Raw genomic sequence first — 57,671 nt, 5'->3', positions numbered from 1 at the left:
CATCAATATCATTTCCAGTCCTATCAATGTCTTCTTTCAAATCTTTAGCAATGTTCCCTGCAAAAGCGAAATCACCTTTGGCTGTTGTATTTTGGCAGTTTGCATAGATTAAAATGACTTTAGGCATGATTATCTCCACTTACATCAAATTGTCTAAATGATAAAACATTAACATTAAGAGAATATTAATATTAGCGGCCATTTTGTATGGTTTTTCTACAAACGTTTTTTTATTAATGAGTCGGATAAAAGTGAGGAATCATGCATGTAGTTTACCGCTTAATCTCAGAGCGAATGGATTTTTGATTTTGGATGAATGATTAATATTAATTGAGATAGAGGTCTAGTCTTTTGATAATCAGATGATAAACAAAAGACTTGGCTTCTTAATGGGTTACTAGGGTGTATTGACAATTCATCTATTTATTTCCAACGTCCCGTGACTTGTTACTGAGAGATCCTCACAAAATTGAAGCATCTTATAAGTGCCTACGTACCGCGCTTTATGCGCGGTATCCATAGTGATGGTAGTGCTATGCAAATACTGTTTTCCTTAGGAGCAAAGCTTGGATACCGCGCATAAAGCGCGGTACGTCGATTTTTAATTATAAATCAATTGGTTACGCTCGCATTTTGTGACCATCTCTCAGGACTTGTTCGCGGGATCCAGAGATCAAGTTTCATTAACAAACATAATGTATTCATCAAGATCGAACTGGATCCCGCGAACAAGTCGCAGGAGGTGGAAATCGAAAATGTCAACAGCCCCTAGTTAAAAATTGGAGTATGTGTATTTTTAGCTTGTAATTCTGGGAAATAGTTATTCAAGAACTCACCTACAGTGATAGTGGGATCTAATAATGCGTTCTGTGTTATTGGTTGATGAAAACGTGGTGCGCATGAATAACTGCGTCCTCCTATAAGAGCATCTATCTCATCTTTTTCAAGTAACCTATTCATTCTTAACTCAGTGATTAACCGGCTATCAGGAGTAGAATTTAACAATTTATTGATAATAGATTTAAATTTGGATCTGACTTCAGTTAAATTTGTAAATTTTAAAGCAGAACGTTCGCCTGTAACAGGATTCTCTACTGTTCTTATACCGGTATGATATGTATTGTAGTATTCTTTCTTATTCGATAATGCGTGTTCAAAGTCAAAACCTAATTGCTCTGATATCCGCCCATTAAATCCAACCACATCTTTTATCATATTTAAATGGCTGTCACAGGACATTTGGTCACATTTAAACCACGAGCGAAACAATATATTTTTAACATAACTGTTATGATCATCCAAAGCTACGCATAAATCAGTTAATGTATAGTATCGTGCATCCGTCAAGCGAACGTCTCGATCATGAATAATAGTAGTTATGTTGAGCAAAACGTGTGAAAATTGACTGGGCGTGATCATGTTTCTTCCAGTTAAGGTATAACCCCCACGTTTACGCAATTCCACATGAGCCATTTTTTTAATGTAGGCAAGAATTTGACCTGATTGTTGCTCAGTAATTACATCTCCAGTGATCTCAAGCTTTTTAACTATTTTAGCTAAGGCTTCATAGCATACTTCTTCGATCAGATTATGGACAAAGAATATTCTTTTTGCATTCTCAATTTCCTGAGGTGAGCATTGAGTCCCCAGTTCTTGTGCTTTTAAAAGTAATTTATTGAACGCCTCAGTATACTTTTGTTCTCTGAGTTCTTCCTTGCTCATTATTGGTGGTTTCACATTGGGTACCGGGTGTTCTTGTTCAGTAAAAAAACCTGCTAATTCCCATGTGCCATGGCTTACGAGAACCAGGGCTCCAACTATTGGATTAATAGCTGTTGTTACGGCTGCAAGCAATCCAAAGGTTGCGCGTACATAAATTTGGGTTTCTGAAGAAATACTTTGAGGTAGATAGTTTTTAGGGATTGCAAAAAATTTCATTTGCTGTACTCAATAGGCATCTTAAAGGGCAAATATTATACATAAGGAACATTAAGGAAACATTAAGAATTCTGTAATCGTATTGAATTTAAACGGTTTAAATGACGTTTGAATGAGACAATTTTGAGTAATGAAGATGCTGAGGCGGGGCGATTGCCCCTGCCTGCAGGAAAGGATTAAGAGTGCATCTGTTTTTTAAGCCAGGCTTTTGCTTCTGCGCTGACCTGTTCATCACTTAAAGCCATTTCATAAATGGTTTGTTTACGAGCTGTTTCATTCCCATACAAATCATCAAGTGCTTCATTCCATAGTGATAAAACGGTAGCGTCTGGTTTTTTACCAACGAGTTCGAGAATGCCAAAAATTCGATTTTTCCAGTAGGCGTTGGTGGCTTTTTCTACCCAGGTCATTAATTCAGGTGTTAACCCAATGTCTTGTAAACCTTTGCCTTCCCCAAAGCCTTTTTCCCATTTTTTGGTTCTTAGGTGGGCATATTTTTTTCCATAAATTCCATTGACCCATGCCATGTATTTTTTGCCTAATTCAATACCTGAAGCAGATTGAGGATCCTGGTTCATATTCATTTTCAGCTCAGCCAAAAGTTGCTGCCATTGTTGTTCAAAAGCAGCTTTTTGCTCTGGAGTTTTATTGGCTTTCATTTCTTTTTCGAATTCAGCATACTGTTTTAATTCATCAGGGGTGAATATTTCTTTTACCCAGCTGTGTTCAAGATTATCTGTCATTTTATAGACCTCTATAAGTTGTATAATGGTTTCCCATGGTATGGATTTATGACTATCAACAGTATCAATGATGCTTTGCAGCGCTTTTGCACCATCAACCAAAGCCCTTCCTTTTTCTTCCAGCACCCGGACCTGGTTGTTAAAATGCTTTAGTGCCTCACTTTCTTCTGTGAGCAGAGTTTTGATTTGTGCTAACTCAAACCCGAAAAACTTCAAAGCAATAATCTGTTGCAGTTGCAATAAATCCTGTTCAGAGTAAACACGATAACCATTAGGCATTCGTAACGAAGGCTTCAATAAATTAATGCGATCATAATGATGCAGTGTTTGCACTGTTATGCCGGTTAGTTTAGCTAAGTCTTTTACGAACCATTGAGTCATTGTATTTCCTCCTTGTTAACTAAGATAAGGTCTATAGCAACAATAGGGTCAAGTATTATTTAAGCATAATTGTAATTATTTTTTATGTATAGGAATCTGACTCTGTAACCAATAATAAAATCCTGACGAATCGAAGAGAAGCATATAGAGTTTGTAGCCCGTATTAGCGCAGCGTAATACGGGGGAAAATCATGTTCGAAGCTCAAAGTCCCCCGTATTACGCTGCGCTAATACCGGCTACGATGGTTTGATTTTCGGTGAGTATTATTTATTTTTTCTTGGCATCTACCGCCCCAGGATTAAGGCAATAGCAAAAGTGCAAGAACATCACGGTTTATTTGTTGACGCTGAAATAATAAAATTGTTGCATTAGTCAAAAGAAGAATTTACTCTGATTTTTTGATACATGTTTTATTTTATTTTCCTGGTATCCCTTTAAACTTAGATTTTTTTTCAATTTTAAACATGGAATGTTATGTGGATTGTACGGATTGCGCTGACACGACCTTACACATTTATAGTATTAGCTCTATTGCTGCTCATCATTGGGCCATTGTCTATAATGCGTACTCCCACCGATATTTTTCCGGACATCAACATTCCGGTCATTAGTGTTATCTGGAGCTACTCAGAATTGCCACCTGACGATATGGGCAATCGAATTACCAGCGTTTTCGAAAGGGTATTACCTACTACTGTCAACGATATTGAACATATTGAATCTGAATCTTTAATTGGTGTCAGTGTAGTCAAGCTATTCTTTCAACCCGGTGTGAATATTGAGCTCGCCTTGAGTCAGGTTACTTCTATAGCTCAAACGATTCTGCGTTCCTTGCCTCCTGGTACTCTGCCTCCGTTGATATTAAATTATAAAGCATCAACCGTTCCTATTTTGCAATTGGTTTTATCCAGTGACACCATTCCTGAACAAGAACTAAATGATTTGGGCAATAACTTTATTCGTCCACAATTAGCGCCTGTGGCAGGAGCTTCCTTGCCTTATCCATATGGAGGTAAAGTACGTCAGGTACAAGTTGATCTGGACTTGCAAGCCATGCAAACGTATGGAGTATCTCCTTTAGAAATCAATACCGCTATTGAAGCGCAAAATCTAATCATCCCTTCAGGAACACAAAAAATTGGTGATTATGAGTACATTGTAAAGCTCAATAATAGTCCTCTAAAGGTAAACGACTTAAATGATATGCCCGTTAAAACTACTCCTGGTCGGGTTTTATATATTCGTGATGTTGCTCATGTACGTGATGGTTTTGCACCGCAAACCAATATAGTACGGGTCGATGGTAAGCGAGCCGTAATGATGTCAGTTCAAAAAACAGGCGATGCTTCAACTTTGGGAATTATCAAGCAGATCAAAGCGTTATTACCCAAAATTAAAGAAATTATGCCCGCAGGTTTAAATTTGGGACAATTTGCGGATCAATCCATATTTGTGACTTCAGCGATTCAAGGAGTGATTACAGAAGGGATTATTGCTGCATCATTGACTGCTCTTATGATTTTAATATTTCTTGGTAGTTTACGCAGTACCTTAATCATTAGTATCTCCATTCCTCTATCCATTATCGGTTCACTAACCATACTTTCAGTATTGGGTGAAACGATAAATATTATGACATTGGGTGGTCTGGCATTAGCGGTAGGTATTTTAGTTGATGATGCAACGGTTGCTATTGAAAACATCAATTGGAATTTGGAGCAAGGTAAAGAGGTAGAAGAGGCCATTTTAGATGGCGCACATCAAATTGCCATCCCCGCATTAGTGTCTACTTTGTGTATCAGTATCGTGTTTGTACCGATGTTTTATCTAGGAGGGGTCGCTCAATATTTATTTGTGCCTCTGGCAGAGGCAGTTATTTTTGCCATGTTAATCTCTTATCTTTTATCACGAACTCTTATTCCTACGTTGGCAAAATATCTGCTGCACAAGCATGATGCTAAAAAAAAGGAACAATCTCAAAATTTCTTCGCACGAATTCATCTTCAATTTGAAAAAAAGTTTGAAATTTTTCGAGAAAATTACAGTACTTTATTGAATAAGGCATTGCACAATGCCACTTATTTTGTCGGGATTTTTTTAGTATTTATTGTTTCATCCGTTGTTTTATTATGGCCTTGGCTGGGTAGTAATTTCTTTCCCAATGTTGATGCTGGCCAAATAAAGCTTCATATTCGTGCTCCTACAGGAACTCGCGTTGAGGTTACCGCACGTTACGTTGACACTATAGATAAGCTTATCAGAACAGTTATTCCTCCTCAGGAATTGGATACCATAGTGGATAATATAGGTTTGCCTGTGAGTGGAATCAATTTATCGTACAGTAATTCTGCTCCTGTTGGACCAGAGGATGCAGATATCCTGATTTCTCTGAAACCAAAACATCACTCTGTTTTTGACTATCAGCGTGAATTAAGAACCGTGCTTAATCAGAAATTTCCGGATATATCCTTTGCATTTTTACCAGCAGATATTGTGAACCAGACCATTAATTTTGGTCTTCCTTCACCCATTGATATTCAGATAATTGGCTTGAAGCAAGATGAAAACAGAATTTATGCGAAAAAATTGATGCAACGATTAAAAGAAGTTCCTGGTCTTGTGGATATTCGGGAGCACCAGGCAATGAACTATCCTGAATTATTTGTTGATATTGACAGAAGTAAAGCAAAGGAACTAGGGATAACTCAAAGTAACATTGCCAGGAATTTATTTATTGCTTTGTCGGGCAGTTTTCAAACGACGCCTACTTTTTGGTTAAGTCCTGAAAATAAAGTTTCTTATCCTATCGTAGTCCAGGCACCACAATATGTGATGAACTCTTTACAAGCATTACGCAATATCATGATTGACGGGATTTCTCCCAACATACAATCAGCTGCGCAACATCAGATATTGGGAGCATTGGGTACCATTACACGAAAATGGACTTCTGTTGTTGAATCTCATTATAACGTCATGCCGGTCATTGATATTTTTGCAGCGACACAAGACAGAGATTTAGGTTCGATTACTCATGACATCAATCAGATCCTTGCCGAAATGAAGAGTGAAGTGCCTTTAGGTTCGACTATAGCGGTCAGGGGACAGATTGATACCCAGCAACAGGCATTTCAGGGATTGTATTGGGGAATTGTTTTTTCTGTTCTATTAATTTATTTACTTATTGTGATTAATTTTCAATCCTGGGTTGATCCCTTTATCATCATTACGGCCTTACCCGCTGCAATTGCTGGCATTGCCTGGTTTTTATTTATTACCTGTACTACGTTGAGTGTTCCTGCATTAACAGGGGCGATTATGTGTATGGGAGTTGCCACATCAAACAGTATTCTCATTATCAGTTTTGCCCGTCAACATTTATTAGAAACAAACAATCCGTTACTGGCCGCTATGGAGGCAGGAAGAACTCGTATTCGTCCTGTACTGATGACCGCATCAGCAATGATTATCGGTATGATGCCTATGGCTCTTGGATTGGGTGATGGCGGTGAGCAGAATGCTCCATTAGGCCGAGCTGTAATTGGAGGGTTGTCTTTTGCGACAATTGCAACGCTCTTTTTTGTGCCTACGGTGTTTTACATGATTCATAATCATCAATTGAAAGTGAAGCAAAGGAATAATAATGCTTAAGGGAATTAAATATCAATTTAAAGAGCATAAAAGCAATCCACTGTTTGTGTTTCTGGTTCTTTTTTTAATGCTTTTTTTAACCGTTATTGTTTATCGTGTTTATTCAGCGATTATCTTACGCCAACAAACCCGAGCCGATGAGGTCAACTATGTCAGAGTACTCACCGCAACTCCTCTTAGCGGAACAGAACGAATTATTTTACCGGGTAATGTGCAGGCTTGGCATGATGCTACAATTTACGCGCGAACGAATGGGTACATTAAGAATTGGTATGTTGATATTGGCAGTCATGTAAAAAAGGGAGATTTACTTGCTGTTATTGAAACTCCCGAGCTGGATGCTCAACTTCGTCAGGCAGAGGCGGATCTCAATACTGCTATTGCGAATAATCAAATCGCTCAATCTACCGCTAAACGTTGGGTGAATCTGGTAAAATCCAATTCAGTATCCAAGCAAGAGCGCGATGAAAAAGTAAGCGACGCTGCATCGAAATATGCCCTGGAAGTGGCAGCTCGCGCCAATGTAGATCGACTAAAGGAACTGGTGAGTTTCGAGCGAGTTATAGCACCCTTTGATGGTGTGATTACTTCCAGAACAACCGATATAGGTTCATTAATCAATGCAGGAAGTAGTGATACCGGTTTACCGTTGTTCCAGATAGCTCAAACCAATCCATTGAGAATTTATGTGAAAATTCCTCAGAATTATTCATCACGAATTACTCCTGATATGAAGGTTAGTTTGACTTTCGCAGAGCACCCGGGGCAAACTTTTCCTGCGCAATTAATAAAAACTGCCCAGGCTATTGATCCTGCAACTCGAACCTTGCTGGCTCAGTTTAAAGCGGAAAATTCTAATGAAGAACTGCTTGCGGGCGGATATACAAAGGTGACTTTTACTTTCACCATTCCTAAAAATACATTTCGTTTGCCGGTAAATACTCTTTTGTTCCAGGCACAAGGATTGCAAATTGCTGTAGTTGATAAAAATAATCAGGTTGTTTTAAAACCGATAACCATCAGTCGGGATTTTGGAGATGTAGTAGAGATTGATGAGGGAATAAACGCAGGAGAAAAAATTATTCTTAATCCTTCTGATTCTATAATAAATGGTGAACACGTTAAGGTTGTTTCATGAACAAGATCATTATTTTGGGAATCGTCATTTTTATTGTAACAAGTTGTTCTTTTGCTCCCAAATATGAACGACCATTTATGCCCGTTCCTGCACATTTTAAAGAAACCGGGACATGGGTTCCAGCCAAAACGAAGATGCCTTCTTCTAAAGTTACTCCCTGGTGGGAAGTATATAACGATCCCGTTTTAAATAAATTAGAGCGTTTGATTGAGGTTTCAAACCAGGATCTTAAAAAAATATTTTTTCGTTATCAAGAAGCGCTGGCATTGGTTCAGGTATCCAGGGCAGCCTTTTTTCCCAACATTCAGGGAACGCTTAATGCCAACAGGCAACAGACTTCAACAACTATGGCAGATCCATCGACAATTCCTTTGTATAATAATTACATCATTGGTTCTCGGGTCAATTATGAACTTGATGCTTGGGGAAGTATTAGCAATGCAGTTGCGGCACAACAAGATACAGCACATGCAACGGAAGCTGAACTTGCAGCAATCTCTTTAAGTTTGCATGCAGAACTGGCTAGTGATTATTTTTCGCTAAGAGGTTGTGATGAGTCACAACGTATTTTAGATGCTACAGTCGTTGCTTATCAAAAAGCCTTGTACCTAAATAAAAAGCGTTATCACGGTGGCGCTTCTCCAATAGAAGCTGTAGATCAGGCTGAGACGCAACTGGAAAATGCAAAGACTGCTGCAGCAGATATGCGCCTGAAACGCGCACAGTATGAACATGCTATTGCGATACTTATTGGCCAATTCCCAGCAGATTTTTCTTTGCCTCCTGCTAAATTATCTCGGACGCTTGTCAAAGTTGCTCCAGATCTTCCTTCAACTTTATTAGAGAGAAGACCTGATATTGCAGCAGCAGAGTTTCGTGTACAAGCTGCTAATGCCACTATTGGGGTTGCACGAGCGGCATTTTTTCCTGTGCTGGATCTGACCGGGATTCTTGGTTTTCAAAGTCAGAGTTTATCCAATCTGATTTCAAAGCCCAGTTTAATCTGGTCTTTAGGGCCAATCAGCACGCTCGCTTTGGCGCAGCCACTTGTTGCTCAGCCAATTTTTGAAGGAGGCAAGTTAGTAGGGCAGTTAAAATATGCAAAGGCCAGTTATTTTGAAACAGTAGCAGATTATAGACAAACGGTATTAACTGCATTTCAGGAAGTAGAAGACAGTCTGGTTGCTGTAAATCAACTGGATCAGGAAATTCGTAGTCAAAAAGCGGCTGCTCAGGCAGCAAAACGTGCATTAACACAAGCAAACAATCGTTATTCTGGAGGTATTGTGACGTTCCTGGACGTAGTGGTAGTTGAAAACACAGCCTTACAAACAGAACTTGCAGCGGTTAATGTGCTCACTCGGCGCCAAATTGCCAGTGTTCAATTGATTAAGGCATTAGGCGGAAGTTGGGTGCATGTGAATAAAGTACACTAGATGGTATCTCTTCGTTATAACCGTTTTTAAATAGTGTACTTTAATTGTAATTTTTCTTTTATGTTTAGTGAATTTGTATCTCATATTCGTGCATCGCTATGTAGAGCTGGTTTTGATTTAATCATTTCATAGGGCTTTGTTAATTCACCGAGATCAACATGACGTCATCCTCGCGAAAGCGGTGATCGATTAAGTAAACACTATCATGTGCTCATTTGATGCATGGATTCCCGCCTTCGCGGGAATGACGCGCATTTTAATCAGACGGATATATTTTCGATATTTATTAGCTATTTTTTCTTGGCATCAACAGACCCAGGATTAAGGCAACGGCAAATAGTGCAAGAACGTCACCACACAGGTGCCCCATATGTTGAGGGTAGACAATAGATTGAATACCCATAATCCCTCCATGCACTATGCTCGACCAGATTGTGAACCAGATGAGACTGCGGTGTTCTAAAGGATTTCTGGAAGCAATTAGCAAGAATACGCCAAGTGTTGCGTAAATCCCAAGAATCATTTGCAAATATTCTGATTGTCCGGAGTGCCATGCCCAGCCTGTTGGCCAAACAATCGTCAAGGGGTAAATTCCAAAAATAAAGATCAACCCAACCACAAATAAAGCGGCCTTTAAGTAGGTTAAGCGATTGTTCTCAAAAGGATTACTCATTTTTTATCTCGCGCTAAACGTTATTTCTATGCACAATATCGCTGTTACTCATAATTATGGCTCATTAAGATATACATACTTTTCATGATTTTTAAGTTCTATCTCTGCATGGGAAAGGTTAAGATGTATCCTTGGATCCTGTCACACTTGGAGCATTGTTCTAATGAACAGAGTTTATTGTATGGTGTTATCGATGTTCAAACTTCGTCCCTGGTTCATCAGGCTCTAACTCACTTTTCATTTCATCTCTGAGTTCAGTGACGCTTTGTTTCAGATCCTGAAAAGATTTACTTTTAGAAAACGCAGTGCCTTGTGTTTCAAAAACATTTTTTTCACCGGATATTTTTTCAATAAATGTATTAATATGTGCTTTAATCTGATTCCAAAATCCTGGGGCTGCTTCAAGTTTGGGTTGATATTTGAAAATGATATCAATGCTTTTTTCAGCCAAGTCATATTGGCCACTTGGGTGGTGTCGGGTAAGAGGACCATGACTGGAATCTTCTTCGAGTACGGCTTGTAAATCGTTTAACATACACTGCGCTGCTTCTTTAACTTGTGGATCAAGTTTTTTTCCTTCAAGCTCCATAATAATTTTTACTTTATTATATAAATGTTGTACTTCAGTATGAACAGTACTTGCCCCATTCATCTCATCTTTTACATCTTGATGAAGAGCACTAGCCTTAGTAATTAAATACTTAGCACCCCTTTTTATTTTGGAAGTTAAGCCAGGCATATCTTTTTGTCCAGTGATAACACTATTTTAGTTATAGCACAGTTTCCAATAACTGTTCTTTTTTTGGTCATATAGAAGAAGTGTCTATAAGGATTCTTGAGATCAATCTCACAGTTCATAGACTTGTTCTCCATAAGTGTTGGACTAATTTCTACTAATCCGGTTGGGTGATCGGTTCTTTAGGGTAATGTTGCTTCTTTATTAATTTAGTTTGTCTTAATAATTGCTTAAGTATTTGATGTTATCCTTGCGCCGAAAGTTAAACTCTATAGGAGCATTATGATATGGCCGAACTAATAAAACCTTTATTAAATGGTAGACCTTATGAGTCAACCGCGCACCGTTTCTTAACAATGTTTCAACCGATTCAGGAAACTGAAACCAAACATTCGGATTTTCTTGCTTTTGTTGCCACTCCAGTTCTTGATTTCTTTGTATTAGATACAGTTTTTGCTGTTGATGCCTCTATACGCCTTTTGAATGCTACTGCTTCTTTATTAAAAGCGGCTTATACCTGGACCTTGAATCAACAAAAAACCAGTGACCTATTTGATAAAGCCACTGAAAGAGAGCTGGATGCATTTGTCGATAATATACACCACATTTTTAGCTCGCTTTTGGCTCAAATTGTTAATATATTGTTTAGTGCGGTAAGTTTGATTACCAGACCGATTGCCAGTATTGCTGAAGCGCTTAGTGATGACTCAATGGAAGAACGAACTTTTAGACCTATTTAATAGAGGTATTTTAAATACTCCCTACAAAGTTATACTTTGTAGGGGTGTTTTCTGCGCTCGTCCCAAACCCCTTGTTGTTCACAGGACTTATTGATAAATAATATCGGTTCCAGATATTAACAGGCGTGGTTTAATGATGAAGAATGGCTTTCTTGTTCTTCTTCACAAAAATTATCAATAAATTTTGTTACATAGATACACTTATTTGCAGTGACCTCTATAGTCAATGACTCATTTCCAGAAGTCAGAAAATGTGAATGGCTTATTTCTTTGGGCTTTCTAAAATTAGATCCTTCATAATCAAAGTTTTTGACTGCTTCAGTTAAGTGAAGCACTTCTCTTTCTGTGCCTGAAAGTATGAGTTCGCCATCTTCCCATACTGCTTTTTCTCCACCGATGAAATGTAATGAATCTATTTGAATATCAAGCTCGAAGGGGAAGTCAAAATGCATTCTGAGTTCATCTAAAAAATAGCTTAAAGTGTTGTTCATGGATAGGGCAGGATCTTTTGGTTCTGCTTTAAAACCAGACCAGTGGTATAAACCACGTGCTTGTATCAACTCGTCATCTTCATCATAAAATGAAGCATAAATTATAAAAGCAATACAGGTACTCACTCCATAAGTAACTAAATCTGTAGTTATATCTGAAGTAAAATCGCACTCATCCATCGCAATTTCAATAATCTCGGGCATAAATATATAGTGATTAATAATGCAATATAAAATTATACCACAGTTATGATTTTTTAATCAAAAATGACTTTAAATGGACATGAATTTTTGAATTTTTGAATTTTTGAAATTTTTATTTCGCACAGGTTCTACGCTTGCTGCGTTTGCAGTATTATGGGCGGACCTCATAGTAGGTAGTTGTATATGGGAAACAATTCCAATCTGTCATTTTACCTTTGATAATAATACTGATCTCAGACATTTGCTCCAATAATCCTGGAGGAGCCGTATTCAAAAAACACACTTTATTAATGCCATCCATTGTAATGTATAAGGTTTGGAGCCCAGGACTAATAGCAAGATTGAGAGGCCAGTAATATACATCATTTTGATATTCTAATGGAGTTGGCTGACCTTTAACAACGAGAGTTGCTCCAGATGACTCAATATAGATGCACATTAATAGTAAAAATATAATGTTTTTCATAAACATACATCCTTTTGAATGAATAATGTGTTTGAGAGAATATCTAAACGAACTCTCTTATTTTCTCCATTATTACTTATGATAGACCATTATATAGGTTGTGATCTTGATTAGTACTCCTTGAATTGAGAAAGACCCAGATAAGAGCGATTTATTAACGGATAAAATAGTTTAGTCTGGCACATTACGTTGCAATAATTTCTCTAGTTCATGAGGGGGCAGTGGCTTGCTAAAATAAAAGCCCTGGCATTCATCACACTCATTTTCTTTTAAAAATTCAAACTCTGCTTTGGTTTCTATTCCCTCAGCAATGGTTTTTATATTTAATGTATGTGCCATTTGAAGAATGGCTTTGACGATAGCTGCTTTTCTTTTATCGTTATTAACGTCCTTAATAAATGAGACGTCGAGTTTAAGATTAGAAATATTAAATTTATTTAAGTAAGTAAATGAAGAATAGCCGGTACCAAAATCATCAATGGATACCCTAACCCCCATCTCGGTCAGGATTTTATTAAATCGAAGCATCACGTCAGTTTGTTGCATCAATACCGTTTCAGTAATTTCAAAAATAAGACTGCCTTCAGCGAGTTCCAATTGCTTCAGTATATTTTTTGTTAGTTCTAATAAATGATCGCTTAATTGATGTACCGAAATATTAATAGCCATGGTTTGCAAACCGTAATGTTGCCACTCTTTAAATTGTTTACTGGCTGTTTTTAAAACCCATTCACCCATTGATATAATTAAATCTGATCGCTCCGCTATGGGGACAAACTCTTCTGGGTTTATCATGTCCCCTTTATCATTTATCCAGCGAATCAACGCCTCCACTCCAACAATATTGTGGGTTTTAGTACTGACGATGGGCTGATAGTAGAGAATAAATTGATTATTCTCGATAGCATGGTGCATTTCCACTTCCATTTCGCCTTTTTTCTTCTCTAAATCTCTTAATTCTTGAAGTGCAAATTGAATGTTATTTCTGCCTGCATTTTTGGCCTGATACATAGCAAAATCAGCTTGTTCAAGGAGCGTGTTAACCTCTACACCATCAAACGGATAAAGACTGATGCCAATGCTTGCCGTAAGGTAAAATTCTTTTTTATCTATACTTAATGGTTTTGTAATGGTTTTACGGATTTTTTCCGTAGCAGCAGTAACCTCATCTTTAGTTTTAATCAATGGAACTATAATATAAAATGCATTACCACCAAATCGTGCGACAAGATCAATATTAGTGCGCGTCACTTTTTGCAGCCGTCTCCCTACTTTTTTTATCAAGAGATCGGCTTTTAAATGACCTATGGTGTTATTGATGCGTTTAAAATTATCCAGATCAAGATCAATTACCGCCACCATTGAGTTAGTATTGTTCGCATGCTTAATCGCATTATATAAAAAAATTTTAGCCATAATTTTGTTTGGAAGATTCGTAAGCGAATCGTGCTGAGCAATATACACGTTAGCTCGATTCGATTTCTCCAGCTTGTTGCGTATGTGTTGTTGTTCTATGGTTCGATCTTTCAGGTTATGGGCCATTTCATTAAACGATTTGATGAGTAAGCTCACTTCGTCATTTCGATGAGCTTCGATTTTATAGTCCAAATCACCCTCCCCAATAACCTTAATTCCTTCATTGAGCTTGGAAAGGGGGGTATAGATTTTTCTTCTTAAGAAAATTAAAACTAAAAAACCAAGCACAATTAGAGTCAAGACAGAGCAGATAACAATCAAATCAACCTTTTCCATGGTTTTTTTGATGTTCTTTCGATTGATTTCGCTTAATCGATAGGCTTCTGCCATTATTGATTCACTTATTTTATTTAACGAGGATTTAAATTTATTTAGCAAAGGTTGATTATCGGCATGGCCTTTTATTTCCGATTGATTTTCCTGCTCAAAAATAATTAACTCAGTAAGTAATTTATTTATAGCTACATTATCTTCACGCATGCCCTCAAGAACAGCCTGTTCTTCCGGTGTATCGAATGCGTCGGATTGGAGCAGTTTAGTTGTTATCTCGTACATGAGTTGTAGCAGTATAATCTGTTCAGTTTGATGGTCATTTATATAATTATTAATGATTTTTTCTCGTTGGTTCACCACTCTGACGATTTCGTTTGCTAACATACCTTTTATTATCATCCGCTCCAAGTTGTTTTTTTGCACAACAACAAGACTAACCAGGCTAGCAGAGATCAACACAAACAATAAAAAAAATAGTTGTAACATCGTTTTTATTTTCATTATCTTGCCTGGTATTTTTGATAGGGTATAAACGTGTGATTTTTTATTATTTTGAATATAGTGGGTTTATTAGTGGCTCCACTTGGTTTAATAGTAATAGTTCCACTTACCCCTTGATAATTGCTGATTTGATGCAAATAGTTTGCCATACAATCTCGGTCATTTTTACATGCCAGATAGCTCTCGACGGACAGCACTACATCATCATAAACATTAGTAACCAGTACGTTAGGTTCTGTACCGAACTTTCGAATATAACGTCTTTCAAAATCTTTCATCATCGGTGTTTTCTCATTCAATTCAGAAGAAGAGAATATCACGCCTTCAGCCGCATCTCCGGCATAACTTATTACAGTAGGATCCTCTGTTTCGTAGTTCCCTAAAATGGGCACGTTGATGTTTGCTTTTCTCACTTCTTTAATAAACATCGCCAGAGGCAGACCAAAATGAGCGGTGATAATGATGTCAGGATTCAATGATTTTATTTGGTTAATCATCGACTTAAATTGCTTACCATCAGGAGCATTTGGAAAACTTCCTACTACATCCCCTCCACAGTGATTAAAATCATAAGTAAAATATTTATCATAATCATGACCAAAAGGGGTATCCAGGAACATAGTCACTGCTCGTCTGGCTCCCAACTGGTTACATGCGAACTGGGAAAGCCTTTGGGCTTCATCCTTTATTTCAACATTTGTAGAAAAAGCATAGTGCAGATTTAAAGCCTGGTCAGGATTAGCCGCTGTATTAAACGTAATTATTTTATTCCCCTCAGTTACGGGCAAAATAGGCAGATGTCCAAACAGGCAAAATGACGCTGCAATGATTGGAACGTTGTCATGAGAAAATTTTTGAACTGCTGGAATAGATTCTTTAGCAAAGCATCCATTCTGATAATCAAAATCGAGAATTACTTGTCCTTTGTATTGGGTCTCTATGTATTCTTTCGCAAGCTCCATGCCTTGTATCATCATTTTGCGATTTTCCGCCAAATCTCCGTTTGAAGAAGGCAGCAATGCACCAATTTTAATTGTTATCACAGGGGATTGCATGGAGTAGTAACTCCACATCCATAGAGTTCCCGCACAAACTAAAGTACCTATTAAAATGACAGCCATCGTTCTTGGTGCCGACATAATTTGTCTCCAAAAGAAGCACCCTATCTGACGACAAAGCACCTACACCAGGTCATCACAAATATAATCCAGCGACTAAACAGGAGTTCGTGATAGGTATTGTTTTTTTTAAGTATAGAAGATTGTTTAAAGACTTATTGATGTATCCATTAATAATTAAAAATCAAGATATTTATCTAACTAACAATCGGACGTGGGTGCCGGTTTTTGCTAAAAATCATTGTGTTGAATAACCAGAATAGTATGCCTTGGGCAAAATGTCACAGCCAGCCTGCTTTAAATAATCGATAAAGGGTCGTTGCATGCGTAATCGGAATGGTCAATACACCCTCATAATTTTGCAAAATAACGCCCCTTATTTTTTACTTTACGATGTTCGTACTGATGCAACGCCCTAACAGCCTTTTAAGGAAAATAGAACAAATAAGTACTATAGTGACTTATATAAGGAAATATATATGCGAAGGATCTGAAATGCCATGTGAAAAATGTGACTCAGTGCGTACTTATCAACTCTCTGGTCAATACACGTTGCTTATTGCTCCACCAAGAGGCCATAGTTCAACTAAGCTTCTCAATCACTTAGTCGATAATAAATATGATATCCATACGGATGATAATGTAATTACTTTATCTTTTTCTGCCAAAGAAGCATATCAACTGGGTCAAATCATTGATACTTGTTTTTCGCAGGTTGAGCTAGAAGACTCCAAGGCATTGTTAATACCTTCTGTACACGCGAATGCTGGGGTAGAAGTACTTTTAAACCACACGTATACATTGAGAAAATTGGTCGGGTTACTTTTAGCGCAATGGTTGGTAGATCTAATCGAAAATGGTTCTTTGACCACCTTTTGCCAACCTATTGTTCACAAAGGAACACTGGAACCTTATGGATTCGAATGTTTATTAAGGGGAAGCATAAACAACAGCATCATTTCGCCATCAGATATTTTTAATGCTGCTAAAACCAGTGATATGTTGTTTTTGTTGGATAAAAGGGCAAGAATTACTCATATAGAAAATATGAACAAAGTGAGTACTGAAAAAAAAATATTTATCAACTTTAATCCTACCGCAATTTATGACCCGTCTTATTGTTTGACTACAACGAACCGGGCTTTAAAAAGAACAGATTTAGATCCGTCTCAAATCGTGTTTGAAGTTATCGAAAGTGATGAAGTAAATGATAAAAAGCATTTATTAAGCATCATGGATTTCTATCGAAAACAAGGATATGGTGTTGCATTAGATGATTTAGGTTCGGGTTATAGCTCGTTAAATCTATTATCCGCTCTAAAGCCTGATTATGTTAAGTTGGACCTGGAGCTTGTTAGAAATATCCACATCAATGAGTTTAAGCAAGTGATTATGGAGAATATATGTGTAATGGCCAATAAGCTGGGCATTAAGATTATTTGTGAGGGCATTGAATCTGAAGAAGAGTATGATGTCATTAAAAGATACGACATCGATTTTTATCAAGGGTTCTTATTTGCGCGCCCTATGCCCTATGAACAATTAACTCAATATCTTGAAGACGGCAATTGTTATCATAAGGATAGTGATTAATATTGAGCAAGTAAAAAATAAACTGGGTGCATCTGGAACAAATGATTGAGCGCCTGATGCGTAACAGTTGAAGTAAAATCGATTAAGTTTTGGGTAAGTTCATTTTCTTGCCTTGTTTGCGTGGATTTTTCCAATTTGACCATATTAAATTAACTATGTTACATTTCCCGCTTTGTATTATGTCTTCGATAAGAGAGTTTATTGATGTATTTAAAAGCGTTAAATGGGTTATTTGCTCCAATTGCTCGTGTAAAAAAATATAGAACGAACGTCCACTACATAACGGATACAGAAGGGCATTATCCTTCATTTTCAAGTTCAATAAAAAAAAGCACCGTTGTTCGATTTGATTCCACGGGTAAACTGGATTTTCACCCTGGGGTTAGAGATCCTTATTTTATTTTTGGAGGTGATCTCACGGACAGAGGTGTTGGAGACTTAAAGCTCGCTCGAATGTTACTTGATTTTAAATATCGTTATTCTGATAGAGTAATTTTACTTGTTGGCAATCGAGAGTCGAGTAAAACACGATTTTTTGTTGAACTTAACCCCAAGTATATTCGTGAGCGGTTAATAAAAGGAAGTGCTCCATTTTGGCTATTATCAGCTCCTCACCAATTGCCCATTGATTATGTAAAAAAACACATGGAAGCGAACCATAAATCTACAGATACTTTAGAAGACATTGAGCATTATGTAAATTGCCTTGATATTGAAGAATGTCAACTTATCTATTTAAAGTGGATGCTTGAGCAAAATTTGGGCTGTCCTAATACATTTTATTATCATCAACAACATTTGGCTACAGAGAAAGGCTGTTCTATTACCGATATCTCTGATTATATGGTGCTACGAAGCATTTTAGAGCAGAATTCTCCAAAAGGTTTAATTGGTGAATATATTCAACAGACACAGCTCGCTGCTATTATACCGCAAGCAGGGATTTTTGCAGTCCATGGCGGGTTGACGGAAGAAAATATTGGGCGTCTACCGAGTATGCAGCCTAGTGACCCAATTATCGAAGACATGCACTCCTGGATAGATCAATTTAATATCTGGTATAAAACCGAGGTGACTCGATGGGCTGATTTAAATGTTGAAAATATGCTTTTAGATTTAAGACCAGCTCGTTCTCCTCTCGATACCTTTTCAATTCGAGTTCCATCAGAATACAGATCAATAGTAGCTGCAAGCATGCTCGATTCTCAACGGCGTTTTGTTCCTGTTCCAGGCCTTGTGAGTGATTATTTATATCGAAACGGTATTCAATTGGTTTTATCTGGCCATCAACCTTGTGGCGATCATCCCGCGTTATTACGTTCTGAAGATGACCGCGTGGTTTTTATCAATGGCGACACTAGTTATGCTAATTCCCGAGCGAATAACATTCACGACACGCGAGGGCCTTCATTTCATACTTTGCAAATCCATGCTAATGAGGATCATTTAAATATAAACATTGACGCGAGTTTACTCACGGGCAAAGAAATCAAAAATAGTTTAGACATGAGCAATGGCGTAGTAGTGGATGAAACTCCTATTGGTAAATTACTACCTGGGAATGAGTTGGTACAATGCCTGCTTGATGGGGGCTATTATCGAACAATTATTCAAGAAGGCTTTAAAGTTGAGTATAAATTTAGAACAAAGGAAGAGATAGAATTACTATTATCAAAAAATTTAAACAGCCCTTGTTCTCACGTATAAATCCTTGTATTTTAACAAGGTGTGCGTATAATTATCACTCATCGGAGTTTATAAAAGAACGGTATGAATAAAAAAAACATCAGCTTATCTTCTTTAATTTGGGTGGTATTTGTAGATTCTATGGGATGGGGGATTGCGTTCTCAGTTTTTGCTGCCTTATTTCTAACAGATAACGTTTCTCTATTACCAGCTACTGTATCTGATGCTTCCAGATATATGATCTATGAGTTTTTACTCGCTATTTACAGTGTGTTTATGTTTTTCTTTGCTCCAGTTCTGGGAGGGGTAGCAGATCGTTATGGACGAAAACCTGGTCTGATAATTTCCATGTTGGGTTTGACTTTTGGCTTTATTTTAGGTGCTTTAGGTTGCTACTTCAGCGCTATCTGGCTTTTGGTAGTCGGTCGTATTATTTCAGGTATCACTGCTGGTTCTTTATCCATTGCTCAAGCCGCTACTGTTGATATCAGTACTCCCCAAAATAAAGCATTCAATTTATCTATCGTGATGCTCGCGAACTGCCTTGGTTTTTCTTTAGGACCCGTTTTGGGCGATCTATTACTTAATTCGAGTTATGCGCCTTTGGGTACTACTACTTTCTTAATTGGTGCGTTGATGAGCGCTATTGGTTTTATTGGAATTACGCTTTTCTTTGATGAAACTTATGCACCTAGTAAAAAAGGGGAGAAGTTCAATTTTTTGAAGGATTTTGCAAATATAAAAATTGCCTTTAAGAAACCTGTATTATCCAGTTATCTCGTTTCTTTACTCTTTTCTATGGTGGCTTTTGGTTTATTTTTTTCAGATATTCCGGTGTTTTTAAGCCGACAATTTTCAGATCATGCTTCGGCCACAGGAACTGTACTAAGTACAGAAGCCATTGTTTTTTCATTGACATTGATGTTTGGTGGAAAATATATTTTTAATTACCTTGAAAAGACTACAGTGGTTTTTTTAACTTTAGTATTGCAATTGTGTTCTTATCTTCTTTTATCTCTTTGCATTGATTCTTTTGTAGTGAACATAGTTCTCTTTACTTGTATTTCTGCTTTTGCGGGATTGATGTATATCGCTTTATTGACTTTGATTTCAGATAGTACAGAAAGTGATTGGCAAGGACGAGTTATGGGTGTGGTTGCGGCCTTATCCTCTGTTACCTGGGGTGTTGGCCCGTTGTTGACTGGTGCTTTGAATCAGTATGGATCCAGTTTTGCTTTTGTTGTTAGTGGTGTGTTTATCGTAGTGGGTATTTTAGCTTTACGAAGTGTTAAAACAAAAAATCAACAATTAGGATTGGTTGAATCATAGGATTTTAATCGTGATTTTTTCTATCTATCAACACACCTGAAACTCTAGACATAATCTTCCCAGGGGGTTGCTGGATTTTAACTGTCTTGCGAAGAGTACTTTTGTCCTGAGGACTCTTTTTATAATTGAATAATGTATTGTCGCTTTCTCGTAAGGGGGGTATTCGTAAATTGAGCACCCTGCTGTTTTTAGGCTCTTTATTTACTCGGAGCGAGCGTTTTAATTCATCTAAATTATGAGGGTACATCGGCAGTGTATGTGATTCAGTAAGGATGTTTAACCTAAATCGAACGGAGGCAATGATAATTATAATTAAATTTTAAACGGGTTTTTGAATATGACTTCAACTATAGAGTGTTCTGATATATACCTCCAAGTTCAATGTGGTCCTAAAGAGTTGGAAGCAGGTTCCTTTGATGTAAAAACAACGTGTCAATTGTTTGAGGCTCAGGTTGCACGTGTTCCCAATCAAACGGCATTAATTTATAAAGACCGTCTTTTAAGTTACAACGCATTAAATGAACTTACGAATCAATTAGCGCGCACAATACGCAGCCAATATAAGAAAGTCACACAAACTGAGTTAACACCCGATACATTAATTCCAATTTGCCTAAAAAGAAGTGCTGATTTTGTTATTGGGATATTAGCCATACTCAAGGCAGGGGGCGCTTATGTTCCCATTAATCCCGAGTATCCCGATACTCGAATAAGCTATATTTTATCTGATATCCAGAGCAAATTAATGCTCACAGACACCCATTTATTTGATAAATTCCAAGCTTATGATGAACATCTCTTTTTAATGAATTTGGAGCCTCATTTCAATGAATCCAAAGAAAATCTACATGTACCTTTAAACCCCAATAATTTAGCATATGTTATTTACACCTCAGGAAGCTCTGGAAATCCAAAGGGAGTGTTAGCAAAGCACATCACTCTTATTTCACAAACCGTCTGTGCAAGCTATTTTAGTGCGGATGAGACAGATACGGTGGCATTTTTTTCAGATGTATCATTCGATTCTACAACAACGGAAATTTGGGGGGCCTTATTAAGTGGTGCCAGTTTATTTATTCCTGACAATTTTTTTGATTTATTATCAAATCCCGAGTTGTTTAAAACAACAGTTAAAGAAAAAAAATTAACCGTTATATTATTGACTCGGGCACTGTTTGATCTGTTGTTTACTCTTGATGAAACCGTTTTTTCAGAAGTTCGTATGATGATGGTTGGTGGTGAAGCATTAACAAAACATATTATGCTAAAATTGTCTCAATCACCCTATAAACCTTCACTTTTAATTAATGCTTATGGGCCTACTGAAAACAGTACCTTTTGTACTACTTACACCATCGAAGAGGATTTTAGTTTATTAAATTCAGTACCTATCGGTAGACCGTATTCGAATCGAGTGGGTTTTGTTTTAGACAAACATTTGCAGCTGTTACCAATTGGTGTAACGGGTGAGCTTTATGTGGGCGGTACAAGTTTGTCAAATGGGTATTTGAATCACCCTGAAATGACTCAAGATAAATTCATTCCCAACCTTTATTTTAATGAAAGTGGATGTAATTACCCTTTAATCTATAAGACCAATGATTTAGTAAAATGGTTACAGGGTGGAAATCTTGAATATATAGGTCGCAATGATTTTATGGTGAAGCTCCGTGGATACCGCATTGAGCTGGGAGAAATTGAAACCAGACTGGTTGAGTACCCTGAGATTCAGCACAGTGTTGTGTTGTTACAACAAAATGACAATTTTTCCTATTTGGCAGGATATTATGTTTCGTCACAAAAATTAGATGAACATTTAATTCGTGAGCACCTATCGTTAACGCTTCCTGATTATATGATACCCAGTGTCTTTGTGCATTTACATACGTTACCTGTAACTACCAACGGTAAACTAGACAGAAAAGCCTTGCCCAAGCCTATTTTAACTGAAGCAATAAGCCCAAATAATAAACCAGTTAAATCACAATCGGTTGCGCAGACAATTTATGATATCTGGTCGCGTACACTTAATATTCAAAATTTTAGTGAGGAACAATCCTTTTTTGATCTAGGCGGGAATTCGCTTGCTGCTATGATGGTTCGTAAAGAATTAGAGGATGCTTTTTCGGTTACAATTAATATCGTCGAGATATTTCAGTACACCACATTATCGTTATTATCAGGGCGTATAGTCGAGTTACTCAAGGCTTCAGGTGGCATGAATAAGTTTAAATGCAGCACTGAAAACATGTTCAGTGATCCTGAGCCGAACATTAATGAATCTATTGCAATAGTTGGGATGGCTTGTCGTGTGCCTGGGGCTAAAGATGCAGAGTCATTTTGGAATCTTATTAAAACAGCAGGAACAAATATACGTGATTTTACTCAAGATGAGTTACAAGAGCATGGAATATCCGATACGTTAATTGCAAGTACTTCATATGTGAAACGCGGTGCTATTTTTGACGATAGTTTTCATTTTGATGCGGATTTTTTTGGATATTCAGTAAAAGATGCTGAAATCATGGATCCACAGCACCGTCAATTTCTTGAATGTGCCTGGGAAGCATTAGAGCACAGTGGGAATATTCCAGATCATTTCGATGGGGACATCAGTGTTTTTGCAACCCAGGGAAGAAATACTTATTTTATGGATCACGTGTACAACCAAGCCGTTAGTGATCCGAATTTATTTCAAGCAATATTGGGAAATGAAAAGGATTTTTTGAGTACCCGAGTGTCCTTTAAATTAAACCTTACCGGGCCAAGCATTACACTTCAATCAGCCTGTTCAAGTTCACTAGTCGCAATCCAGATGGCCTGTGAGAATTTGAAAACAAAGGGATGTGATATGGCTCTGGCAGGGGGCGTGTCTCTTTTTTATAATTATGGTTACCCTTATCAAGAACAGTTGATAGAGTCTCCGGATGGATATTGCCGTGCATTTGATGCACGAGCTAAAGGTACAGTCATTACTAGTGGGGTAGGTGTCGTTGTTCTAAAGCGCCTTAGTGACGCGATTGCTCAAAAAGATACTATTTACGCGGTAATTAAAGGCGGAGCTATTAACAACGACGGTTCTTCCAAAATGGCTTTTACAGCTCCCAGTGTTACAGGCCAATCTGCGGTAATAGAAAAAGCATTAAAAAATGCTGAGGTAACGCCTGATACCATCACTTATATTGAATCTCATGGTACGGGTACTATGCTTGGCGATCCTATTGAATGGACTGCTTTGCATCAGGTGTATCAAAAGTATAGTAATAAAAATGACTATTGTACGATTGGCTCTGTGAAAACCAATATAGGGCACACCGATTCGGCTGCTGGCGTTTTTGGCTTGATAAAGACTTCATTAGCACTAAACAATAAAATACTTCCAGCTACTCTTAATTTTGAAACGCTTAATCCTGAAATTGCTTCATTTAATCAACTATTTCGTGTTTCTAATAAAACCATGGAATGGGATTGTGAAGGACTTAGACGTGCTGCAATCAGCTCTTTTGGTCTTGGTGGAACGAATGCTCATATGATTCTTGAAGAGTATTCTGAGTCCTTAGAACAAAATTTCGAACCAGGCTATTTTTTGATTCCTTTTTCAGCAAAAACCAGGGAGTCCTTGTATGCGATGGCAACCAAATTTAAAAAATATCTGGATGGATGCTCCGCAATGAATCTGCCTAATGTGGCCTACACTGCACAATGTGGACGCGCAGAATTTAAATACAGAGGCTATTTTCTTGTATCAGCAATCTCAAAAAGTGAAGATATTCGTTTTATTTCATCTTATTTAAATGATGACGAATATTGGGATGTAGCCTATCTCTTTTTTGGGTTTGGCGAGTTGTTGATTCGATTGCTTTCATCAATAGAGAAATTTTTTGATAAGCATTCTTATGATCAAGCAGAATTGAATCAATTCGTGGAAGTAGTTGAGCTTCTTTATTTGCAGATGGCGGGCATGCTCTGGACTCAAGAGTTGCCAATCATTTGGGAGAAATTTAATAAACAGGCACATTCTTCTCAAAAGACAAGTATTCCCACCTATTGCTTTACCAGAAAATATTATTGCTTGCCTAAAATAAATGCGTCAAAAGTTGCTCCATCGATACAAACCAGCGAAATCAAAGAATCGCAGTCATTAGAAAAGCAATTGAAAGATATGTGGTCGAAAGCATTAGGAGTTGCTGCGGCAGAGTTGCATGAATCGTCTAATTTTCTTGAGCTAGGGGGCGATTCGCTCTCCTACATTGATTTGTTCAATTATATAAAAAGAGCGTTTTCCGCCAAATTCCATTTAGAAGAGCTTACTCAATACAATGAATTTGGTTCAATGATTCAATATATTAATTCCAGGGTGGCTGAACATGGCATATGAGTACTTCGAACAAAAGCACGATCTTGCTCAATCTTTTGAACTCTCTATAGGCCAAAAAGAACTTTGGTTTATTCATTCTATGGGTGGATGTGCACAGTCTGCTTATAATGAACCTTTAATTTATACCCTTGAGGGTTATTTACCGATTAATGTCTTAAAAAAAGCATTTACGCTTTTAATGCAAAAACATGATATTTTGCGTACTTCCTTTAATACTGATGATGAAGGCAATTTATTGCAGTCAGTTCATCAATCGGCATCCCTGGATTTTCATTTAGTGGAATTAAATGATGAAGAAGAAATAACAGCATACATTAACCAGGAGATTGCCAAGCCTTTTAATTTGATGAACGCTTCTGCAATGAGGGTGTCGTTGATTAAAAAAAACGAAAGTGAGCATGTTCTTGTTATCGTTTTGCATCATATTATTACTGATGGCACCTCGTTTTCTATTTTGGTTGATGACTTAAATACTTTTTATAGTCAAATAATGCGCGGAGAAGTGCAGGAAGAACTTACGAGAACATCTTTTTACACTCATGTGTTATTTGAGCAGGAGAATTATGCTACCGCGGACTATCAGGAGCAGGTTGAGCAAGTTGCTGAGCAATTAAAGAGTTATTCTGGTTTAAATTTTTTAACTACACCCTCAAGTCAACAGAAAGATATTTACTCAGGAAATCGTGTTTATTTTACTCTTGAAAACGAACTCTATGAACAAATGATCTGCTTTTCTAAAGCGCATAGAGCAACAGTGTTTCACGTTTTATATTCTGTTTATGCTTTATTAATCAGTCATTATACTCGCAGTAATGATGTGGTTATTGGTGTGCCTTTTGCAAATCGTGAGTCTGATCTTGAGAAAGAAATAATAGGTTATTTTATCAATACTATGCCTGTTCGTTTGGTTTTAGAAGAACAGAATAGTTTCTTGGATTTAGTAATCAAAGTTAAATCACTAATTTTTGCTTATCTGTCCAGGCAAAGTGTTTCTTTTGAGCATATTGCACCAAAGCTTAACCTGGAAAGAAGGGCTGCTGGTCAACATCCTCTCATCCAAACACTTTTTGTTTGGGGCAGTACCGATAAATTGCAGTTGAGTTTTGATGGAATTAACGCTCAGCTTCAACAACACTATGACACAAAAACATCAAAATTTGATGTGTCTCTTTTTATGTTGGAAGAAAAGAAAGAAGTCATTGGTTACTTTGAGTATCGAGATTGTTTATTTGATCGTGAGCTCATTGAGCAATTTGCTACAAGTTTTAAAATTTTACTCAAGAATATACTTAATAGTCCTGAACAGGTGTTAGGTTCTTTTAGTCTTCTGGATGATGGTCGAAAGCAACACATGAAGGAGCGATTTTTTACAGCAAAACTAGGGCGAGAGGTGACACAATCTCTAGGTGAATTATTTTCGCAGACAGCGTCACATTATCCTAAAAATATAGGTTTAGTATTTGGTACTAATCGATATGACTATGAAACAATTGATAAGAAAAGTAATCAATGGGCCTCTTATATTCGCGCGAAATACAAGCAACTTTATAACCAGGAGTTAGTATCTGACACGCTTATTGCTTTGTGTGTTGATAGAAATGAAGACATGATTTTTGGGATGCTGGGAATTTTAAAGGCGGGTGCAGCTTATGTACCTGTAGATCCCCAATACCCCCAGGAACGCATTAATTATATTATTAATCACAGCAAGGCATCCTTATTGTTAACTCATAAAAAACAAGATGCATTGAATTTAGAGTTTTCAACAACGCATACTATTTATATGGATGATACATCCATTGCTGTCTCACCTGACTTTGTGAACAGAGCTTTAAATCATCGCGTTAACCCCAAAGACATTGCCTACGTTTTATATACCTCTGGTTCTACAGGTAAGCCCAAGGGTGTGGCGGTTACTCATGAAAACGTGAATTGCTTGTTTGCCTCTTTAGATAAGCAATTTAATTTAAATAATAACGATGTATGGAGTTTATTTCATACATTTTGTTTTGATATTTCAGTATGGGAAATTTGGGGAGCCTTTTTATATGGAGGTTCTTTGATTGTCATTCCTTATGAAGTAACACGAGATACCAAACAATTTTATGATTTAATTGCTGCGGAACAGGTGACAGTACTGACGCAAACAGCTTCAGCGTTTCAACTTTTTATTAATGAAGATCTTCGTTCTAATAAAAAATTGGAATCTTTAAGATATGTTGGTTTTGTTGGTGAGTCATTAAAAGTTTCGATTCTTCGACCCTGGGTAGAAAAATATGGAACAGAACAACCACGTTTGGCTAATTTATATGGGATTACAGAGACAACAGTATATACCAATTATAAATTCGTGACCCAACAAGACATCGATAAGGGACGAGATAATATTGGTTGGCCATTAGAAGAATTTAGTATGTGTGTTTTAGACCACAATAACGAATGGTGTCCGGTGGGGATTGTGGGCGAAATTTGTATTGGTGGGCGTGGACTCTCACGAGGATACCTTTATCGCGATGATTTAACAAAAGAAAAATTTTTTCCAGATCCCTATGCTTCCTATTTAGGTTTGCCTGAGGGTGCCCTTTTATATAGAACCGGTGACCTGGGACGATGGATGGAGGATGGATCTATCGAATATTTGGGAAGAAAAGATTTTCAAATAAAGCTACGTGGTTTTCGAATTGAGCTTGGTGAGATTGAGGCAGCATTGGGTAGTTTTGACGGAATTACTCATACCGTCGTACTTTTAAAAGGGGTAGGTGATTCAGCTTATCTGGCTGCTTATTATACAACCAAACCTGGTGTTGCTATCGAGAACAATGCTTTAATGGCACATTTAAAATCATTTTTGCCTGACTACATGGTGCCTAAAATAGTGACTGAACTGCCCTCTTTTCCAATGACTGTTAACGGAAAAATTGACAGAAATGTTTTAAATCAACGACACGATATACCTACGAGTACACAAGCTATTATTCCTTTGCGATCACAACTTGAACATGAGATTGCAGCGATATGGGCTGGTATTTTAAAAGTTCCGCTCGATGTGATTGGTTCTTCATCAAACTTTTTCGAGCTGGGGGGGAATTCTCTATTAGTAGTGAAAATGTTGACTCAATTGAATAATAAATTAAAGATGGATTTTTTATTAGGTCGTTTTATTGCCGCTCCAACTATTGCTACCTTGTCTGCGCAAACAGATACACATTATGATACAACAAAAGATGTTCGGGAGTTTTGTGACCGATTAGATAATGATAGAGTTCTCGCAGAGAACATTAGACCGCTAAAAGAAACGAATCCAAACATCCTTAATCCTAAAAACATCTTAATCACTGGGGTGACTGGCTTTTTAGGTGCACACATGTTGTTTGAATTATTGAACACTACTGAAGCGCAGATTTATTGTTTAATTCGAGCAAGTTCAAAAGAGGAAGCTCTTCATCGAATTGTGATGAAGCAAAAACATTATAAACTGGTACCTGCACATTCTAACCGGATTATCCCGGTGTTGGGAGATTTAAATCAACCTCAGCTTGGATTATCAGAACATGATTTTGAATTCCTGGCTAAAGAGATTGATTCTATAATGCATGTGGGGGCTTGGGTTCATCACATCTATGATTATAGTTTGCTGTATCATTCGAATGTACAATCAGTAAAGGAAGCGCTTAAACTTGCCGTATCAGTTAAAAACAAAGCCCTACATTTCGTGTCCACTTTAGCTGCAGGCGTTATTTCTCCTGTAAAGCGATTACCTGGTTTGAGTCCGGATTCTATTGAGGCTCAGTTGAGTTTTAATGGCTATTTAACGACTAAATGGGTGGCCGAACAACTATTAAAAGAAGCAAATGAACGAGGGATTGTTGCCCATGTGTATCGCCCAGGCAATATCATTGCGGGTATTAACGGAATATATGAGCCCGGCGACAATCATACTTTGTTGCGGTTAAAAGGGTTGTTGCAATTAGAAAAAGGGTTTATTGGTTCTCAAGAACAAGTGGAAATGATGCCAGTGGATTTGTTATCACAAGCAATCATTAACCTGTCGCAACGGCCCAATTTATTTTCCTATAATCTAAATAATATTAAAACCATTCTTTGGTCGGATTATTTACAATTAGCCAAAAATTTTGGATTTTGTTTTCAAGCGCTGGATGATGAAGAGCAATGGAATAACATCATTAATAATTTAGACGAGGATAATGCACTGTATAAGTTATCCCACTTTTATAAAATACGTACTAATGCACGGGAAACCGATCTGGAAAGCACGACAATAGCACCCGATTATGAGATTATAACTCCCTCCTATCAGGAGATGATTGAGCAACAGTTCCATTCTCTAATTACATCAGGTTTTTTAGAAAAACCTCAAAGAATGGATTGTACTAAAGCGGTGATAGAGCCAGAGGTAATGAGCTATGATGTTTAAGAAGTGTGTAATGCCATTAAATGTAGTGGTGATTGGTGCAAGCCGCGGTATTGGTTTGGGTTTTGTAAAAGAATATTTGACTCAAGGCCATAATGTACTTGCAACGTATCGAAATAATGGAAAATGGGATGGGTTAAGAGTATTAAAAGAGGAATATGCTGGGCGTTTAGAACTCAGCGAATTGGAAACCACAGACTATGAAGCGGTTGATCTACTTAAAGATAAAATTCATAGACCGATTGATATTCTTATTTTGAATGCTGGAATTATTCTTTGTCCTCCTGGCTCTCAACCATTAACTGAACGAGTTGAGGACATACGCCGAACTATGGAAGTGAATACTTTTGCTCCAGATCAAATCATGAGAACGTTATTTCCCAAGGTACTGCATCCTCATAGTTGTGCCGTTTATATGAGCTCTACTTTAAGTAGCTCTGCTAATAATTTAAAAGGAAGATATCAATCTTATAGAGCAAGTAAAGCTGCGGGCAACATCCTATTTCAAAATTGGAACATTGAGTTAGCAAAAGAATGGTTTGTCAATGGCGGTGCTGTCGATGATAGGCCTTGTGCCTTTCCAATCTCACCGGGTGTGGTACAAACCGATATGGGCGGCCCAACAAGTCCATTAACTGTTTCTGAGAGCGTTGCCGGGATGGTAAAAGTAATCCATGATGTAAGAAAACATAAGCAATGCTCTTTATATCTCTATGATGGCAGTGTCTTGGAAGCGTACCCCGAGCCTGAGATTGTTACGGCAAAGCGCACTGAATTGAGAGTTCAGTGCACATTATAAGTGTCGCGATAAAGGATCTGTTTAACTGTTCGATCAAATAAACAAAACAATATAGCCCTGTGAAATCGGGCTATGATATAACTATAAAACGACTTTGTGAATTAAGGGCTCGCCATTCAATAATCTGATCAGTATGACTCACCGTATTGGTTAATACGATATAACGCAATGACTTTAATTGACTCACTAATTCTGGATAATCCAGAAGAAACTCCCATTCCTCAGCCGATATCCGTAGATGCGTAATGTTCTGTGTTCTTAGATGATCCAGATAATCTTCTCTACAAGCGGTTACCTGATTAAAATCCAGGGTTCCACCTACAATTATCGAGGATAACATACTCATCATGAGCAGGTTAAAAGGTACCGAAGTATGAACATTTAATAGGGAATGCTCATTTAAACCTACAGTATTAGCATACCAATAACTGTAATTAATAATTTGCTTTTGATTTAATGTGTCACATACTGATTGCGGTGTGTAAAAACGCAAACACTCCTGTTTACCAACTGATAAATTAGATGAATAAACAGTTAAATTTTGACTCATAGGTTTGTGATCAAGCAAGGTTTCAGCTTTATAATTTGCTACTGATTCCTCAATAAAAGTACCTGGTGTTATAGGGACGCCAATATGTCCCGCTTTTAAAATACCTAGCATTAAGGCAAGTGTTGTCGCACTGGGGACCATTGAAAACGATACGGCAGATTGATGAGGCAATTGTAATGATTGTAAATATGAAGAGATAGATTCTGCTTCTAACCAAAGCTGGTAATAACTTAAAGGGGTATTGTTTTCAAAGAGTACCGTTTTTTCCGGGGAAAATTTAACTCGTTGTTCAAATAAATCGGTAATGGTATTACTCGGTAAGGGACGATATTCCCCAATACTCCATTCCAATAACTGAGCGTGCTCATCTTGTTCAAGAAATGAAAATTGATGCACTAATAAATTAGGTTCCGAACACATTATTTGCAAAATAGTGTTTATATGAGCTGACATATTTTCCAGCACGGGCATTACCGTTCCACCTTGATAATGACTATTAATATAATGCGCTATATTGATTTCATCTGAGTCAGGCTGGATGCCAAAATGAATTAAAGAGTTTTCTGTACGCTCAGTTCCTACGGTAATTACATACTTTTTAGCTTCCTGAACTATAGATGTTAAAGACGGTTGTCGCATATAAATATCATTAAGATAAGTTCCATGCCTACGTATAGAGTTTAATTTTTGACTAACCAGTTCTATAATTTCCCCAATTTTTAGATCGCTTTGAAAGTCATGTGCAGAGATGGGCAAAAGATTAGAAAAAAGATTAGTTGTATTTAACCCTTGAGGTTGATGCCAAAATACAGTGAAGGATTCGTAATTATTAATTCGGTACAAATAAATCATTATACTTGCGAGCAGATAAACTTCAGAACTATGAGCCAATTGTGTTGAAGCTGTATTGAGTCGAATTGGAGAAAGCTTTTTCTCGGTTCCATTTTCCTCAAACATTCTATCTGAAAAAAAACCATGCTCTGTGCTTGAGATAAGTTGTTTTAACCAATATTGCTCATGAGTTAAGGCTTTTTTATAAACGGGTGTATTTTCTTCAACAATTTGGGGTGATATTTGGGGAAGATGACTATTAACTTTTATGTCATAAGTTTCAATAAGCTCTTTTGGTGTTACTGAAGCACCCATAGGAGTTATGATTTTTTTAATCACAATCGGTTGAGTAAGAGTAGAAACTATTAAACCTTCGTTTTCTATTGCGAGCACTACACCGCCTTGTTGTATTGAACAAGGATACGTGGATAAGGCAACATCCATAACAATAAGAAATGTTTGATTTAAGTAGAGCTTTAACAACCCGACATTATTTGTATAGTTGCCAAAATTAAGTGCACGGTAGCATTGGATTACATCCTCCGCATTAGCCTTGTTCCAATTGATAAAACCCATATCAGGAAGAACGTGGCTTAGCCCATAATAACTCCGACTTTCTTTTTGTTGTTTCAATGTGTTTAACGAAGAGGATTCAATTTTTTGAAGGATGTCTGAAAATCCCTTCACCGCTGCTTCAAAACATCGTAAATTCAATGTCAGAACTGTCTCATTATTAGCAATAGGGAATTTATTCTGATAAACAATATCTCCCTCATCTATCCCCTCATTAATAAGATGCCATGTAATACCGTGAAAGGTCTCGTTGTTTAAAATAGACCAGGTCGTGGCGTGTACACCAGCATATTTTGGTAACAAGGAATCATGATAATTAATGGAGGCATAGCGTGCTATTTGCAGATCTTCTTTGGTTAGAATTTTACCGTTTACGATGCTAAACAAATAATCGACACTCTGTTTTTTTTCACCTGGTAATTCATTTAAGGTCGGTAAACAAGGAATATTATGTTTTTCACACCAGTTTTGTATAGAGGCAACCTGAGAAACTACCCATTTAATTTCATGATTTTTTTCGAGTAGCACGTTCCCACATTGAATTAACAAAGAGTCTTGGCCAATTAAAAGGAAGGTCAAGCGCATTGGAGCTTCTCCTGTATAGAGCCGGCGATACTGTCAAGACTATTTCCCAAACGGGCAATATGCCAATCAGGCCGTAATAAAAGATAAGAATAGGGGTAAGTATTCGCAGCTACTTTCACAATGTGAATATCATCCAAGGAAAATACATCTGCAATTTTTTTCTTTTCAGACTCTTGAACTGGATCTGAATCACAAACAATAAGATTCCATAGAGTAGGGGATAACGTGGCGTAAATAGTGTCGTTTTGATGTATGGCATGAGGCAAAAAATATCCCGGTTCGGTTTTAGGGGTATATTCAAATGGATTATTTTCTTGCACTTGCTGGGGCATTAATTGAGTTAATGGGGAGTCGAAATACGCATACCCTAAAGTAAGGCCTGAGGATCTTAAATAGCGGTTTCCTAAATCAGCATAAGCCATGGTATATGCTTTATAATCTACTTCAGGGGGATATTTTTTCTTTAGTTCTAAAAACTCTAACGCATTATTTCCCGCAAAATTCAGATTACTTAGCCATATTGGATGACGTTCTTTTGCATAAGTCTCAAGTAATTTGGCTGAAGCTTTGTTTTGAATAACTGCAGCTAATTTCCAACCCAAATTATGAGCATCACCAAATCCCGTATTTAAGCCCAATCCTCCGGTGGGAGCAAAAGCGTGAGCGGAATCTCCTAACCAAAAAACTTGATTATTAAAATTGAAAAAATCCGCAATTTTAACTTGCATATCCCATATATTAAAATCAACTATTTCTTTTTCAATGGGAATACCCACAATAGCATCGATTATTGAGGAAATTGAAAGTTCATCTGGATCTTCTGGTTTATTCCAGACAATTTGTGCTAGCCATAGTCCTTCTTGCAGATCGATAGGGCCTACAAAAGCCATAGCACCCTCTGCCAATACGAAATACATAATGCCATCAGGAACAGTTTTTAGTTGCATCAGTTCTTTAGAAATGAACATCGTACCCAGCATTTTTGTGGCATCTGACATCGTGTTGTAACAATTATTAAACAGTTGTTTTGTCGGGCCGGTACTCCCGTCACAACAGGCCAGGTAGTTTGCTTGATGAACCTTTTTCTGTTGGCTGTTTTTATCAAAAGAAGTGATAGAGACAATCTTATTATCAATTTGTATGTCTTGGACTTCGTGTTCTTTAAGAAAATCAACACTTGGAAACGCCTGTAGCCTCGTACGCAGCACCTCTTCTGTAATCCATATAGGGGATCGAACACCTGCTTTAGGGGAGGCATTTTCTTTTAGTTGATTATCGCCCCATGCTGTTTCAAAATAGGTTTCTCCGCATAAGGTAGAACACCAAATTCCAGTTTGAGGTAAATCTTTGGGGAGCAATAGACTCTCTTCAAGAGCCATGTCTGCACCCCAACGTATAAAAAATTCCATAGTGCGGGCCGATAATGATTGTGCGCGTGGCATTTTCAATGGCTTCGCATATTTTTCAAGAACCAGAGTTTTAACCTGGTTCAATCCTAATTCTATAGCAAGGGCAATTCCAACAGGGCCGCCCCCAACTATAATGACTTCATAATTAGAATTGATCATTGTTTAAATAATCGGCATTTGGATAGAAAGACATCCATAGTTCAGTGATTTTATGGTTAACGATTTTATAATGCATAATCGATTCCCATTTTACTAAGCCACCATCTTTAAGTATGTGACGTTGTTTCATCCGAATTGCTATTTTACCCTCTGCTTCATCAATAAATTGGTCTTCAATAATGTAATTGACTTCAGCAAATTTAGTTTTTGAGAACTCCAGACGATTTAGAATATCCTTCAAGGTTATTTCAGTAAAATCCGAATAAGCACGAATATTTTCATCATAAAAAGTAGGAATTTTTTCTTCGTCACGATTTTTCCATGCTTGATAAAAATCAGCAATAAACACTTCAAGTGCTTTTTTATCCATCACCAACTCCTGGAGAATGATTGTTAAAGAACTAAATCGACACTGATTTAGTTCGTGTTGGCGATTATCTGATCATACATGTTGGAGTGTCAAGATTGTTTTTTAAGCATGATGATCAAGCAATGGCTACTGTGTTGTGCCCAATAAAAATCTAGTAGATCGCAATGAATTCACCTTGCTTTATTCTGGAGCATTTGTATGTAATAATATTGCAAGACTTTGGAAAAAAAATAAAAAAATGGAACAATAATATGCTTGAAGAATTAACAAGTCTTCAATCTTTTTATGAAAAAGCCCGAACTCTTGTGTCAGCGGATGTCTTTTCGTTCATTGATGGCGGAAGTTTGGATGAGCTTGCAGTAAAAAGAAACCGACAACACTTGAATGACATAAGACTAGTACCTCGAGTTCTGCGTGGATTGGGTGAAATTTCTGCTCAAACACAGATATTCGGACACAACCTTTCTACACCTGTTCTAATAGCTCCATCAGCTTATCATGGGCTTCTGTCACCAAAAGGTGAGTTGGATATGCTTGAAGCAGCAAATCAATTCAATACGATTATGATATTGAGTATGTTTGCTTCCGTTGATCACATTTTAGTGGCTCAAAATAAAAAAGGGCCATTGTGGTTGCAAATGTATTTTTTACAAGATAGATCTATAAATAAAAATTTCATTCAAATGGCACAAGACAATCATTTTGATGCCTTGGTAGTCACCGTTGACGCACCTGTTTACGCCAAAAAAGAACGTGAATGCGCGCAACCTCTAAAGTTTCCTGACAACACCTCTTTTGCTCATTTAGAGCGACTAGGGATACCCATTAATCAATGTCTGAAAACAAAAAAACATCTTTCCACGCTTTTAGATCATCAAATCAGTTGGGATGATTTAGATTGGCTTGCTCAAGAAACTCAATTGCCAATTATTTTAAAAGGAATACTCGACCCGCGTGATACAGAAATAGCCCTTGGTTATCCTAATGTTAAAGGCATTATTATTTCCAATCATGGCGGCAGGCAATTGGATTCAAGCTGTACCGCAGTAGAAATAATGAAAGAGCATAAACAAGTAGTTGGCGATAAAGTAAAACTCTTTTTAGATGGCGGAATTGCTCGTGGAAGTGATGTATTTAAAGCATTAGCTTTAGGTGCTGATGCTACCTTAATCGGTAGAGCTGCGTTGTGGGCTTTAGCTGCGGGCGGCTCGAAAGGTGTTTTTCACGCGCTTTCTATTTTGCAACGCGAATTAATTGAAACCATGATTTTATGCGGATGCGCCAGTACTAAAGATATCACTTCTGATTTTATCAAGCTGTAAGGAAAAAAACATGAACACACAAAAATTTTCAAATTTAATTGAAAAAATAGCTTATGTTGAGATGTACGTGGGAAACATTTTTCATGCCAAAAGCTTTTTTGTCAATGCGATGAAATTTGAACATATTACGACCAAGAAAAATGAAAATACAGTACAGTATTTATTGAAACAGGGCGATATTCATATCGTGCTGAACTCCAGTTTGAGTCAAGATAATCCAGTAGCTAACCACCTGACTAAATTTGGAGACAGTATCAAAAAGATAAGCTTCTGGGTCCATGATGTGGATGCTTGTTATCATAATACAACCAGCAAGGGGGCAGTTGCGAGTTTAACTCCTCAAATAAAAGATGGTGTGTATACTGCATCTGTGGAGGTTTTTAACTCCGTAGAACATGAATTTTTGCAAATCAGCTCCTTTCAAAAAATTCCTGGTTTTGAGTATGATGAGCAAGCCGTACAACCTAATTCCATGCTTTTTGAAATTGATCATATTGCCTTTTGTCATCCAAGCAATACTATAGAAAAATGGGTGAAATTCTATCAAGAAGCGTTTTCATTCTCAGAAAATAAAAATGAAGATATCTATTCTGAGGAAAGCGGGATGCATATCATTATTATGAAGTCTCCTAATGGACGAGTTAAATTGCCACTTGTAGAACCCAGTGCAGAAAAGTCTCCTTTGAATACTTATCTCAAATACAATCAAGGGGCTGGAGTCCACCATATTGCATTTGCTACAGATGATATTATCGATGCGGTTAATCATTATGAGCAAAATTGTGGCGAACTAAGAAAAGCCTCTCCTCGGTATTATGATGAAGCAAAAGAAACCTACCCCAATCAAGTTGAAAACATTGATCGACTTGCACCTTATGGAGTTATGTTAGAGCAAGACGATAAAGGTATTTTATTCCAAATATTTACAAAACCGGTAGTGTCGCGGCCTACACTGTTTTTAGAGTTTGTTCAACGCGATGTTTGTGAAGGGTTTGGCACGGTTAATATTAAATCTTTATACGAGACACTAGAAGCTTAGGTATGGAATTTAATTGATATGAGAGGGGTGAAGCAATGAGAGAAAAACACTCGGGACTAATTAATAACACCTCTCAATGGATAAGAATTATTGGTGATCCTGTTTTACATCAGCCTGGCTTAAGGTTTCCACTAGATGCCTCTCCGGAGGATCATTTGGAATTAAACCGTCAAATAAATATTGCCAAGAGTATATTGATTAAAACCGGTGGTGGTGGAATTGCTGCGAATCAATGTGTTGAAATACAACGACCTTACCAATTTGCCATTGTGGGGGTATTTCATGAGAGTGAAGAACATGTTGCAGGTGTTACGAGGCGATATCCATCGGCAGTCTTTCCGCAGGCGATGATCATGGTTAATCCTATTATTTTGGAACAAAGTAGTAGGATGCAAAAATTTGACCATGGATGTCTTAGTGTTCCATGCCCTAATCGCTGTGCGATTCAAAGCCCTGAAGAATTAACCGTTCAATATTTGGATCCGGGTCAGGATATGAAGTCAGTGACATTGACCTTGGGTGGTAGTGCGGCCATCGCTTTATGGCATGAAATGAATCATATTCTGGATGGGAAAACCTACATTGATACTGCTTTAGCTGCTTTGAATGACTCTGATTTTAATGAATTTGAATTCATGATTGCTGAAGAGTTGAACCGTCGTGAACTGGGGCAGGTAACTCCTGAAATTATTCTACCGCCCTTTTATTTCTCAATTACGATTGAACATAATAGTTCTCGCTTAAATAAAGAAGCGTTGAGTCATGTTGTACCTAAAATGACTCCAGAAACTCTTAAAGGAATTAATCTTCGTTGTAAAACACTGAGAAACACCTGGAGTTCTGCTTCTGAAGAGTTGGCAGAAAAGTCTCTTACAGAAGAATTAATTAAGCGGGTTGAGCGGCTTGAAGAGCAAGTCAATGAATTAAAAAATTCAATGCCTTCGGAGGAAACATCTGCCCATTACTCAGCAAGCCCTAAGTTTTTCAATAAATAATTAAAATGAGACAGCCCATGAATGAGAGGATACAGCCCTTAGAAATTCAAACCTATATTAAATTAGCGCAAAAAAACGATGTAATCTCTTTTGCAGCAGGTTTACCGGATCTTTCTGTTTTACCATTGTCTCAGTTGAAGGAAGTTTATCTTCAATTGGCTGAGGAATCAGACCGTTCTTTTCAATATCAGTCAACATCAGTGCATTTGAAAACGAAGATACAAAATATAATGGCTAAGAAATCAGTGCCTTGTCAATTGGATGAAATTCTTATCATTAATGGGGCGCAGCAGGGTATTTTTCTAACGGCTCATTTATGGTTCAGAGAAAAGGCTTCATTACTGATCGAAGAGTTTGTTTATCCCGGTTTTTTGCAAGTAGCTAATCTGTTTAATTTGAATTATTTACCCATTCCCTCACTGTTTAATGAAGGGATCGATCTGGATTATCTTGAAACTATTTTAAAAACAAAAAAAACACTACCTTATTTATATATTGTGTGTAATGGACATAATCCTCAGGGCATAACCTGGAATACCCAATTAAGGAAAGAACTAGCGGCATTGGCAGATCGATATAATTTCATTATTATCGAGGATGATCCTTATGGCTTTCTAAGTTTTTCTGATGAAGAATATTTACCAATGCGTTCTTATACAAAAAACGCAATTTATATCAGTTCCTTTTCAAAAATCATATCACCAGCCTTAAGAACAGGGTGGATTGTCGGGGATAAAGAAATTATTCAAAAGTTGGAGCAGTTAAAAGACATGAATGATCTGTCTGTTTCTAATCCTAATCACTTGGTGGTGAATCGTTTTTTGGACTCTTTTTCTCTGCCCCAAGTCATAGAGCCGCAAGTCAAATTATACAATAAAAAATTGGAATGTATGATCACCGCTTTAAATGAACATATGGAAATTGAATTTAATTATGTGAAACCGCAACATGGGATGTTTGTTTGGCTTGAATTTCCTCATATTAATATAGAACGGCATAAAGAGTATCTGTTTGAAAAATCAAAAACACTCTTTATACCGGGCTCTGCGTTTGCGGTGGATAAATCGATTAACAAACAAGCTATGAGATTGAATTTCACCTATCCTTCATGTGAAGAGATTCAATTAGGTATAAAAAAACTTAATGATTCTATAATCAATTTGCCTGCTTTCAGCCGCAGATCGCCACGCATTGCGAGCATACATCGGCAGGAACTTACAGTTGCCTAGATAAAAAATCATCAATCATAAGTCTTGAAAGACTTATAGGTTTTGGGAGTTTTGGTAACTTGTCCAGAGAAAACCATTGAGCATCCTCGAGCTCCTTGGGATCGAATTGAAGTTCCCCGTTGTCGTATTCTGCTATAAATCCTAGCATTAAATTGCTAGGGAACGGCCAGGGCTGCGAGCCAAAATATTGAAGATTTTTTATAGTAATTCCTACTTCTTCTTTTACTTCCCGGACAACCGTTTGTTCCAGAGATTCTCCAGGATCAACAAAGCCTGCGAGAATACTATAAACTCCGGGCATAAAATGGGGTGAACGAGCCAACAAAAGTTGATTTTCGCGCCAAATTAGCACCAACATCGCGGGAGATATATGAGGAAAGGTCATGAAACTACAGGTTGAACATATTTTGGCGCGCTCTTTATTGCTTAATTGATTATTTTGCCCACAACGCCCGCAAAACTGGGTATTTTTATCCCAATTTAAAAGCTGTTTTGCCCGCGATACAATGCTAAATAAGACCTCATTATTTAGGGTTTCATGCGCCTGGCGTATGTGTTGGAAAAAAGTATTGTGTGGAAGTGACTCAGGAGCCTTATCCAGACTGAGAGCAAAGCAATGTGTTGTATTCCATACGCCTAAATAAAGCTGTTGTGAGATATATGGACTAAGAAAATTAGTGTCCATCCATTGAGGAATTGAGGTAAGACCTGGTGCGCTATAGAGCAGAATTTCTTCACCAAAAAAAATAAACCAGAGTACAGGGTCCGTGAGAGTTGAGGGAGGAATAATGTGTGTCGTAAATTGGCTCATATAGAACTCCTGGTTTTAAGCAGTTATAAAAACATCATCTATTTAACATAGAATCTAATGATTGACAAAGATGCTTGATGTTTAGATCCACGAAGAAAGGAGTTATTCGGTGTATTACAAAGATATTATAGAAGAGATACATTGCTATTGTTCCCAATCTCCAAGTACTTTAATTCAGGTAAAGAAATAAGCTCAAAAAATCAAATAATTATTGAACACGAATTTCAACACACCCTAATCATATACAAAATAAACCTTCTCTGATGATGGAAAATGACCAAGAGCCTGAGCTTGCAGAAAACAATACAAGTCCAGTTCTAACCTGTTAATTTTTTCTGCAGCTCACATTAAAATCAAGCAAATGACATAGTATTATTATTGAGTAAGGAGGTCTCTTCAGTGTCAGGTTTGGGTTTTTTACTAAAAAAACCTAAACAACTTGTTCGTCCTGATTTATCTGGCATAGGAAGATCTAATGCTTGTATTTCAGTTGTTAAACGTTCTAAATTTCCATAATCTTCTTCAAACTCAGTACTATCTACTCCCAATAATTCTTGCTGCTCAGGTGACAGGTTCGCAAGATCGTTGATGAGTGCATCACCTTTCATATGGTGCAAATAGAACTTGATTGCATCCATTTTAAGGAGTAAACGGGCTGCGAGCGTGTCATCATTTTCAAGCGAGCCAAATTTTGCCACTGCTTTTTTGATCACTACATTAAAAAGCGACGTCAATGGCAAAAAAGAAAGTACTTGTAATGTAGGTATGGAAATATCCAGTAATGCAGGCCTAATTCCATCCCAGATTGGATCTGAAAAAACTGTATTAATTAACTCATAACCACTTGCATAGGCGAACGTAGAAATATACAAGTTTGCCAGTAAAAATAGAGCAAAAGTTTTTGGATATAATTGGGCTTCCAGAGAAAATTTATCACGAATTCCATTCCAGGTAGTTAAATAATCGTATATTTGTTTTCCGATAAATGTTCCATAAAAAGCACATAAGACCCCAGTAGAATAAGCAGGTAAAGTTCCGGCGAAAATGTTTGCAGTAATATCTAAACCTGCCATAGCCCCTATATAATAAGAGTTAGCAATCCAACCAATACAACCAGTCACTAAAACGGAAGCCCCCAAAAATCCTACCGGGCCGCTTGTTAACACATTATTTGCTTTGGTCAAGAGTGTGCGAAAAAAAGAGGGTGATTGAGTTTTTGGAAGTACCGGATTATTTGTTCTTGCCAGCTCTACAAATTTAATTAAGTTCATATCGTTATTTTGAATCGCTCTTAAACCTTGACTGGAGGAGCCTTTTTTCATGATATGATCTTGTACCAGTTCCTGAGCTCTTGCTGCAAAAGTGGATGCAATAGTAGCCCTATATTTTGAAAAAATGAGTTCCTGCTCTTTTGACAACTTTAAAAACTCATTTTGTGCTGATGTGTTTCTACAATTTGCTAAAGAAGAAAATAATTTTTCAAAAGGAATAATAGGTAATCGAAAGTACCAGTATTCATCGGAGAGTATAAGATTCCATGAAACGGCGTGTAAAATGGTATTTGTGATAATAGAATGAGCCACAGTAATATCGATGCATGGTGCTTGAGTGCAATCCGGTAAAGGGAATAAATAGACCGCGATCCCAAATGGAATTGCGCAAACAACCGAACCCAAAACCATTTTTGTATATTTTGAAGCCAGTTGTTTCGTTGTTGGCAACTCAATAAGATCCTTTATTTCTTTGGGTGGTTGAAGTTCTGCTTGAACGTAATCAAATAAACCATCTGTAGCGTTCATTAAAAATAAAACATTGCTAAGAGGGTTGGATATGGCGAAACTATAAGCAAGCCAAGGGGCCAGATTTTTTGATTGGGCATAAGCCCATGAGGGTGGCCATGCATAAATTCCCCCGGTCCCACCCAAAACTTCTAAAAATAAACCCAGTTTACTTGCCATATTAAAAGGTATTGGATTACCGCTATGTTCCTTTATAAAATAGTCATAAAGTTCACTCAGACTAGATTGGGTCAAATCCGGAGCATTAGAGTGTGAGAGTGGGGTAAAACTAGTGTAATTTGTAGAAGAGTTACCATGTACAATGGTAGTTAACTCGTCATCATTAATAGAAACCGAAACTAAATCCTGCTCATCTAAATCATGATCTTCATAGTCGGCTATTTGTGAGTAGTCTTGTTTTTTAATGATTTCTTCACGAGCATACATAAGAATAAATACCTGGCAGAGTGCTTTAAAAGGCAGCAAGAATAATTCAAAATTTAAGCAAAATCCATATTCTTTTTCATATTGACTCATTTTTAAGTTCAAATACCCTCTTTACCATACTTGTTGGTATGTTGGGGAACACCACGTAAATCCTTGATTTACATGGTGGCCAGAGGCGGAATAGAATCATCGACACGCGGATTTTTAATCCTAATTATCATCAAACCCTTACTAATCAAAATGCAGCCATGTAGCCTGGGAGTAGCCCCAAAGGGGCGTATCCCAGGTTTTCAACACCATCATATTTTCAATGTTCATTTAATACTCCATTTTTTACCAAGGTATATATCCCTGTCGAATAAGTACCGTGATGTGTAAAATCTCTGCAAAAATAAACCCTATTGTTTATTACGTTGAATTTCTGTGAATGGAATTTTATAAGGGTTTATTAGGCCAGGAAGTAAAATGAAAACCTGGGATACGGCCCTTTGGGCCTACTCCCAGGCTACGTTTGCTGATTGATAAAACGTAGCCAGTGTAGCCTGGGAGTAGCCCCAAAGGGGCGTATCCCAGGTTTTCAACTACGTTTGCTGATTGATAAAACGTAGAATATGGTGAAAACAGATTTTATGACTTTGGTGGTAATCCATCTTGTAATACGATTTGGTCTAATACAGGCTGCGCATGTTATAAGTCTAGTAATGCTCAAATTTGCAGATTTATAATGAGGGAAGAGTGTCTGTAGTGTGATTTCATGAAATTTCAGAGGATTTGGGAACCACCACGTAACTGCTGAATTACATGGTGGCCAGAGGCGGAATCGAACCACCGACACGAGGATTTTCAATCCTCTGCTCTACCGACTGAGCTATCTGGCCCCAATGGGTTGCTATTAAACTCCGAGAAGCGTTTGGAGTCAAGTATTGATTACATTTTTTTTGAAAATAATTTTTTTTGATAGGCTACAGAGATCTGTGCGCCTAATAATGCATTGCTCTTAATTAGCTCAATATTGGCCTGTAAACTCTTGCCGGCAGTTAATTCGGCAATACGTTTTAATAAGAATGGGGTGACTGCCTGTCCTTTAATGTGTTTTGCTTCCTGATGCGCTTGCTGAATAAAGGGTATCATCTCTTCGTCAGAGATTTCAGCCTCTACAGGAATGGGATTGGCAATTACTATGCCGTTATTCATATTTAAATGACGTTGAAACATCATCAGTTGAGCTACTTCCTTGGCGCTGTCCAATCGATGCAGTACGGGGATGCCACTGGATCGGCTGTAAAAGGCAGGGAATTCATCGGTACCAAACCCGATAACGGCTACTCCATGCGTTTCAAGTACTTCAAGCGTCTTGGGCAGATCAAGAATGGATTTAGCCCCAGAACAGATTACGGTGACAGGAGTAGTGGACAACTCAATAAGATCAGCTGAGATATCAAAGCTGTTTCCTGCTTCCTGATGAACGCCTCCTATGCCTCCGGTAACAAATAATGGCAGTCGTGCCAAATGGGCGCAGAACATGGTAGCGGCAACAGTTGTACTTGCTGTTATTTTTTTACTGAGAACGTAGGCAATATCTCGGCGAGACGCTTTCATTACTTCTGTAGACTCTGCCAGATGTTCCATTATTTTTTTAGTCAGGCCAATATGAATTTTACCTTGGTAGAGTGCAATAGTTGCTGGAATTGCGCCATGATTACGAATAATATCCTCAACTTCATAAGCCGTATTTAAATTTTCTGGATGAGGCATACCATGAGAGATAATAGTAGATTCAAGAGCAACCACAGGTTTATGATGTTCTATGGCTTCTAAAACTTCCTCATTAATTTCTAATAAATCATGAAACATAATTGGATCCTTTATTCTTTTGCAACATAGCCTGAAGGCTTTTCCGAACCTTCACCAAAAAAATACTTTTGCATTTCTTCTTTTAAAAACTCACGGGATTTGGCTTCACTCAGATTTAAACGATATTCATTGATTAACATGGTTTGATGTGAGAGCCACATATTCCATGCTTGTTTTGACACTTCATTAAAAATGCGCTCGCCCAGAGCTCCGGGGAAGGGGGGCTTTTGCAATCCCTCAGCTTCCTGTTGTAATTTACAACAAAAAATTATTCTACTCATTTTGTGCCTCTTTAATTCATCAGGAAAGCACATTATGCGTGAATCTCTCATCTACTCCAAGTACTATCCTTTAGCTACGTATACTGAAATCAATCGCACTGATTTTTTACTTGCGCCTGCAGAATATGTTGGGAGAGCAATTGTTCCTGTTCAGTAGTTAATTGGGTAAAAGAAACTGCCGTGCGGTAGCTTGCCTCATTTTGAAACTGACTATAAACCACCACCGCGTCGACTATAATCGGAACCATTTTGGGTTTAGTGTAGATCACGATTTTTAAATGGGTTTTTTCCTTAATCAGTTCCGTTGTTTTAAAGGCCATACCACCTAAACTGATGTTCACTTTTCTCATTTGCAATGTTCCGGACATCAGGATGTGACGGGATAAATAATCGATTTTCGCATTTAACAGATTCAGATAATGTGCCATGGCTGGTTCTTTTACCGCTAATGCCTGCGTTAATTCAGCCAGCTCATAATCAATATTTTGAAAATATTGAGTTGCTTCCATATATTTTTGCCCGTTTTCGCCGAGTAGCTGATTGGATATCGATAAATCAGAACAAAATTCACCGGGTGAAATAATACGATAATCAAAATAGATGTGATCATCGATGCGAAAATGTTGGCGTCTTTCATGTACTGGCATAATTGCTCCATCAAGTCCATGTTATGTTACAGTGTTCTCAATGTACCTAATCAGGAAATTCGAACAGTAATCTCATCTCTTACCCCATCATCCATCCCATGAACTGTTTGTGTCACAGACGCAGAGGTGAGAGGTTGTGCAGTTAACACTTCGTGCTCAACCCTTAAGTCATCCTCAAGAGCAGCTAAGGGATCTACATGTAATAATCCATCATCAGCAGGCTCATGCAATCCTAATTGAATCAGTAAGGGTACAGGTGGCAATTGCACATGGTTTATGACTCGTTGCGCATCTAATGATAAGGCCTGGCTCTCTCTTACTGCATCAGCATGATTTGTTGCCAAGGCTTCTTTCTGGATACACGCAGTAAGGAATCCGGTAAACTGGACATCAGTAAGTTTGTTGTGTGCTATAGCTTCTCTGACTACCGCATTAAACTCGGATACTCTGTCCAACTTTAATGCTGCTGCGAACGCTTCATTAATATTAGCGGGAACTAATACCGGGTTCATGATTTTTTGAAGCTGTTGTTGCGCATCAAAATAGAATTTTTTTAACACGTGCATGCCCAATCCTTTGTCTTTAGCTGTCCTGACAAATTCTTTTAAATCGGCTTCGGTCTTTATTAAAGAGGCAATTTTATCTGCAGGGCCTCGTTCTGCATCATTCATTTCAGCTTTATAAGTCGTAATCGTATTGATAATTCGAGTTCGGTGCCCTTTACCATAAGCTTCCTTGATCAGAGCTAAATCTGCATTGGCCAGATAATCTGCATCAGGAGCCAGAATCCCGTTATGTTCCGGATGCAACATTCCTTCTCGAAGTGCATTAAGATGCGCTTTACTTATGGTGAGTACTTTTGGAGAAACAATGGTTAATGAATCACCACCACCATGTCGTTTAATGAATTGAATCATGTCTGGAGCAACTTTAGAGTTAAAATGGATTTGTACGCTGCCATTACCCAAATCATTAATTGTTTCTACATTATTAGCCTGGCGTGTCGTCCATGGATTTTTATAGGGCCGACCATCGTCGCTGAATAAAACAGGATTATGAATCAGTTTTTCTAATATCAGGGCCTGTCGGACTTCATCAGAACTCACAACGCCTGTTGTTTTGGGTAACACCTCATCTATTTGTTTAATACGACTTTCTATTTTGGTTCTAATAGTGATGGCATCATTCTCAAGAATTTCTACATCCTTTAATTCATCAATCAGTTTATCTCGTGTTATTTTATCCAGTACACCTCTTAATTGTCCTTTCAATACCTCAGCTCGATTGTGGTGCTGCCAGGCTACATGATTGGCATATTGGATTATTTTTCCGCCTAATTCTTTAAGTTGCATGATGCTTGCATATTTGGTAACCATTGAAGAATCTTCAATAAGTGTTCTGTTTCGACCTTGTCCGTGGCGGGTATGTTTCATAAAGAATTGATCGGGTTGCAGGCTTAAACGGGAATCAAGAATGAATTTATCGCTGTCCATAATTACCTGATCAAAAATGAACAAGCTTCTGCTGTCTCTAAGCGCTTTATTCTGGCAATATCCTCCTACAGCATCGGTATCGCTGCACAGATAGAACAGCGCCAATGAATTGCCAAAATCGTTAACAAATCGATCCGCCTGCATTCCATCCCCTACGGGTTTAATCGTAGAGTAATGAGTGTATGTTTGACCACTGATACCCAATCCGGCAGTGAACGTTTTTCCAGAGGAGAACTCACTGAGTAAACGTATATTATCAAAAGGCACGAACATGGCTGGATGTCCATTATGTGCAATAGTCGTGGAAGAGGCCGTGTCCAATCCCATGAGTCTGGAAATATTAAGAGCCATTGCTTCACGCTGAACTTCTTTAATCTCGCCATGTTTGGGGAGTTTTATAATGGCTTCGGTACTTAATTTGAATTGTGCTCTATCGGTATTATAGTTATCGACAGTTAAATCATCCCTCGCATTGATATGACCTAACTGTGTTTTTACATTGGCCAGTGATATCAGGGAAATTTTTTCTGTAACTCCGCCAGCTGCTTCTGCAAGGGTGCAGTAGGTTGATGTTGCCCCATTGTCCAGTGGTATGTTGATTCGTTCTAATTGATTGATTTTATTCAAATCCAGCAGTATGTTCAGTCTTTTTTGCAGAATGGCTTTTTGTGGATTTGTGTCGGCCATCGGTTTTATTTGCTCGTTTAGAGCCTTGATTCGTAAATTGACCTCGGCACTATCTGCCGCGTTAAATACCGTCGCAGCCGGAAAGGTTTGAGTCAAAGCATACAGTTTCGCTCTGCTGTTTTGGATTCCGTCATTTAATTCTGCATCGGGCGCTAAAGGTGTACTGCTAGCGCGGGCATAGTAATTATCTTTGGGTAATGCGCTGATGTCTCTGGCATTTCGCCAGTATTGTAAGCCAAATGCCGCGCTTCGTTCCTTTGTATTGGTAAGCGTTGGTGGTGAACCGGGAGTTAAAACAGTAGAATAATTTAAAATATCAGTGAATTTTTTCCATTGATTGGCATCACCTTCCAGAGTAGCAAAATCGAATAAACCATGATTATTGAGAACGATAAAATCAAGTAATCCATTTAGTGCCGCATAAGGCGCAAGCGCATCGTCATTAAGGTTTAAATCATCTGGTCGTACGCTTTTTTCCTTAATGTAGCGCTTGATAATTCGATTTTTTTGTTCGGCGTCCACTGGCTATATCCTTATAGTATCAACTAGACTTATCTATAACTATAGACAGTGATTTACTCGATTGGTAAGAAATTAACGCAAATTTTTATTCTGGAGATGCAATGAAAGAAAAATCAACAACACAAGGAAAGGTCGTTTCTTTCTTGACCAATAATCATTTTGATAAGGCGATAAAAATACTAGAGCAATGGAATGATGGACAATTAGCAGATTTTCTTTTCAGTCATACTCAATTGCATCCCAAGCTTAAAGAACCTCAATATAATCAGTTTTGGGAGAGACGCAGAACCAATTTGCGTTTGCCTGGCAATCCTGAGTTTCGTTTTATGGCACAACCCGGTATTCATGACTCAGATTTTGTAATGGGTTATTTATTGTATTTATTGCAGCTCAAATCAAAAACTACCCAATCTCCAGATGGGGTTAGTTTTATTGGAGTGAATGCAACAGACTATTTATCATTTCATAGCATTCGTACTTATTTACATCAGATATTCATTAATCTCCGAAACGCTTCAGAGGCTGATCTGATAAAAATTGCCGAGTTTTTATTTAATCTTGAATCGTTCGCAAAAAAACATCAATGCCCAGGGTATTTGTTGATGGCAAATGGTTATATGCAACTGGCTTTATGTTATCAAAATTTGAGGATGGAGGAACAATGCCGAGCGGGATACATCTTGTGCTGGAAATTTTTACATTTGGCTTCGTTGACGGAAAGTGACTCGGAAGAATCAATTAATAATGCGTATTTTGGTAAAGGAATTGTATTAAGTACTCCCTTTAAGTTGGCCTCAATTGATGAGATGAAGAAATATTGTATACAGGCTGCGGATAGTTATCTGTCTCATGAGGATAGGATTGGAGCTGAAAAAGCAGGGTTATCCATGTATCATCATACGCCTGTTTTGAGGGAGCCAGATGAAGGAATAAGACCTTCGTTTGGAATCTAATGCTCTATAATCGAATATCATTCAATCAAATACTTAAAAAAATCCCCGCATTGCGGGGATTATTCACTTATACTTGAGGAGAGTTGGTTCTTAAAGAGGGTTCATTTACATCAGAAGTAACGGGATCCCAATTGATATCCTCTACTCGTAAACGCTGTGGGCCTTTCGCTTTATGGCGATTGCTGCCGTCTCCTCTTAGAAGAGCTGTCCTGACACTATCCACTTTTTTAAATCTGGAAACTCGTGATTTAGGCTCAGCATCTGCAGCTTTTTTGCTTCTATGGAAAATACCCAGATCTTTTATGAAAGAAAAGGACATTCCTTTTTTACCGTTTTCAGAAGGTCTAATAACAACCGTATCTGATGGCAGTTCTTTTTTAGTCTTTTTGGTGGATTTAACAGAAGACGATGAGAGCGAATCTTTAGCTAACAGAGGTGCATTGATCTCTTCATCTGATTTTATTTTCATAGTACCTGAGGGTAACGAATCGGATAGAGGAAGCGAATTATCGGTTTCATCCTTTTTAATCACCATGGTTCCTGAGGGCAGGGAATCTGTTGGTACTGTCTCTTGATCTGATTTATCCGTTTTAATTACCATGGTGCCTGAGGGTAATGAATCTGATTCTTCAGACGATTTTTTATTAAGAGATCTTGATAATTTTCTTAAAGAAGAACGGCTCTTCTGCTCTTCTTCAGAATCATTACAAGAGGAGCTTGAATGTTCTGATTCTTCAGCATCTTGAGGCAGGATTTCATTGACATGTGAATAGAGAAACTCTTTAAATCGAGCGGATTGTAGTGTTCCTAAATGATCCAGTTCGTTTGGAGGGAGGAATTCTAAAAGAGGGAAGTGCATTTGAAATTCTTCCCCTTTAAGATCTTGTTTGATTTTTACCGCGGCAATATCCACATTTGAGGACCTTTCCACATTGTATAAACCAAAAGATAACCAATATAATGCTTTACTATACCAAGGCGCTTTATCCCAGTCCTGTTTATATAATGCTGCCTCAAGTGATTGGGAACATTGTTTAAAATAAGTATGGCTGTATTCTCTATAGCATTTAACCGCAAGTTTTTCGGCCAATCGGGTTAAACGAGTTTCTTTGGGATCACTTTCTGATATTTTTTTAAATACTTCATTGGCGCGAAGTAAAAAATCCTTGTGATAAGTACTTGGCGTGAACAGATTCATGAATGAACTGACAATGCCCTGCCAAAAACCGTTATTCTTTTTCTCATTCAGCAGAGTGTTGATTTCATCGATATCATCTTGTATGCCCAGTTGTGCAGAAGGAAACTCACTTTCCACTTTGTTATAGAAATTTTCCGGGTTCATATTGCGATATTTTACCAGGGATTTAAATTGATCGATCGTCATGCGTTTCTGAGGGTCAGTACGCGTTAATTCTTGCACCAGAAAGGATAAATTAATGATCGGGTTTGGTGGTGAGACAAAATAGGATGCAGCACTTTGATCCCTATTTCTGAAATCATCAGGTAATTTATCCAATTGAGTCAACAACAGGAATTCTTTTAATATCATTCCCACTTGAAAAGCCATAAAACGAGGCATATCCAGTACAGTAGTGTCCGCCTTTTCATTGAAATCGATACCAAAAACGTCAAAATCAAGGCAATCATTGTATTCGTCGGGTGCAAAATTCGGACTACTGCGTACGGTATTGACCAAAGGATGCGCATTTTCAATCAATGTCTTTCTGTCGCTGATTAATAAGCGGTTGTTATGAGCAAGAAAATTGGACAGTTTAATGTCTGGGTGATAGGCCTTGGCATCGATTAACAAGGAGCAAAAGTGGGTTACTTGATCAAAATAATAGCCAGCTATCGCTGCGATTTTTGTGGCGGGTTGGTTATGTAATTTTTTGGCTACTTCAGTCAAGTCGCCCTGATTGGCAAATTGACTTAAAACTACAGGCCTGTATTCAATGGGTGATAACTTATTTTTGACCATTTTTCTGAAGAGTACATAATCTTCGATAAAATATATGGATACTGGATGAGAATGAAGCCGTTGTTCCAGGCTCAGATCGGAACGATCTTCGACACGAAATATCATCATCTCATCCCAGCCACTCATTTTAAATCTGAAATTTGCATTATTACCACCTGCACCAAGTGGTTCTGTTTTATAGGTCACTCTGAATGGAACCGGTTCTGAAAAATTAGTATTTCCTTTAACGGCTTGAATTTTGGATTCTACCATTTCTGAGATTATCACTTGTTTTTGTACTTTTGTTTTGATTTTATGGTCGGTAAGAGCGAGTTGGGCGAGTTTAAGAGATAGGGCCATATACTCATCACCTGACTCTTCAAAAGTTTTATTAAGCAAAATGTCATCACGATTTTGCATTAATGCGTATTCACTGTTTGGGGGATACTCTTTTTCTTTGTCGTTCACTACTTCATCAACCGATTCTTTTTTTGAATATAAGGCAACAGCCTGTTCTTTGTCGATCACCACTTCATCAACCGGTTCTTTTTTTGAATATAAGGCAACAGCCTGCGCAAATTGGATGCCTTTTAAAAAGAACGATGCGTGAGGATTTATGTGATATGCCTTAAGATGATCTAGAAAACTGTTTTGTTCAGAATTAGTCATCCATTCGTATAATTCTGCATTCGGTGAGAGAGTGTTTGATAAATAATTAATTTTTTGTAAATAAAAGAGTCGTTGAATGTGTTCTTGTTCAGGAATTTTATTATAGTCATCAACTAACTGAACTAATGAGGGAAAGGATTTTGGGGCGGCTAACATCGGCATATCTGACTCCGGATAAAAAATTAGAGCAAAAATTAAATCAATAAGGTGTGTTGACAATCCCGATTTCGACGTCCCGCGACTTGTTCGCGGGATCCAGTTTTATCTTGATAAATACACTATGTCCGTAAATGGTATTGGATCTCTGGATCCCGCGAACAAGTCGCGGGACGTTGAGAATCTTTTGATGAATTGTCAACGCACCGTAAGATTTAGAATAAAAATTTGAACAAAAATAGCACATTATGATCACTTGAGCAAGCTTATTTTATAGGCAACAAGAAATATTTTGTCACGAATAGTTTTATTTTTTACTTTGCGATTGTTGTCTCTTAAAGAATTTTCAACGAGAACAGTTGCTGTAAAATTTAATAGTTATTACTCTGGAGACTATCTTCAAAGGGGTGATTTATGCTTTAATACCCTACAATTATTAATATCAATTGAAGGGTTTGTTATGACTTTTGTAGTTACAGAAAGTTGTATTAAGTGTAAGTATACTGATTGCGTCGAAGTATGTCCGGTTGATTGTTTTTATGAAGGACCTAATTTTTTGGTGATTCATCCGGAAGAATGTATTGACTGCGCGCTTTGTGAACCTGAATGCCCGGTTAATGCCATCGTCTCTGAGGATGATTTGACTGATGAACAACAGCAGTTTAAAGAGTTGAATGCTGAGCTGTCCAAAACCTGGCCTAATATTACTGCCAAGAAAGATGGGCCCGCAGATGCAAAAGATTGGGAAGATGTTAAGGATAAACTTCAATATTTGCAGAAAGAGTGGAAGAAATAACATCACTCGCTGAATCCTGTCGGCGAATTCTTAGCGAGAAAGGGCGGCTTTCTACAGCAATTCCTGGATTTGTTGCCCGAGCACCTCAATCAGATTTGGCCGTAGCTATTGCTCAGGCAATCGCAAAACAATCGATTCTGGTCGCAGAAGCTGGAACTGGAACAGGTAAAACGTTCGCATACCTTTTACCGTGTTTATTAAGTGGAAAAAAGGCACTTATATCGACCGCGACCAAAACCTTACAAGATCAACTGTATCAAAAAGATTTGCCTACTCTGGTAAGAGCATTGGGATTATCCGCTCGTATTCAAAATTTAAAAGGTCGTGCTAATTACATTTGCCAGCATCGAGTTCAGTTGCATGCGGAAGAAGGACAATTTCAAAGCCCGCAATGCGCGCATGAAGTGCTTCATATTAGAGACAAGCTTTCTCAAATGAGCGATGGGGAGCGATCAGAATTACCCGAGATTAATGAAGATTCACCAGTCTGGAATTATGTCACGTCTACTACAGATAATTGTCTTGGCGCCGAATGTCCTAATCATGAAACCTGTTTTTTAGTAAAAGCTCGTAAACGAGCAATGGATGCCGACATTGTTGTCATTAACCATCACTTATTTTTCGCGGATTCACGTTTGAAACAGGATGGCTTTGGCGAATTATTACCTGGTGTTGATGTTATTGTTTTTGATGAAGCGCACCAACTGGCTGAAATAGCAACTCATTTTAATGGTGAACGAATTGGTACACGTCAATTCTCCGATTTAGTTGATGATATTATAGGCGAATGGCCTGTTTTGGATTTGGCGAATCAACCTTTGAAAGCCATACGCAACAGGTCGGATAAAGTGTTGGATGAGCTGTTGAATTCTATCCCATTTCGCGAAGACAGGGTGAGCTGGGATGAAATACAACGTAACAAGACCTTCAGGCAAGCCTGGGATAGTTGGCTGGCAATAAAAGATGAACTGTTGACCTGTCTGAATGACGAGCATGTCGCAGAGGTTCCTGGTCTTGCACGATGCAAGGAGCGTTTGCTCGAATTGGAGAAAGTCCTGCTTTCTTTTTCTCAGTCCGCACAGGATAAAATACGCTGGCTTGAACGCTTTAAACAAACCCTGGTTTTCCATGCTACTCCATTTGATATTGCGGAAACCTTTAGTAATCTGCTTCGGCATCATCAATGTACGTATGTATTTACTTCAGCGACTTTAACCATGGCATCTTCGTTTGACTGTTTCTGTAAGCCTCTTGGCTTGAGTAATGCTCAAACTTTATTATTACCCAGCCCTTTTAATTTTCAGGAACAGGCATTACTTTACTTGCCCAGAGGCTTACCTGATCCAAAAGATTCCGGATACTATCAATCTTTACTTGAACGTGCTCTGCCTGTAATAAAAGCCTGTGGTGGTCGATGTTTCTTCTTGTTTACAAGCCATAAAGCATTAAAATTAGTTGCCCAAATGCTGAGCAATACCTTAGACTATCCTCTTTTGATTCAAGGTTCAGAGGCAAAGCCCATTTTACTGGAGCGATTCCGACAATTAGGTAATGCGGTATTATTAGGAACGGCAACGTTTTGGGAGGGGGTTGATGTCAAGGGAGAAGCGCTTTCCTGCGTTATTATTGATAAATTACCCTTTGCGAGTCCCGTTGATCCGGTAACTCGTGGACGAATGGCTTATTTAAAAGACAGAGGCTTATCCGGGTTTGATGAACTGTCTCTTCCGAATGCTGTAATCGCTCTAAAACAGGGAGTCGGTCGCTTGATTCGAGACATCACGGATAAAGGGGTTCTGATGATTGCTGATCCGAGACTCACCTCGCGAGAATATGGCCGTAATATATTGGCCAGTTTACCTCAAATACCGCGGACACGTGATGAACGCAGAGTTTTAAATTTTATTGAAGAGTTGGCACTGGATTATGAAACTGTTAGCGATTGATACCTCCACTGAATTAGCCAGCGTGGCGGTTTTATCAGGCGAAGAGATAACGTGTGAAGAGCAGGGTAGTCAGAGAACTCATGCTCAGTTATTATTGCCCATGATAAACCGCCAATTGGTTCAGGCCGGTTTGCAAATGAACCAATTGGATGGAATAATTTTCGGTTGTGGTCCTGGAAGTTTTACTGGTTTGCGCATAGCCTGTAGCATTGCCAAAGGATTAGCTTATGCCCATGATTTGGATTTAATGCCGGTCAGTAGTCTGGCTGCAATTGCCTGGGCTGCCCGAGAACATAGTGATTGCGTCAGTTCACCCATATTAGCTGTGCTGGATGCGCGCATGCGTGAAATGTATTGGGGATTTTATCCCGCAGATCAATGGGTGTCAGAAGAACGGGTAAATCCGGCACAGGAGATTTCATTACCCGTAAATCAACCAGTAGTATTGGCTGGAGTTGGCATCGAGTTGTACTGGAATGATTTTTCAGATTTAATAAAATCTCAAATCAGCAGCCGTTTGAACGTGTTTCCAAATGCTGCTGCCATGATAAAATTAGTGCAACATACTGGTTTTAACCCGGTCCCAGCTGCACAAGCTCAGCCTGTATATGTGCGAAATCAGGTAACTCAAGGAGATTCGCGTGGATAAAAAATTATTGGAATTGTTGGTTTGTCCTTTATGTAAGGGCAAATTAATCGTAAAAAAACAGGAACTTATTTGTAGGTTCGATCGTTTGGCATTTCCGGTGCGTGATGACATACCGGTTATGTTGGAGGATGAAGCACGGATTATTTCATTGGAAGAAAAAGACAAATTATGAGCACTCATTTTCATGTGATTATACCTGCACGATATCAATCAACCCGATTCCCCGGGAAATTACTTCAGGAATTAAATGGTTTAACGGTTCTTGAGCGAGTGTACCGGCAGGTTCTTCTGACACAGGCAGAATCGATTATAATCGCTACGGATGATGAGTCCATTGCCGATCATGCCCGAGGATTTGGGGCGCAAGTGGTCATGACCTTGCCTTCTCATCAAACCGGAACTGACCGAATTGCGGAAGTTGTGGCAAAGGGTAATTATGCGGCTGATGATATTATTGTCAATGTACAGGGGGATGAGCCGTTTATTTCTCCTTTACTCATTCAACAAGTAGCGGGAGGTTTAACTCATACCGATGCCCCTATGTCGACTTTGTGTTGGCCAATAACCAGTATGGACATGCTAAAAAATCCTAATGTTGTAAAAGTAGTACGTAATCGAGATAACCATGCGCTTTATTTTTCCAGAAGCATCATACCAGCAAGCAGAGAGGATAATCTGTCCTTTGAACACACGTTTCGCCATATAGGTTTGTATGCTTATCGAGCCGCATTTTTACTGGATTTTGTTACTTGGCCAGTTTGTGATCTGGAGCGATTGGAGGCTTTGGAGCAATTACGTGTTTTGTGGGCGGGTTATTCCATCAAGGTAGAGCAAGCCTGTGTTGAGCCTTTACAGGATATTAATACAAAAGAAGATTTAATTATTGCTCGGAACATTTTAGCAGTACTTTCTGAAGAGTAATGCATTATCAATACCTATGAAATCTCAGCTTCTGGAATACCAGAAGTTGTCAATTATTCGCATTGCTTTAGATGGTGTTATGCGCTTGCGCTATAAGCAGTGTTGTGTCGTGCAGATAGGGTGGTTTTATCTTGTTAGCGTAATTTATCGAAAACAGTCAAGTCCTCTCTTAATCATTCAGAAATTCATTATATGAAATTTTAATAATCGGTATTAATAATTTACATGTACTTTTAATAATTAGTTAATCAAGCCAACGTATCATTTGAACTATAGGGTATAAAAATACCGTAAGTTTTAACACGATTGATTGAGTTTGAGGTGATTATTATGTTTACAGTAGAAAATAGCGCTCAAGGTAATTGCATGTATGAAGCGTATAGCATTTCATTGATGTATTTTTTACGTTCAAAAAATAATCCCCAAATTACAGAGGCTGTATTCAATAAATTTGGTCTCACAGATGCTGAGAAAAATAAATTAATTCCTCTGATCACTGAAAATCGGGATCAAAAACTCTCCGAGAAAAGCATTAGGAAAATTATTGAGCCGGTTCTTGCTACTAAAGCAAGGGCATTAGGGGCTCGGCAAACACGAGAAGATTTCATTAACCGTCCTCGTACAACTGGTTTGTTTGCATCCGCAAAATATGGCTTGGAATTCTATTTTCGAATAAGTCTTCGCGCTCATCCTGAATCTCAATTTTTGTCTAGTGATTTTACGGATGCGGATTATACAGATGCTGAAATATACAAAGTAGCCAATATAAAAACCAGAATGCTGCAATTTGCAAGAGATAAAAGCGAGGAAGTCCATGCAAAATTTGAATCCGAGTGGGCTAAAATAAAAGCCACTACCAAACCAAAGGATGTTGAGTTCCGAAAAGAAATGATTTTAGATCAAATTATGGCTGAAAAAACTATAGAATTTTTTACATCTAATAATTATCTTAACTTAGACGCTTACATTGATCGCCTTGCTACCAATTATGTCTGGGGTACTGAAGAAACGCTGTTGACCATTAATAGGGCCGTGCAAGGAGAACATTTTGTACGTAACGACCGAGATGAAGTAGACACTTACTACGATACAGTAATTAATTTGCAGATTCGTGTTAATGGGGCAAGTCCTACTTATGAATACACTGAACAACCCGATCTGATTCTGAATAACAGCGTAAATGTTCATTGGAACTCATTAATACCTGAATATATCTTTGATCCCGTGCATCAAGTACAAATCAATGCTGATGAGCAGAAAGCACGTGAACTTCAGGACCTATACAATGCGGAAAAGAAACGAATTCAGGCTGAGATAACTGCGCTGCAACAAAATGCTTTAGATCGTAAAATCGCTGAGGAAATTGAAGCTGATGACTTGGCTGTTGCCGATATGATTAAACTCATGTTTGAAAAAGATCAGCAACTTGCTGAACAACTGCAAGTTGAAGAAATCGTGGCTAAAGAAGAACTCGATTTAGCGACTCAACAGGATGCAGCTTTAGCTCAGCAAATTTTTGATGAAGAGCAGCAGATTAGTGCTCAACAGGATCTAACGACTGAACAGGATGCAGCTTTAGCTCAACAAATTTTTGACAAAGAACAGCAGAGTAGTGTTCAACTGGATCTAGCGACTCAAAAGGATGCAGTTTTAGCTCAGCAAATTTTTGATGAAGAGCAGCAGAATAGTTATCAAATGGATCCAGTGATTCAACAGGATGCGGATTTAGCTCAGCTAATTTCCGATGAAGAGCAGCGGAATAGTGAGCAAATGGATCCAGTGATTCAACAGGATGTGGATTTAGATCAGCGAATTTCTGATGAAGAGCAGCAGAATAGCGATCAATTGGCTCCAGTGAC

The 57,671-nt window shown here is 38.0% G+C and carries 39 protein-coding genes, 1 tRNA gene and 1 pseudogene (1 of these 41 only partly in view); 21 read left to right on the top strand and 20 right to left on the bottom strand.

Features of this window, described 5'->3' with window-relative positions; genetic code table 11:
• The 3 genes from ankY to Lqua_RS15345 form a co-directional block, all read right to left on the bottom strand.
• A protein-coding gene (ankY, locus tag Lqua_RS15355) for a Dot/Icm T4SS effector AnkY/LegA9 (protein ID WP_058475168.1) crosses the window boundary here: on the bottom strand, nucleotides 1-127 show its beginning. It extends 1,556 nt beyond the left edge of the window; 127 of the gene's 1,683 nt are visible here — the first part of the coding sequence; it begins with the start codon at nucleotides 125-127; its stop codon lies beyond the left edge, outside the window.
• Between the two features lie 641 nt (nucleotides 128-768).
• Nucleotides 769-1,938, bottom strand: a complete 1,170-nt coding sequence (locus Lqua_RS15350; RefSeq protein WP_058475167.1) for a hypothetical protein — start codon at nucleotides 1,936-1,938, stop codon at nucleotides 769-771.
• 176 nt (nucleotides 1,939-2,114) lie between these two features.
• Nucleotides 2,115-3,062, bottom strand: coding sequence for a MerR family transcriptional regulator (locus Lqua_RS15345; protein WP_058475166.1), 948 nt, complete (start codon nucleotides 3,060-3,062; stop codon nucleotides 2,115-2,117).
• Between the two features lie 475 nt (nucleotides 3,063-3,537).
• Here Lqua_RS15345 and Lqua_RS15340 point away from each other — a divergent pair, with 475 nt between their 5' ends.
• The 3 genes from Lqua_RS15340 to Lqua_RS15330 are packed head-to-tail and all read left to right on the top strand — an operon-like array spanning nucleotide 3,538 to nucleotide 9,288.
• Nucleotides 3,538-6,714 carry an efflux RND transporter permease subunit gene (locus Lqua_RS15340; RefSeq protein WP_058475165.1) on the top strand — a complete coding sequence of 1,059 codons (3,177 nt, stop codon included), beginning with the start codon at nucleotides 3,538-3,540 and terminating at the stop codon, nucleotides 6,712-6,714.
• Nucleotides 6,707-7,852: an efflux RND transporter periplasmic adaptor subunit gene (locus Lqua_RS15335; protein ID WP_058475164.1), complete on the top strand. Its 1,146-nt coding sequence runs from the start codon at nucleotides 6,707-6,709 to the stop codon at nucleotides 7,850-7,852. The genes Lqua_RS15340 and Lqua_RS15335 overlap by 8 nt, the downstream gene beginning before the upstream one ends.
• Nucleotides 7,849-9,288, top strand: a complete 1,440-nt coding sequence (locus Lqua_RS15330) for an efflux transporter outer membrane subunit (RefSeq protein WP_058475163.1) — start codon at nucleotides 7,849-7,851, stop codon at nucleotides 9,286-9,288. Before Lqua_RS15335 ends, Lqua_RS15330 begins: the two co-directional genes overlap by 4 nt.
• A 286-nt stretch (nucleotides 9,289-9,574) precedes the next feature.
• Here Lqua_RS15330 and Lqua_RS15325 read toward each other — a convergent pair whose 3' ends face one another.
• Both Lqua_RS15325 and Lqua_RS15320 read right to left on the bottom strand, forming a co-directional pair.
• Entirely contained in the window at nucleotides 9,575-9,961 is a 387-nt protein-coding gene (locus tag Lqua_RS15325) for a DUF6632 domain-containing protein (RefSeq protein WP_058475162.1), read from the bottom strand.
• Nucleotides 9,962-10,148: 187 nt separating this feature from the next.
• Entirely contained in the window at nucleotides 10,149-10,700 is a 552-nt protein-coding gene (locus Lqua_RS15320; protein WP_058475161.1) for a hypothetical protein, read from the bottom strand.
• Nucleotides 10,701-10,984: 284 nt separating this feature from the next.
• Here Lqua_RS15320 and Lqua_RS15315 point away from each other — a divergent pair, with 284 nt between their 5' ends.
• Complete coding sequence (locus Lqua_RS15315) at nucleotides 10,985-11,437, top strand: hypothetical protein (RefSeq protein WP_058475160.1); 453 nt, start codon at nucleotides 10,985-10,987, stop codon at nucleotides 11,435-11,437.
• A 116-nt stretch (nucleotides 11,438-11,553) separates the two neighbouring features.
• On the opposite strand, the gene Lqua_RS15310 is transcribed toward Lqua_RS15315, so the two are convergent.
• The 4 genes from Lqua_RS15310 to Lqua_RS15295 form a co-directional block, all read right to left on the bottom strand.
• The gene (locus tag Lqua_RS15310; protein WP_133141048.1) at nucleotides 11,554-12,132 is read right to left on the bottom strand and encodes a hypothetical protein; all 579 of its coding nucleotides are present in this window, start codon (nucleotides 12,130-12,132) and stop codon (nucleotides 11,554-11,556) included.
• 151 nt (nucleotides 12,133-12,283) lie between these two features.
• Complete coding sequence (locus Lqua_RS15305) at nucleotides 12,284-12,598, bottom strand: hypothetical protein (RefSeq protein WP_058475158.1); 315 nt, start codon at nucleotides 12,596-12,598, stop codon at nucleotides 12,284-12,286.
• 171 nt (nucleotides 12,599-12,769) lie between these two features.
• Complete coding sequence (locus Lqua_RS15300; RefSeq protein ID WP_058475157.1) at nucleotides 12,770-14,848, bottom strand: bifunctional diguanylate cyclase/phosphodiesterase; 2,079 nt, start codon at nucleotides 14,846-14,848, stop codon at nucleotides 12,770-12,772.
• Entirely contained in the window at nucleotides 14,848-15,987 is a 1,140-nt protein-coding gene (locus Lqua_RS15295) for an ABC transporter substrate-binding protein (RefSeq protein ID WP_058475156.1), read from the bottom strand. The genes Lqua_RS15300 and Lqua_RS15295 overlap by 1 nt, the downstream gene beginning before the upstream one ends.
• A 474-nt stretch (nucleotides 15,988-16,461) precedes the next feature.
• Here Lqua_RS15295 and Lqua_RS15290 point away from each other — a divergent pair, with 474 nt between their 5' ends.
• The 6 genes from Lqua_RS15290 to Lqua_RS15265 all read left to right on the top strand — a co-directional run bounded on the left by Lqua_RS15290 (nucleotide 16,462) and on the right by Lqua_RS15265 (nucleotide 30,183).
• Nucleotides 16,462-17,559, top strand: coding sequence for an EAL domain-containing protein (locus Lqua_RS15290; RefSeq protein ID WP_058475155.1), 1,098 nt, complete (start codon nucleotides 16,462-16,464; stop codon nucleotides 17,557-17,559).
• 204 nt (nucleotides 17,560-17,763) lie between these two features.
• The gene (locus tag Lqua_RS15285; protein WP_058475154.1) at nucleotides 17,764-19,266 is read left to right on the top strand and encodes a metallophosphoesterase; all 1,503 of its coding nucleotides are present in this window, start codon (nucleotides 17,764-17,766) and stop codon (nucleotides 19,264-19,266) included.
• A gap of 63 nt (nucleotides 19,267-19,329) precedes the next feature.
• Entirely contained in the window at nucleotides 19,330-20,574 is a 1,245-nt protein-coding gene (locus tag Lqua_RS15280; RefSeq protein WP_058475153.1) for an MFS transporter, read from the top strand.
• Nucleotides 20,575-20,911: 337 nt separating this feature from the next.
• Complete coding sequence (locus Lqua_RS15275; protein WP_058475152.1) at nucleotides 20,912-24,952, top strand: amino acid adenylation domain-containing protein; 4,041 nt, start codon at nucleotides 20,912-20,914, stop codon at nucleotides 24,950-24,952.
• Nucleotides 24,942-29,387: a non-ribosomal peptide synthetase family protein gene (locus tag Lqua_RS15270; protein ID WP_058475151.1), complete on the top strand. Its 4,446-nt coding sequence runs from the start codon at nucleotides 24,942-24,944 to the stop codon at nucleotides 29,385-29,387. The genes Lqua_RS15275 and Lqua_RS15270 overlap by 11 nt, the downstream gene beginning before the upstream one ends.
• A gap of 10 nt (nucleotides 29,388-29,397) precedes the next feature.
• Nucleotides 29,398-30,183 (top strand): SDR family NAD(P)-dependent oxidoreductase, encoded by a 786-nt coding sequence (locus tag Lqua_RS15265; protein WP_162264413.1) that lies wholly within the window; start codon nucleotides 29,398-29,400, stop codon nucleotides 30,181-30,183.
• Nucleotides 30,184-30,253: 70 nt separating this feature from the next.
• On the opposite strand, the gene Lqua_RS15260 is transcribed toward Lqua_RS15265, so the two are convergent.
• The 3 genes from Lqua_RS15260 to Lqua_RS15250 are packed head-to-tail and all read right to left on the bottom strand — an operon-like array spanning nucleotide 30,254 to nucleotide 34,660.
• Nucleotides 30,254-32,722 (bottom strand): formyltransferase family protein, encoded by a 2,469-nt coding sequence (locus Lqua_RS15260; protein ID WP_058475149.1) that lies wholly within the window; start codon nucleotides 32,720-32,722, stop codon nucleotides 30,254-30,256.
• Entirely contained in the window at nucleotides 32,713-34,290 is a 1,578-nt protein-coding gene (locus Lqua_RS15255; protein WP_058475148.1) for an FAD-dependent monooxygenase, read from the bottom strand. Before Lqua_RS15255 ends, Lqua_RS15260 begins: the two co-directional genes overlap by 10 nt.
• The gene (locus Lqua_RS15250) at nucleotides 34,277-34,660 is read right to left on the bottom strand and encodes a nuclear transport factor 2 family protein (protein ID WP_058475147.1); all 384 of its coding nucleotides are present in this window, start codon (nucleotides 34,658-34,660) and stop codon (nucleotides 34,277-34,279) included. The genes Lqua_RS15255 and Lqua_RS15250 overlap by 14 nt, the downstream gene beginning before the upstream one ends.
• A 164-nt stretch (nucleotides 34,661-34,824) precedes the next feature.
• On the opposite strand from Lqua_RS15250, the gene Lqua_RS15245 reads away from it, so the two are divergent.
• Genes Lqua_RS15245 through Lqua_RS15230 form a run of 4 tightly spaced genes read left to right on the top strand, consistent with a single transcriptional unit; the run spans nucleotide 34,825 to nucleotide 39,245 of the window.
• Complete coding sequence (locus Lqua_RS15245; RefSeq protein WP_083501367.1) at nucleotides 34,825-35,982, top strand: alpha-hydroxy acid oxidase; 1,158 nt, start codon at nucleotides 34,825-34,827, stop codon at nucleotides 35,980-35,982.
• Nucleotides 35,983-35,992: 10 nt separating this feature from the next.
• The gene (locus Lqua_RS15240; protein ID WP_058475145.1) at nucleotides 35,993-37,021 is read left to right on the top strand and encodes a VOC family protein; all 1,029 of its coding nucleotides are present in this window, start codon (nucleotides 35,993-35,995) and stop codon (nucleotides 37,019-37,021) included.
• Nucleotides 37,022-37,056: 35 nt separating this feature from the next.
• Nucleotides 37,057-38,016, top strand: coding sequence for a peptide deformylase (locus Lqua_RS15235; RefSeq protein ID WP_058475144.1), 960 nt, complete (start codon nucleotides 37,057-37,059; stop codon nucleotides 38,014-38,016).
• A gap of 17 nt (nucleotides 38,017-38,033) precedes the next feature.
• A complete protein-coding gene (locus Lqua_RS15230) occupies nucleotides 38,034-39,245 on the top strand; it encodes an aminotransferase-like domain-containing protein (protein WP_058475143.1) in 1,212 nt (403 codons plus the stop codon).
• Here Lqua_RS15230 and nudC read toward each other — a convergent pair.
• The 7 genes from nudC to Lqua_RS15195 all read right to left on the bottom strand — a co-directional run bounded on the left by nudC (nucleotide 39,232) and on the right by Lqua_RS15195 (nucleotide 47,765).
• A complete protein-coding gene (nudC, locus tag Lqua_RS15225) occupies nucleotides 39,232-40,056 on the bottom strand; it encodes an NAD(+) diphosphatase (RefSeq protein ID WP_058475142.1) in 825 nt (274 codons plus the stop codon). The two genes, Lqua_RS15230 and nudC, sit on opposite strands and share 14 nt — an antisense overlap.
• Nucleotides 40,057-40,409: 353 nt before the next feature.
• On the bottom strand, nucleotides 40,410-42,383 hold the full coding sequence (locus tag Lqua_RS15220; protein ID WP_133141047.1) for a hypothetical protein: 1,974 nt from the start codon (nucleotides 42,381-42,383) through the stop codon (nucleotides 40,410-40,412).
• A 700-nt stretch (nucleotides 42,384-43,083) separates the two neighbouring features.
• A tRNA-Phe gene (locus Lqua_RS15215) sits at nucleotides 43,084-43,159 on the bottom strand.
• 49 nt (nucleotides 43,160-43,208) lie between these two features.
• A complete protein-coding gene (locus Lqua_RS15210; protein WP_058475140.1) occupies nucleotides 43,209-44,135 on the bottom strand; it encodes a pseudouridine-5'-phosphate glycosidase in 927 nt (308 codons plus the stop codon).
• 11 nt (nucleotides 44,136-44,146) lie between these two features.
• Nucleotides 44,147-44,416, bottom strand: coding sequence for an oxidative damage protection protein (locus Lqua_RS15205; RefSeq protein WP_058475139.1), 270 nt, complete (start codon nucleotides 44,414-44,416; stop codon nucleotides 44,147-44,149).
• Between the two features lie 89 nt (nucleotides 44,417-44,505).
• Nucleotides 44,506-45,063 (bottom strand): PilZ domain-containing protein, encoded by a 558-nt coding sequence (locus Lqua_RS15200; RefSeq protein WP_058475138.1) that lies wholly within the window; start codon nucleotides 45,061-45,063, stop codon nucleotides 44,506-44,508.
• A 50-nt stretch (nucleotides 45,064-45,113) separates the two neighbouring features.
• A complete protein-coding gene (locus Lqua_RS15195) occupies nucleotides 45,114-47,765 on the bottom strand; it encodes a hypothetical protein (protein WP_058475137.1) in 2,652 nt (883 codons plus the stop codon).
• A 101-nt stretch (nucleotides 47,766-47,866) separates the two neighbouring features.
• On the opposite strand from Lqua_RS15195, the gene Lqua_RS15190 reads away from it, so the two are divergent.
• Complete coding sequence (locus Lqua_RS15190) at nucleotides 47,867-48,718, top strand: DUF5630 domain-containing protein (RefSeq protein WP_058475136.1); 852 nt, start codon at nucleotides 47,867-47,869, stop codon at nucleotides 48,716-48,718.
• Nucleotides 48,719-48,785: 67 nt separating this feature from the next.
• On the opposite strand, the gene Lqua_RS15185 is transcribed toward Lqua_RS15190, so the two are convergent.
• Complete coding sequence (locus Lqua_RS15185) at nucleotides 48,786-51,506, bottom strand: hypothetical protein (RefSeq protein WP_058475135.1); 2,721 nt, start codon at nucleotides 51,504-51,506, stop codon at nucleotides 48,786-48,788.
• Between the two features lie 454 nt (nucleotides 51,507-51,960).
• Here Lqua_RS15185 and fdxA point away from each other — a divergent pair, with 454 nt between their 5' ends.
• The 6 genes and pseudogenes from fdxA to Lqua_RS15155 all read left to right on the top strand — a co-directional run.
• Nucleotides 51,961-52,296 (top strand): ferredoxin FdxA, encoded by a 336-nt coding sequence (fdxA, locus tag Lqua_RS15180; RefSeq protein ID WP_058475225.1) that lies wholly within the window; start codon nucleotides 51,961-51,963, stop codon nucleotides 52,294-52,296.
• Entirely contained in the window at nucleotides 52,284-54,242 is a 1,959-nt protein-coding gene (locus Lqua_RS15175; RefSeq protein WP_058475134.1) for a DNA repair helicase YoaA, read from the top strand. The genes fdxA and Lqua_RS15175 overlap by 13 nt, the downstream gene beginning before the upstream one ends.
• Complete coding sequence (tsaB, locus tag Lqua_RS15170; RefSeq protein ID WP_058475133.1) at nucleotides 54,223-54,891, top strand: tRNA (adenosine(37)-N6)-threonylcarbamoyltransferase complex dimerization subunit type 1 TsaB; 669 nt, start codon at nucleotides 54,223-54,225, stop codon at nucleotides 54,889-54,891. Before Lqua_RS15175 ends, tsaB begins: the two co-directional genes overlap by 20 nt.
• Complete coding sequence (locus tag Lqua_RS15165) at nucleotides 54,884-55,063, top strand: Trm112 family protein (protein ID WP_058475132.1); 180 nt, start codon at nucleotides 54,884-54,886, stop codon at nucleotides 55,061-55,063. Before tsaB ends, Lqua_RS15165 begins: the two co-directional genes overlap by 8 nt.
• A complete protein-coding gene (gene kdsB / locus Lqua_RS15160; protein ID WP_058475131.1) occupies nucleotides 55,060-55,812 on the top strand; it encodes a 3-deoxy-manno-octulosonate cytidylyltransferase in 753 nt (250 codons plus the stop codon). The genes Lqua_RS15165 and kdsB overlap by 4 nt, the downstream gene beginning before the upstream one ends.
• A gap of 330 nt (nucleotides 55,813-56,142) precedes the next feature.
• Nucleotides 56,143-57,671 (top strand): annotated as a pseudogene (locus Lqua_RS15155) (hypothetical protein); the annotation flags it as partial.

The sequence above is a fragment of the Legionella quateirensis genome, assembly GCF_001467955.1.
Taxonomy (GTDB): domain Bacteria; phylum Pseudomonadota; class Gammaproteobacteria; order Legionellales; family Legionellaceae; genus Legionella; species Legionella quateirensis.
Note: the sequence above shows the minus strand (reverse complement) of the source record. Positions and strands in the feature narration are given on the sequence as shown.

Bases quoted from the DNA above. Each gene is read 5' to 3' on its own strand.
- Lqua_RS15200 (WP_058475138.1), bottom strand. From the start codon at position 45,063: ATGCCAGTACATGAAAGACGCCAACATTTTCGCATCGATGATCACATC.
- Lqua_RS15315 (WP_058475160.1), top strand. From the start codon at position 10,985: ATGGCCGAACTAATAAAACCTTTATTAAATGGTAGACCTTATGAGTCA.
- Lqua_RS15295 (WP_058475156.1), bottom strand. From the start codon at position 15,987: ATGTCGGCACCAAGAACGATGGCTGTCATTTTAATAGGTACTTTAGTT.
- Lqua_RS15255 (WP_058475148.1), bottom strand. From the start codon at position 34,290: ATGATCAATTCTAATTATGAAGTCATTATAGTTGGGGGCGGCCCTGTT.
- Lqua_RS15305 (WP_058475158.1), bottom strand. From the start codon at position 12,598: ATGAAAAACATTATATTTTTACTATTAATGTGCATCTATATTGAGTCA.
- Lqua_RS15275 (WP_058475152.1), top strand. From the start codon at position 20,912: ATGACTTCAACTATAGAGTGTTCTGATATATACCTCCAAGTTCAATGT.
- Lqua_RS15260 (WP_058475149.1), bottom strand. From the start codon at position 32,722: ATGCGCTTGACCTTCCTTTTAATTGGCCAAGACTCTTTGTTAATTCAA.
- Lqua_RS15235 (WP_058475144.1), top strand. From the start codon at position 37,057: ATGAGAGAAAAACACTCGGGACTAATTAATAACACCTCTCAATGGATA.
- Lqua_RS15310 (WP_133141048.1), bottom strand. From the start codon at position 12,132: ATGCCCGAGATTATTGAAATTGCGATGGATGAGTGCGATTTTACTTCA.
- Lqua_RS15270 (WP_058475151.1), top strand. From the start codon at position 24,942: ATGGCATATGAGTACTTCGAACAAAAGCACGATCTTGCTCAATCTTTT.
- Lqua_RS15190 (WP_058475136.1), top strand. From the start codon at position 47,867: ATGAAAGAAAAATCAACAACACAAGGAAAGGTCGTTTCTTTCTTGACC.
- Lqua_RS15205 (WP_058475139.1), bottom strand. From the start codon at position 44,416: ATGAGTAGAATAATTTTTTGTTGTAAATTACAACAGGAAGCTGAGGGA.
- nudC (WP_058475142.1), bottom strand. From the start codon at position 40,056: ATGAGCCAATTTACGACACACATTATTCCTCCCTCAACTCTCACGGAC.
- Lqua_RS15250 (WP_058475147.1), bottom strand. From the start codon at position 34,660: ATGGATAAAAAAGCACTTGAAGTGTTTATTGCTGATTTTTATCAAGCA.
- Lqua_RS15245 (WP_083501367.1), top strand. From the start codon at position 34,825: ATGAATTCACCTTGCTTTATTCTGGAGCATTTGTATGTAATAATATTG.
- Lqua_RS15300 (WP_058475157.1), bottom strand. From the start codon at position 14,848: ATGAAAATAAAAACGATGTTACAACTATTTTTTTTATTGTTTGTGTTG.
- Lqua_RS15345 (WP_058475166.1), bottom strand. From the start codon at position 3,062: ATGACTCAATGGTTCGTAAAAGACTTAGCTAAACTAACCGGCATAACA.
- Lqua_RS15210 (WP_058475140.1), bottom strand. From the start codon at position 44,135: ATGTTTCATGATTTATTAGAAATTAATGAGGAAGTTTTAGAAGCCATA.
- Lqua_RS15185 (WP_058475135.1), bottom strand. From the start codon at position 51,506: ATGCCGATGTTAGCCGCCCCAAAATCCTTTCCCTCATTAGTTCAGTTA.
- Lqua_RS15320 (WP_058475161.1), bottom strand. From the start codon at position 10,700: ATGCCTGGCTTAACTTCCAAAATAAAAAGGGGTGCTAAGTATTTAATT.
- fdxA (WP_058475225.1), top strand. From the start codon at position 51,961: ATGACTTTTGTAGTTACAGAAAGTTGTATTAAGTGTAAGTATACTGAT.
- Lqua_RS15285 (WP_058475154.1), top strand. From the start codon at position 17,764: ATGTATTTAAAAGCGTTAAATGGGTTATTTGCTCCAATTGCTCGTGTA.
- Lqua_RS15330 (WP_058475163.1), top strand. From the start codon at position 7,849: ATGAACAAGATCATTATTTTGGGAATCGTCATTTTTATTGTAACAAGT.
- Lqua_RS15265 (WP_162264413.1), top strand. From the start codon at position 29,398: ATGCCATTAAATGTAGTGGTGATTGGTGCAAGCCGCGGTATTGGTTTG.
- Lqua_RS15240 (WP_058475145.1), top strand. From the start codon at position 35,993: ATGAACACACAAAAATTTTCAAATTTAATTGAAAAAATAGCTTATGTT.
- Lqua_RS15280 (WP_058475153.1), top strand. From the start codon at position 19,330: ATGAATAAAAAAAACATCAGCTTATCTTCTTTAATTTGGGTGGTATTT.
- Lqua_RS15340 (WP_058475165.1), top strand. From the start codon at position 3,538: ATGTGGATTGTACGGATTGCGCTGACACGACCTTACACATTTATAGTA.
- kdsB (WP_058475131.1), top strand. From the start codon at position 55,060: ATGAGCACTCATTTTCATGTGATTATACCTGCACGATATCAATCAACC.
- Lqua_RS15325 (WP_058475162.1), bottom strand. From the start codon at position 9,961: ATGAGTAATCCTTTTGAGAACAATCGCTTAACCTACTTAAAGGCCGCT.
- tsaB (WP_058475133.1), top strand. From the start codon at position 54,223: ATGAAACTGTTAGCGATTGATACCTCCACTGAATTAGCCAGCGTGGCG.
- Lqua_RS15230 (WP_058475143.1), top strand. From the start codon at position 38,034: ATGAATGAGAGGATACAGCCCTTAGAAATTCAAACCTATATTAAATTA.
- Lqua_RS15350 (WP_058475167.1), bottom strand. From the start codon at position 1,938: ATGAAATTTTTTGCAATCCCTAAAAACTATCTACCTCAAAGTATTTCT.
- Lqua_RS15290 (WP_058475155.1), top strand. From the start codon at position 16,462: ATGCCATGTGAAAAATGTGACTCAGTGCGTACTTATCAACTCTCTGGT.
- Lqua_RS15335 (WP_058475164.1), top strand. From the start codon at position 6,707: ATGCTTAAGGGAATTAAATATCAATTTAAAGAGCATAAAAGCAATCCA.